The sequence below is a fragment of the Legionella navarrensis genome (assembly GCF_052527415.1).
Genome location: NZ_JBNVZR010000002.1, coordinates 113747 through 170730, shown reverse-complemented (window position 1 = coordinate 170730; position 56984 = coordinate 113747). Strand labels below are relative to the sequence as shown.

The following is a 56984-nucleotide window of genomic DNA, read 5'->3' as shown; positions in this document are numbered from 1 at the left end:
GACAGACCAAACTGCCATATATTACGGTCCGGCTCCACCTCCACATCGTTCAACAGCAGAGTAGGGACGGGATGATCGAGGGCTGCGACTCTGGCCGCATCGGCCTTGGTCAAAGGTCCGACCACGTATTCTGCGCCATCGGCTATCGCCTGCTCATAGAGTGAAGTGACGTCGGCTTTGGCGGTATCGTATACGCGGACATTGCTGTCCTGCTCAGAACGTTCCCCTTGATATGCGGCCATAAATCCATCACGAACAGCGTTGCCAGGGCCGGCGAGCGGGCCTGAAACGGGCAGCAAAAGAGCCATGCGCTGCGGCGTCTTATTCATCCATGGTTTTATGGATGACAGCGACTGCGGCAGCAACTGATTAGCCGGATGCTCTGGATTGCGCTGCTGCCATTGTTCGACCTGAGTCAGCAGCGTTGGCTCGCTGACGTCAGCCTGCCTGGGAATCAAGGCCAGCTGCAGCCAGGCCTGTGCATCCGATCCCTCCCGCGCTTCAACGGATAGAGTCGATAATTCCGGCAGAGGCAGTCTGGCCAGACTCAGCCACAGTTGCTTTTGGTTCGTTCGTCGACTGGCATCATCGGCCAGCAGGGGATCGGCCTTGATCCGTTCAACGATGGCCTCACCGGCATGGCCGGCTGCTTCGTAGGAGCTGGCAAGGACGTCATGGTACTGAGCCTGATAATACGCAGGCAGGCTGGCCAGCTCTTTAACAGACGACAGACGGTTAATCGCCTCGGTGGGTTGCGCGCGAATGGCGTCTATTTTTGCAAGCAGAATATTTTTTTCATCGTTCTGAACGGGCGACAGGGCGGCAGTCTGTGTTAAGATACGCGAGGCTTCCTGCCACTGACCGTCATAGAGGTAGCGTCCGGCAGCCATAATAAACATCGATTGCCGCTCTTCTTCTGGTTGATTATTGGCCAGAGCAAGGTAGGCAGCAGCGGGCATTGAAAAAGGGCCTGACGCCTGCTTTTTCGGCTGGGGACTGACATTAACGGCTTTTGTACATTGGCACAGAAACATGACGGAACAAAAGAAAATACAGGATCGTGCAACACGAACGCTCATCAACATGACATTTAAGTCCAACATACAAAAATACAGTAGGATAAACGATGGAAAATAGTTCATCAACCTTTAGCGGAACTCTTTATGTGGTGGCCACGCCCATCGGCAATCTGGACGACATCACCCTTCGTGCTGTTCAAACGCTTAAATCCGTTGACAGTATTCTAGCAGAAGACACCCGGCACTCGCTTCAGCTGCTGCATGCTCTCGGTATTCAAAAGCCGCTGCTGGCCCTGCATGATCATAATGAAAGCAGTAAGAGCACGGATATTATCAGCGCCTTAAAACTGGGGAAAAATTTTGCCTTGATAAGTGATGCGGGTACCCCCTTAATCAGTGACCCGGGCTTTATTCTGGTGCGTCTGGCGCAACAAGAGGGGATCCGGGTTGTGCCTGTTCCCGGAGCCTGTGCCTTAATCACGGCATTGTGTGCCTCTGGCGTGCCCTGCGACAGTTTTCTGTTTGCTGGATTTTTACCCGCCAGACAGCAGGCGCGTCTGACTCGTCTGGAAGAGCTGAGTCACAGCGGACACAGTACTATTTTTTACGAATCTACGCACCGGATTATGGCCTGCCTTGATGATGTTATCCAGGTATATGGCTGTGACTATCGCTTCGTTCTGGCCAAAGAATTGACTAAAACATTCGAACATATCATGCATGCCAGCGGTCAGGAAATTATTGACTGGATGCGAGCCGACACCGGCCGGGTCAAAGGTGAGTTTGTTTTGATCCTTCCAGCACGCCCGGCACGGGATACGCAGGTAGAAGACGAAAAGCTGCTGCGCACCTTGTTGTCTGAACTGCCATTAAAGCAAGCGGTCAAACTGGCCTGTCAATTAAGTGCCAGCCCTAAAAACGATTTGTATAAACTTGCACTGAGCCTGTCTGATAAATAACATCACGCTCAAATACATGCTGCACAGACCAGGAAATTGACACAGTTTTTTTGAGAAATCTCTTACACGATATCCAGCCGTTTCCCTTTGGTTTCATTGAGCATCCTGTCTATACTTCAAGCACAGGGAAGACATGGATATGTCTGACAGGATGTTACAGAAGTCATAAAGGAAGAACTTCGATGTAAGCCGCATGGATGCGGCTTTTTTTTTTGCCAAAATTGAACAGAGCGCCGAATGATTTAATAATATGCATATAGCCGTAGGTTGGGCCTTGGCCCAACATGGAATTGGCATCCAGCTAATTGTTGGGCCAAGGCCCAACCTACGGCTTTATGTCCATTATCAAACTATTCGGTGCTCTAGTACCATTTCTATTTAATTTTGACATGTGCCGGTTTTAATGGAGACAGCACTAGACATCAATATTTTCAGCTGCCAGGGCATTGCTTTCAATAAACTCTCTGCGTGGTTCAACCTGATCGCCCATTAATGTGGTAAAGATTTCATCAGCAGCTACTGCGTCTTCGATGCTGACCTGCAACATGCGACGAACATCCGGATCCATGGTTGTCTCCCAAAGCTGCTCGGGATTCATTTCACCAAGACCTTTATAGCGCTGGATAGCCTGTCCACGTTTGGCTTCATCCATCAGCCACCCCAGAGCCTGTTCAAAGTTTTCTACCGGCTGTATTTTTTCCCCACGTTTCACATAGGCACCTGTCTCAATCAGCGAGGCCAGCGCGCTGCCCAGTTTCGCCATCTCGCGGTAGTCTTTAGAGAAGAAAAACTCAGCGCTCAGAACCAGTGGCGTTTCTGTTCCATGCTGTGTCATGTAGACACAAGGCAGATAACGGCCGGTATCCTCCTGGTAAATCGTTTCGGCGCGGAATTGAAATGCTTTGGTTTCTACGAGTTGCAGACTTTGATGCAGTTGATTGGTCCACTTGTTGATAACATCCTGCTGATTGAAATCATCATTCTGCAGAGCAGGCAGATAGACGATTCGTTTCAGAATCTGGCTGTTAAAGCGTCTGGAATGGCGGCGAATGATATTTTCCACTCGACGGAACTCCAGAACCAGTTCCTCCAGGGCCTGGTTAGAAATAGCCGGTGCGTCTTTTGAAGGGAACAAATCCGCACCATCAAGCGCGCTTTGTGTCAAATATTGATACAATGCGTCATCATCTTTAACATATTGCTCCTGCTTACCACGTTTCACTTTGTATAAAGGCGGCTGAGCGATGTAAATGTAACCTCGTTCTATCAGTTCCGGCATTTGACGGTAGAAAAAGGTCAGCAGCAGGGTACGAATATGCGCACCGTCGACGTCGGCGTCGGTCATGATAATGATTCGATGGTAACGAACCTTATCCGGATCATACTCATCGGGTCCGATACCACAGCCCAGAGCGGTGATAAGCGTAGCCACTTCCTGAGAGCTGAGCATTTTATCAAAACGGGCTTTTTCAACATTGAGAATCTTACCTTTCAAGGGCAGGATAGCCTGGAATTTGCGATCACGCCCCTGTTTTGCAGAACCACCCGCGGAATCTCCCTCAACGATGTAAACTTCAGACTGAGCCGGATCTTTTTCCTGACAATCAGCCAGTTTACCAGGCAGACCAGCGATATCAAGCGCACCTTTGCGCCTTACCATTTCGCGGGCGCGGCGAGCAGCGTCACGTGCACGGGCTGCATCAAACATTTTACCAACGATGGTTTTGGCAATGGCTGGATTCTCCAGCAGGAAGTCATTGGTTTTTTCAGCAACCAGTGATTCGACTGCGGATTTAACTTCAGAGGAGACCAGTTTGTCTTTGGTTTGTGATGAAAACTTGGGATCGGATACCTTAACCGACAAGACTGCTGTCAGACCTTCACGGGCATCATCGCCCGTGGTGGCGATTTTCATTTTTTTCGCCAGACCTTCTTTCTCAATATAGCTGTTTAATGTACGGGTAAGACCGGTTCGGAAGCCGGATAAATGCGTACCGCCATCTTTTTGCGGAATATTATTGGTGAAACAATATACGTTTTCCTGAAAGGAATCATTCCATTGCATGGACAGCTCGACCACCACGTTATCTTTTTCTGCGACAAACGAAAAGACAACAGGCATAACGGGCGTTTTATTGCGATTTAAATGCTCTACGAAAGCCTTGATTCCGCCCTCATAACAGAAAGTATCCGTACGATCACTGCGCTCGTCCTTTAATATGATACAAACACCCGAATTGAGGAATGATAATTCGCGTAAGCGTTTGGCGAGGATGTCGTAGTGAAACTCAATATTGGAAAAGGTATTCGCACTGGGTTTAAACCAGACCTGAGTACCAGTGCTGCTGGCCTCACCTGTTATGGCAATAGGTGCATCGGGCACGCCGTTGCGATAATGCTGCTCGTAGACATGACCATTGCGTCGTATCAGCAGATGCAGTTCATCGGACAGGGCATTTACTACCGAAACCCCCACGCCATGCAGACCGCCCGACACTTTATAGGAGTTATCATCAAATTTTCCGCCAGCATGCAAAATGGTCATGATAACTTCAGCAGCCGATCGACCCTCTTCCTTGTGAATATCAACAGGAATACCGCGTCCATCGTCTTTGACGGTAATAGACTCATCTGCGTGAATGGTAACGGTAATGGCTTTACAGTAACCGGCCAGTGCTTCGTCAATAGAGTTATCGACTACTTCAAATACCATGTGATGCAGGCCAGTGCCATCATCCGTGTCACCAATGTACATTCCCGGTCGCTTTCGGACCGCATCGAGGCCCTTCAATACCTTAATATTACTTGAATCATAACTGGCATTGACCTCTACATTGGACGAGTCGTAACTGGCATCAACGGTCATATCGTATCCTCTTTCACCTGATAATTCAGAAAATCCTGATTAGTAAAATGCTGCCGACAGGATTTTTTAGATTGTTTTTTTCCTGAATCATTTTTATTGCAAACGTATGACCATTGTACCACAAACAGGTTAGCTTAATAAGTGTTTATACCAGGCTACCTACGGTCTGCGATTAAGCCTGTGTTTCACGTGGAACATGGTTGAGGACGCCCGCCTGAAGGGATATTGATTGGTTAGGAATAACGTCGGTCATGTGAAACAAATTATCTTCCAGCCGCGTGGTAATAAAAAATTGACCGTTCATATCAGACAACAGGTTCATTACTCTCGATATATGCACGGCATCCAGTTCGGAACACATATCATCAATTAAATAAAGACAGGATTGGCTGAGCATTGCGGCCTGTGCAAATTTCAGAGCAAACAGAATAATTTTCTGTTGCCCGCGAGACAAAAACTGTTTAACTTTAAAATGACCGCCAACCAGGTACAAATCTGCCTGATGCGGACCATAATGTGTAAACTGACGCTGTAGATCGCTTTCGTAACTGGCATTCAGCACATCAAGCAGCGATTTACCCTCATGTTTTCTGTCCCAGCCCTTATAATAAGCCAGGCTGACATCGAGGTCAGACAGGCGTGGAATTAAAGATTGAAACTCAGCACTCAAGGCGCGCATATAATTATGGCGATAAACATCCAGTTGTTCACCACTCTCAGCAAGCAAATTATTCCATGGAACCAGCAGCGAACGACTGGCGCGCTGTTTGAGAAGGGCATTACGCTGTTTCAGAGCGCGACGATAATCTTTCCATAAAGCGAGATAACGATGTTCCACGTGAAACAAACCCCAGTCCAACAGAGAGCGCCGCACCGAAGGACCGGCGTCAATGAACTGAAAAATATCCTGATAAAAAACCTGCGAAGGCAGGAACGCGGCTAACTCACTGCTGCTGGAACAGGCTTGACCATTCAAACGGGCAATGGTGGGAACCTGAGAAGATTTTTGTATGCTGATGCGTTGATCATCATCTGTTTTGGCAAAAACGGTCAAAGCATCCTTACCATAAGTGAGCAAAGAAGATATTTCGCGCGTGCGAAACGAATGGCCTGTGCTTAACAGATAGAGAGCTTCAAGAAAGGTTGTTTTACCACTGCCATTATTGCCGGAAATAATATTAAGACGAGGATGAAGCGACAGACGCAGGCTGCTCATATTGCGTAAACAGGATATTTGCAGCTCGCTGAGTATCATAGCTTCATGGGCATAATAATGTACTGATACAGTTCATCCAGCAGAGACTCGACCAACACACTGCGATCCGTAGTCGACATGGACAGGCGCACCAGACCATCAGGTAAATAATTTAAAACATCCAGCAGATAACTGGCATTTATCCCAATTTTTAATTCATCACCATCCACCGTGGCTTCAAGAATTTCTGTAGCCTCTTCCTGTTCCTGATTATTGGCAACCAGTGTCAGGGTACTATCATGCAGATGCATCAACACCGCGCGGGATTTTTCGTTAGCTAAAATAATAATACGAGACAGGGCGCGTTTTAAATTATCTTTTTCAAGCAGGACAAATTTGTCATTTCCCACCGGAATGGCTTTATTGTAGGGAGGAAAACGCGACTCAATTAATTTTGAGCTAAACGCATATTCCGTACTGATCAGTCGAAAGCTGGATTTTCCGGCCACAACCGTCAGCGTGTCATCCTGAATGGTATTGAGCAGGCGCAATAATTCCTGAATGCCTTTTCGCGGTAAAAGCAGACGATGATGGGGTAATTTGCTGTCGCAGGCACGTTTGCAGATAGCCATACGGTGCCCGTCTGTGGCAACGGCGGTGATGGTCAACCCATCAAACTCGAGCAATAAACCATTCAAAAAAAAGCGCACATCCTGCTGCGACATCGCAAAATGTGTGGATTGCAGGAGATGAATCAAATCCGCCTTGGGTAGACTGAACTCAACTTCTGTGGCTTCTTTATCAGACGCAGGAAAATCATCGGCCGGCAGAGTGGCCAGTTTAAAGCGGCTGCGACCAGAAGAAATAAAAACTGTACCATCCTGAAAAGTCAGTCTGGGGACACTTTCATCGTCCAGCGAACGAATAATGTCAATGAATTTTTTTGCCGGAACGGTGATCTTACGATCAGAAAAAGAGGCTTCGCAGGGCAGGTGCGCGGAAATTTCCATTTCCAGATCCGTTGCCGTCAGCGTCAACACATTATTATCGATACGAATCAAAATATTGGACAAAATAGCCAGAGATTGTTTTTTATCAACCGCTCCAGCCACCATCAACAGGCGTGGCAGCAACTCTGCCTTCGAAATTCCCAATTCAAACATAACAGTTACACTCTTTATAAATTATTACCGGGATACGTCATCAGGAAGACAAAATGCGCATCAGGTTTTTAAAGTCTTCTTCAAAATCAGCTTCCGTAAGAACCAGCTCTTTAATTTTGCGACAGGCATGAATAACCGTGGTGTGATCCCGTCCTCCGAAATGATCACCAATTTCGGGCAGACTATGATTGGTCAGTTCTTTTGCAAGAGCCATCGCCATTTGTCGCGGTCTGGCAATCGAACGGCTTCTGCGCTTAGATAACAAATCAGCCACTTTGACCTTATAATACTCAGCAACGGTTTTCTGGATATTTTCTATTGTCACCAGCTTGTCCTGCAGAGCCAGCAGATCCCGCAGGGCTTCATGAACAAAATCAATGGTAATCGATTTGCCGGTAAAGTGCGCATTGGCAATAACACGCCGCAAGGCACCTTCGAGCTCACGCACGTTGGAACGAATCCGCTTGGCAATAAAGAACGCAACTTCATAAGGCAGCTCAATATTAGACTGTTCCGCCTTGCTGATCAGAATCGCAACCCGTGTTTCCAGTTCCGGTGGCTCCACGGCCACTGTAAGCCCCCATCCGAAGCGGGATTTCAGACGCTCTTCAACACCTTCAATTTCTTTTGGATAACGGTCACTGGTGAGAATAATCTGCTGCTGACCTTCAAGAAGTGCATTAAAGGTATGGAAAAATTCTTCCTGAGAACGATCCTTGCCGGCAAAAAACTGAATATCATCAATAAGTAAGGCGTTTAATGAACGATAAAAGCGCTTAAATTCATTGATGGAATTCGTTTGCAGCGCCTTGACCATATCTGCCACGAAACGCTCGGAGTGCAGATACAGTACCTTGGCTTCAGGATTGTTTTTTAAAATAGTATTGCCAATGGCATGCATCAAATGGGTTTTCCCGAGACCTACGCCGCCATATATAAACAAAGGGTTATAGGCGTCACCCGGACGTTCCGCAACCTGGAGAGAGGCAGCGCGTGCCAACTGGTTAGAATTACCTTCAACAAAGCTTTCAAAGACAAATTTCTTATTTAAATAACTGTTTTTATAGTCTGCCGACTTTTTTATCACAATTTTGGGGGCATCGACTACAATTTCAGCCGCCGGCTTGTCAATCACAACGGGCTGCGCGACTTTGGTGCCAACCTCTATTGAAACACCAGATAAATCATCGCCGCCAAATTGAAGCACCAGCTCTTTGATTCGGTTGTAAAAATTTTTCTTCACCCACTCAACAACAAACTTGTTCGGAGCAAGTAAAGTCAGAATTGTACCATGTATTTCCGCCTGGAGGGGTCGTAACCAGGTATTGTATTGCGGAGGGGAAAACTCTTCTTCCAAAAGTTTTGCACACTTGGGCCAGACATCAGCAGACACTCATCACTCCTCTTTTGGATCGATTGTTTGAAAACAGGGACATCAATTCAGCTGTTAGATACTGCCATCAAATCCGGTAGGCGGGCAAGCAAAAAAAACGAGCCCCTCACCGCCGGAAGATGGGGGATAAGATTATACCTGCCAAAAGGAAAAAAAATATAGTTATCCACAATATTTGAGGAAAATTTTATCTACTTTCGTTGTTAAAGACCAAAAACCTATCTTTTTGTGCAATCAAAGCCTGTGAATAAGTTGCTGTGAACAGGTAGATTAGCCCGTGCATAAACAGGCACATGAAAATCGTCGTAAAGATATCTACAGGTTTGTCGTGAGTTATGAAAGACTTGTGAACAGAGAAAATATAAGTCTAACTTATTGTTATATATATGTATTTACTTGATTTAAACAACATTGGTCTAATTAACAGTAATAAAAAGTGATCTTATAAACTAATTTATAATAATTAGGCTGAGCCTGCGTACCGCGCTATATGCACGGCATCAAGACAATATTGAGCAATTCCCGGAATCTTATTGCACACCTGGACCCCGCGAACGAGTCGCGGAGCGTAGGGTTCTGAATTGTCAGCACGCCGTGGCGTACGCGCATGAGGTAAATACAAAGCCAGGATTGAGAACCACGCCCACTTACCCAATAAATCTGGATGGATGTCAGATCAGTGTCTGTTATTTGGAGTGGGACACGGTGAAGCCCTAAAAAAAACGGCTTTGACATGACCCCGACACATCAATCTTAAATGCGAAGAGCGTTCATGGGAGATGAATGAAAAAATAAAATAATCCGTTTGAGTATTTTTTTTCCTGAATGTCCGTAAAAACCTGTTAACAAGCTGCGAGCCTGAACTCAGTTAACAAGTGTATAAAAGCCCTGCTATCCATCGACTGTAAACAAATCAACAAGGCATACGCGATAAAAAACAAGGTTACCAACAGATTTAAATATCAACTAACCTGTTGATTTAAATGAATTTAAATATATTATCAACAAAATATGTCAACACAATAAAAAAAACAGGATCCTTTCTTTTAAAAACTTTATTATAATAAGCGACGGGCAATAGCCTCCAAAAAGCCCTGAGCGCAAAAGCCTGTTTGACATACGGTGTAAATTTTTCTATCATTGCCAACCTCTAAATTTTAATTTCAACAGGTTAATCATGAAACGTACTTTCCAGCCAAGTAATTTGAAACGTAAACGTGATCACGGATTTCGTGAGCGTATGGCAACCCGTAATGGCCGTTTGGTACTGAAACGACGTAGAGCCAAAGGTCGTAAACGCCTGTCTGCCTAAGTGTTTTGTTTTACCAAAGCACAGCGATTGCTTAAAAAAAGTGAATACGATTACGTATTTGCTAAAGCAAACAAAGTTCTGACCCCTGAGTTTATTATTTTGCATAGAGATAATTCTCTGGGGTACGCACGATTGGGATTGGCACTGTCTAAAAAAATGGTAGCCAGATCCAACCAGCGAAACCGTCTCAAGCGATTGATACGTGAAAGTTTCCGAACCCATAGCTTGCCTGCCATGGATTTTATTTTTCTGGCAAGACAGGGAGCGGCCAAGGTGGAAAATAAATTAATTATCGCCAATTTGAGTAAAATATGGGCCAGATTGACCAATTCCTCCGTCAGTTGACCAGTCTGCCGATCAGACTGTATCAACTCATCATCAGTCCTTACCTGAAGCCCTGCTGCCGATTTTATCCCAGTTGTTCCGAGTATGCCTTAACAGCCATTCGCACCTTAGGTGTACTCAAAGGGCTTAAACTAACCTGTTTCCGACTTCTGCGTTGCCATCCCTGGTCCAGAGGCGGTTATGATCCTGTAATACCTAACAAAGAGAAACTTTAATGGATATGCGACGAGTAATACTGTATGCCGGCCTCGCGCTGGTTGTTTATTCTCTCTGGACTGCCTGGAACAAGGATTACCCTCCCAGCGCACCCATTGCCGGCACGCCAACGGTAACCCGAAGTCAAGGGGCTCTTCTGCCTGCGGTAGGGGAAAGCAATGCGTCCACTAAACCGCTGGTGACTGAGCAGCCTTCTCCGGCGACGGATGTGAAAAAGACATCTTCTCTGATTCAGGTTAAAACTGACGTTCTGGCCTTAACCATTGACAGCGCCAACGGGGATATTGTTAATGCCGAGCTACTGAATTATCCCGTGAGTGTCGATGAGCCACAAAAACCCATCCAGCTGCTTTTTGATCATGAGCATCAGCGTTATGTGGCCAACAGCAGCCTGTTTACGGCCAGTGGCGGCAACGTCAATAACATCGATTTTAATTTCCAGAGTGCGCAGCAGAATTATCAGCTGGCGGCTGACCAGAACGAGCTGACGGTGACCCTCACCGGTCAGACGCCCGAAGGTCTGGACGTAAAAAAATCCTTTGTATTCAAACGCGGAAGCTACGAAATCAAGGTTAATTACGACCTGATCAACAAGAGCGAGAGCAGCTGGACTGGTTACATGAACACCCAGTTCCTGCGTAGTTCGCCGGAAGAAGACAGCTCCAGTATGTTCCATGTTGGTTCTTACACCGGTGCTTCTTATTCCAACCCGGGTCAGAACAAATACAAGAAAGTCAGTTTCAAGGACATGGGCAAGGCCAACCTGGATGTTAACGCCACCGGCGGCTGGATTGCCATGCAGCAGCATTATTTTCTCAGCGCCTGGATTCCTGAAGCCGGCAGCAAGAACGTGCTGTATACCCGCGCAACCGATGGCGATTACACAATTGGCGCTGTATCTCAGGCCATTGCCCTGCCCTCAGGTAAAAGTCAGAGCCTGGGAGCCAGCCTCTACATAGGGCCGGAAAACACGGCTGTCCTGAAAGCGATTGCACCGGGTCTTGAACTGACAGTTGATTACGGATGGCTGTGGTTCCTCTCGTCTCTGCTGTTTTCGGTAATGAAAGCCATCCATTCGGTGGTGGGTAACTGGGGCTGGTCAATTGTTCTGGTGACCGTACTTATCAAGCTGGCATTCTTCCGTCTGTCGGCCAGCAGTTATCGCTCCATGGCAGGCATGCGTCAGCTGCAGCCCAAACTCCTGGCCCTGCGCGAGCGTTATGGTGATGACAAAGCCAGGATCAGTCAGGCTACCATGGAATTATATCGTCAGGAAAAAGTGAACCCTCTGGGTGGCTGTCTGCCTATTGTGATTCAGATTCCCGTCTTTATTGCTCTGTACTGGGTATTGCTTGAAAGTGTGGAATTGCGTCAGGCGCCGTTCATGTTCTGGATTAAGGATTTAGCCGCCGCGGATCCCTATCATGTATTGCCGGTTATCATGGGGCTGACCATGCTGGTTCAGCAGCGTCTGAATCCGGCACCACCGGATCCCATGCAGGCCAAAATCATGATGTTTTTGCCCGTGCTGTTCACCGCTCTGTTCTGGAATTTCCCCTCAGGACTGGTTTTGTACTGGATTGTTAACAACACCCTGTCCATCATCCAGCAGTGGTACATCACACGTCGTTACAGTAACGAGCAACCCAAAAAAGGGAAAAAGCCCGTTTTGTCTTCTGTTAAATAATGTCAACAGAGACCATAGCCGCCATAGCAACCCCGCCAGGACAAGGTGGGGTTGGCATTATCCGTCTGTCAGGACCACTCGCCTACCCTATTGCCCTGCACATCAGCCAGAAAAAACAAATCACTCCTCGTCATGCTCATTATGGATCGTTTTATAATCAGCAGGGTGAGTTGATTGATTATGGTCTGACTTTGTTTTTTAAGGCGCCTAATTCCTTTACAGGAGAAGATGTTGTCGAATTTCAGGCGCATGGATCGCCGGTATTGCTCGACTATCTGCTCAAGGAATGTCTGGCTCTGGGAGCCAGAATGGCCAGACCCGGCGAGTTTTCCGAGCGTGCCTTTGTCAACGACAAAATGGATTTAGCCCAGGCAGAGGCTGTGGCTGATTTGATTCAGGCCAGTTCCCTCACGGCCGCACGGATGGCTGTGCGTTCTCTGCAGGGGGATTTTTCTGCCAAAATCAATGAATTAAGTGAAAAGCTGATTTATCTGCGTTTGTTTGTTGAAGCGGCCATTGATTTTCCTGAGGAAGAAATTGATTTTCTCAACGACGGCAAGGTAGCAGCCTTGCTGGACGATGCCCTGCAGACCCTGTTAAACATCCGTGCCACTGCTACCCAGGGCGCTTTGCTGCGCGAAGGCCTGTCGGTGGTGATCGCCGGCAAACCGAATGCGGGCAAGTCGACCCTGATCAACTGCCTGGCCGGTCGTGATGTGGCCATCGTTACCGATGTAGCAGGCACAACGCGAGACGTGATGCGAGAGCAGATTCTGCTGGATGATTTACCCATTCATATCATTGACACCGCCGGTCTGCGGGAAAGTGATGATCGAGTGGAGCAGGAAGGAATCAAACGTGCCTGGCAGGAAGTCAGTCGCGCGGACTGTGTGTTGATGATTATTGACGTGACCGCGTTGGGCGAGATAGACGTGTTAAGTCAGTCCATTCAGCAGCGTTTGCCTGAGGGCGTTCCCCTGATTCGTGTCTTTAATAAAATGGATGTCTTATCCGGTGAACAGGAAAGGTCAGCCGACGCCGTCTATTTGTCTGCCAAAACCGGTCAGGGCCTGGAGCAGCTGAAAGAGCGCATCAAAACGGTGGTGGGATATCATCCGGCCGAAGGGCAGTTTCTGGCGAGACGGCGACATTTATCGGCACTGGATCAGGCCAGAGATTTGCTGCTAAATGGTCAGCACCAGTTAATGACCTGTCGCGCCGGTGAGTTGCTGGCAGAGGATTTGCGTCTGGCGCATATGGCGCTGACCGAGATCACGGGTGAGTTCAGTTCCGATGATCTGCTGGGCAGGATTTTTTCCAGTTTTTGTATTGGAAAATAAACCCGATTTGTTGTTTTGTAGCCCGGATTAGCGTCAGCGTAATCCGGGAATGACGCCGCTCCGATCCCGGATTACGCTGACGCTAATCCGGGCTACATTATTTGTGTGTATATAATCCCAAATAAAATCCAAAAAAGGGCTTGTCTGTTCATTCGTGGAATGGTAAGTTTGTATTTTGCCCTTTTTGCTTATTATTTAATTCAGATGGATTTCTCTCATGACGCACCTCGCCCGATTTTCACTCTTTGATAACGACAAACGTGATTTTTACAGCACCGGCGTCACACTGGAACATATCAGTGAGCGGGTCGAAACCAGAAAAAAGGATTTCCGCTTTTTAGCGAAAAACAAATCCCTGATTGAGCAGGAATTTCAGCACCTGCTGGTCACCCTGCAAAAACAGCATAATACCCGCGAGGAGTTCTGGAACTATCTGTATTATTGTTGTCTGATGCTGGAAGCCTATTATCAGGCTTATGATAACAAGCTCAAGACTGAGGAATACAGTAAGTCGGCTGAGAAAATTCGTCAATATATGGCCACTGGGCGTATGCCGACAGCTGTGGAAAAGCCTTGTTGGTTTATCACCAGTCTGGGGCGACAGGTTGTGGCTGAGTTTTCAGAACTCTTTGATACGCCTCAGCACCTGTCTAAAATTCGCAATAAAATCGGCGTGCTGAACATCTACCGTATTTACTGGGCTTTCTGCCGAACCATGCTGACCGCGGCATTGTTGATGAACAACAGTACAGGCTGGATCGACAGGCTGGGCAAGCTGCTGCATAAAAAAATTGATGTTGACAAGATCATCAAAGTTCTGGAAAAACCTAATGAAGTATTCCGGGCCTTAAGTGTTGGATTTTTTGCCGCCCGGTTTATGCTGAACGCCCTCATGGTACTGAAACACACCTTTTTCCCTGAGGCTGAAGAACAGCAATTGACGCGCATGGAACGGTTTTCCGGTGAAATGAAAAAGCGATATCCGGATTTTCTGAACGATGTCGTATGGGGTACCGTTAACGGTGTGAGTAACTACGCGCCCTATCTTCACATAGCCGCACCCATTGCCGGCTGGCTCACGGGGGGCTTTCTGTTTTTTGACGTACTGTTGTTGCTCTGGCGTCGACATCTGGCAGAAAAAGACTACTCAACCAAAAAAGCGCAATACCTTGCTGATCTGGCGCACTACGAAGCAATGATTGCCGCTGCGGCCGATAAAAACGAGTGTGGGCTGGCGATTCAACAGTGTCAGATCATCAGAAAACAGTTGAGCGAGCTCGATATCACCTGGCAGGCGACAAGCGCCAGATTTCTCTTTAACGCTGGTGCTGCTTTGCTCCTGGCCAGCGGTTTTTCCGCTTCGATGCTGTTTGCTCCCGGCGTTATGGTCGTGCTTGCCTACGCCGCCTGTGTGTTTGCGGTGGCCATGTATCTGTCGGACGCAGAATACCACAAATACAAGGAAAGCAAATTACGCCTGAGACATGCTGAGTTGAACAATGAAGATGTGACGGCTGCAATGAAGGCATATCGCACCGCCCGTTATGAGTTTGCCACCACGCTGGCTAAAAATGCGATCATACCCGGACTGATTATTGCAGCCTACGCCATTTGCTGGCAGGCGGCATTGGTTTTGACGGTTGCCTTTATCGCCTACGAACTGACCATGGCGTACATGCGACACCGGGCTAAACAGGAGGCCATCAGGCAGGCTGCGGGTGAGATAGAGCAAAGTGCTAATGTATTACCGCTGGATACGGATTTAAATTCTGATTCTGATGCCGATTCGCAAGAAGAGGAAAACGACCACCTGTTGCCCTCGTCTTCGTCTTAATAGGCAGCTGGCTCCTCGAGGCCACCAGTGCTCTATCAATATTCAATCCTGGGGTAGGGTGGGCAAAGGAGCGAAGCGACGTGCCCACCAGGCATTGGCACAGAGCACAACCATGGTGGGCACGTCGCTTCGCTCCTTTGCCCACCCTAGCGCTGTATTTAATGTTGTCGTGCCACAAATATAATCAATCTTCCGGATACATGGCATTGATGGCCGCAATATCCCCGGCGCTCAAATGATTTCGCTGACCAATCACCACACTCTCATCATAGGGAATGATGGTTTTCATGCCATTACTGGTGAAGGCGTAAGGACCATAATGCATGATGGAATCGTAATCGTAGCTGCCAAAATCCTTGCCATCACTCAGCTGCTGCTCAAAGTTATCCCGTTGCTCAGGAATAATATTATCCCAGACGATACGCACGTGCTGATTCCTGTCAGCCCGTGACTGCTCGTGCCACAGGCCAATGGCGTGACCAATTTCATGAACGCTGTTCATGGTGTTGCACCGAGGAGCCAGATTAATAATCTGACGTCCACCCTGGCGACCTACGTAGGATGAACAGGTGGTGCCTCCGGCGGGTATGAAATACAGATAATCCTGATAATCCTGGCGATTTTTAGAATTGAGCTCCACGAACTCCAGGTGAGTGTGTGCCTGCAAGTGCGCAATGGCCTGAAACACAGCCAGCTTGTTGATAAAGGGCAGGTCTTCGCTGATTTCAAATGGAATAATACCATTTGCCCAGCGGGCTCCGCCTACTTTGGGACGCATCACGGCACCCGGTTTGTTGAGCTCATCGAGTCTGCCGATCAGGATATCGCCTTCGGCCATGGCGTAACCATTTTTTTGTTCAAAATAAACTGTGCGTTGACCCGATATGGGGTCGTGAACGTTGATTTGATCGGCGAGGCTTGTGCCGGCTATCAATACGAGAGGTAAACTGGCGAGGGTACGCAAGAGTTTCATTATCATCATCCTTATGGTAAAGAAAGGTTGATTGTACCTGAGGATGATGATGTTTCGCCATGGATCTCATGTATGATTCAGTATAGTTCCCCGGATTACGGCTACGCCTAATCCGGGCTACAGCAACTACGGAGACGGTTTTGATCCCGGTTGTTGCTCATCATCTCTGGGTGCGAATATATTTCCTATTGAATCCCAGAATCCAAAGCCTGAAGGTTTCCCCGGCGATTTTTTCTCTGGGCTGTCCAGACTGATTTCGGTTAACGTTTCTTCTGGTTCATGCGCTGGGGAGCTCATCGGTGTATGAGGGGGAGCTGACTGCAAAAGCCTGATTTCTTCCTGCGTTAATATTTGAGGCATCTGCTCCCTGCTTGAAGACGGGCGCGTTTGTTCGTTCAGTCTGTCGAATGTTTCTCTCTCCTCTGGACTCAACACAATTGCTCCCATGGACTCCCTTATTTTTTCCAGTTCTTCACGAGTATAGATTAGTATTTTGCCGGTTTTCAGCATGTTGTTCTCCTTGTGTTATATCTGTCGTATATTTGGCCTTTGCCCGCGAATAGTAACCAAAAGGCAATGGTATGCAAAGACAATTTCAATAAACCCTAAAGTTCTGCTGAGAAATGACGATTACAGTCAGGAGCGTTGTCGCCAATAATAAAAACAAGGAGAGGGCAATGAATAACAACAACTCTTTACAAGATGCGTTTCTGACCGAACTGTGCAAAGGCAAGGTTCCGGTCTCGGTTTTTCTGGTTAATGGTATCAAGCTGCATGGGGTTATTGATGCCTTTGATCAATCAACTCTGATGCTGAAAAACTCGATAACGCAGATGGTGTTCAAGCATGCAATATCGACGGTGGTTCCTTCGAAGTTAATTCACCTGCCCCCTGTTGAATGATGTCGATTTATGGCAAACTGGCTGCACTTTGTTTAATTGGCAGTCTATTTTGTTTGATCGTCCTCAAGGTGGTGAACGCGCCATTTTAGTGCAGCTGGCTCTTCCTGGCCTGGATACTGAAAAAGCCCTGGCCGAATTTGAAGAACTGGCTGTCTCCGCTCAGGCTGAGGTAGTGGCCCGTGTTCAGGGGACGCGCGCGGTTCCTGAACCCAAATATTACGTTGGTCTTGGCAAGGCGGAAGAAATCAGAGAACTGGTTCTGGCACACGAAGCCGGGCTGGTACTGGTTAATCATGAGCTTTCCCCGTCTCAGGAACGTAATCTGGAACGCCTGCTGCAATGCCGCGTGGTTGGCCGCAGCGGTCTTATTCTGGATATTTTCGCTCAGCGCGCCCGTACCTTCGAGGGCAAGCTGCAGGTGGAACTGGCGCAGCTTGAGCATTTATCCACACGCCTGGTGCGTGGCTGGACGCATCTTGAGCGGCAAAAGGGCGGTATTGGTCTGCGTGGGCCTGGAGAAACCCAGCTTGAAACCGACCGACGTCTGCTGCGTGAGCGGATCAAATACATTAACAAGCGCCTGGAAAAGGTGCGGCGCAGTCGGGATCAGAATCGTCTGGCCCGTAAGAAGGCGTCCATGTTTACGGTATCGCTGGTGGGATACACCAACGCCGGAAAATCCACCCTGTTTAATGCCCTGACCGGCGACGATATTTACGTGGCCGATCAATTGTTTGCTACCCTCGACCCTACCATGCGCAAGCTGGCCCTGCCTGGTTCTGTTCCGGCCATTTTAGCCGACACGGTTGGTTTTATCCGCGATTTACCGCATCAGCTGGTGGATGCGTTTCGCGCAACACTGGAGGAAACGCAGCAGGCAGATTTACTGCTGCATGTGATAGATGTGTCGGATCCGGACTGGCGTGAGACGGTTAATGCGGTGCAATCGGTTCTAACAGAGATTGGGGTTAATGATATTCCTCTGATTCAGGTCTTTAACAAGATCGATCAAAAAGAGGGGTGGGCTCCCAGGCTTGATCAACTGGATAATCACTGTAAGGTCTGGGTATCGGCCAAAAGTGGCGCGGGTTTGTCTTTGCTGACAGAGGCCATTGCGACACAGCTGCATGGGCGAGTGTTCGAGGAAGAGGTGTATTTGTCCGTGCAACAGGCTAAACTGCGGGCACAGCTGTATGAGATGGGCGCCGTTTTAACGGAAACGCTGGATGAAAACGGCGGCTGGCACCTGCGTATCAGGCTCACCGCATCACAAAAACAGCGCTTTTTCCCCTTATCTACCATTTGACCTGTATCCGTTCATCCCGGATTACGCTTCGCTAATCCGGGCTACCATCAGATGCATTGTGCCACACACAGCATGTAGCCCGGATTAGCGTCAGCGTAATCCGGGAGAAAGGTCATCAACATCCAGCAAAGGTGTTGTCTCATCCTGACCTGAGCTCGATCTGCCAAAGAATCGCTGCTTCAATGTCGTATGATAATCTCGAACATCGTCGTATCCTGCCAGAATCTGAGCCGGCTCCTGGCCGGGAAAACCAGCTGTCTGCTGGTCTATTTCTGCCTGCAGCGGTTTGACACAGGCCAGATGAACAATACCGGCTATGAGGGCTGGAATCAGTCCAATGATTGAGATAGCCAAAGCAAAGGGCAGGACCAGCACAATGGCTAATCCGGTATGGATACTCCGGTCGTCTGGATGTTGTCGTTCATCGTCTTCTACAATCTTACCCAGAATGCGCCAGCCGCCCTGGAGCCACAGAAGTCCATCCACCCAGTTTTCCGCATACTGATGCGAGGCTATCGTGTTGCGCAGCGTATTCGTCATCATTTCGTACAGATCGAGGACATCTTTAGTACTGGCTTCACCCAGACCCAGAAACAGATTCACTTTCTGGGCCGGATCGCTCAGGAGTTGGTTCACGATCACCTGCCACTGGGCTTTCCAGAGCCCGGGCGGAATCATGGCAATATAGTGCCTCATAAATACATCGAGCGCCTGAATATTATCAAGCCTTGTTTCCGCCAGCCTTTGCATGAGTTCTGGTCTTTGTGCCAGTGATTCAAAACAGCGCCCGAGAAATGCATTGAACTGGTCCGTACTCAGCTCATTCAGGATGACATAGAGTTCCTCATCATCAAATTCTGCCAGCTGATCAGGTCTGTCTGCCAGTATTTGAATAACCGACTGACGACTGGTCTTACGCTGAACACGTTCCAGAACGCTTCTCACGTTACCGATTTGATGGGGCTCAAGCGAAGGTATCATGCGAATAAGCGCATCCGCATCACCCTTGTAGCGGCTAAGGAAGTCTGACAGGCCATCTTCGCCAGGAATGAGCTGCATGCGATGCTCTTCTGTGATCAGCCGCCATACCCGCGGGGAGTTATCGAGGGCCGCAAGCACACGCAGCAAAGCATCCTGACTGGCAATAAACTTATTAAGTCTTTCAGACGTAAGAAGTCTGCTCAATAGTCGTTTATCACCCCGCTCCAATGGAAATACTCGAATCAGATGAATCAGGGTGTCTTCCGAATCAATATAGTCACTGATAGCGGTAACGTCTTTCAAATCCCGTAAAAACGCTGTGGCATCATCATCCAGTGCCCGTAACAGGCCGGAAAATGCGCCTGGCGGAGTCAGCAGGGCATTCAGATGCTCTCTCCCGACAGTGCTCAGGAATGTCGCCCGGTACCTTGTCGGGATACGTTGCAGAGCGGTTCTCAGCGACTCCGTATCAGGTAATACCTCAGACATATCATAGTGGCGAAACTGCCCGGATACGTTCATGGTCTGGTAAATATTGAGCAGTTGTTCGAACAAGGGCTGCCCCATCTTTTCTTTGGACTGGGAGGTATTCGTCGAAAAGCTTAAGCTGGAACTGGGTTGAGTTGAGCCGGTTTTAAACATGAGAAACTCCAGGCGTATAGAGAAACATTCATTCAACATAATGAACCCACGTCATCCTGAACGTAGTGAAGGATCTCCTGATTTTGTCTCAATGCTAAACAATTTGAGATCCTTCGCTACGCTCTGGATGACGTACGTAGATAGTTGCGTTTATACCCTGAAGTTCTATCTTGTGTCGAGAAGTGTTTTAGTTGCTCACTTCAGATGCCAGGCGATGTGACATTGTTACTTCATCGCCTGATTGAGACTTGCCAGAGTCTGGCCGCCGTAAAGGGTGTCGGCCAGCTCGCCTTTGGGATTAAACACAAAGGTGACCGGAACGCCACGGATATAACCAAGTCCCAAATCCGGGCCGGGATCCCTGCTTAATGCCGGGTATTGAATGCCCACCTTGCTCATCAGGCTCTTTTGCTCCGCAATCGGCAGGCCATCAAAATTGACCGCATACAAGGCTGCCTTACCTTTCTGTTGCTGGTAAAACTGATTTAACTGACCGATTTCATCGAGGCAGGGCTGGCACCAGCTGGCCCAGTAGTTAATGAAAACCCATTGCCCGCGCAGGCTGGCAAACGATGTATTTTGACCATCGAGGCGGGTCAATATGGCAGATGAAGCGTGAGACAAGCCAAACGTAAGTATCAACAGCAAAAATATAAAACGACGCACGTGAACCCCTCCGGATATTTTGCACCAATCATATCATGATTTTATAACAAGGATTTTAAAGATGGCCATATATTATCCAGAATTTTTATCTGCGCCTGCTGATTAGGGTGCAGGCCATCGGACTGCATCAGATCCGGGTTACCTGCCACACCCTTTAGAAACATGGGGACCAGGGCTACGGAATATTGGTGGGCCAGATCCTGATATATCTGATTAAACTGTTCGAGAAAGACCGGGCCGTAATTAGGAGGCAGCCAGGTCGCCAGCAGCAAAACCCGGGCGGATTTTTTGTCGGCGAGCTGGATCATGGCCGCGAGATTACGTTTCAGGTCGCTCAGAGGCAGGCCACGCAGGCCGTCGTTGGCACCCAGTTCAATGATCACTATCTCGGCCTGACCGGTCGACAGATAACGGGTCATTTTGGCAAGGCCGTTCGCACTGGTATCACCGCTGGCACTTAAGTTAACGACCTGCCAGTCGCCCTTTTCCTGCTGCACGCGCTGTCTGAGCAGACTGACCCAGCTGCCTTGTTCCTCAATGTTGTGCGCCGCACTCAGGCTGTCTCCGATCACAAGAATAGTTTTGGCGTAAAGAGGTGTTATGATTAATAGTAACAACAGGGAAAAGAGGGCGTTACGAGTCATGAATCATCCTGGCAGTATCATTCGTCTGGTCAACGTGAAGTATAGCATTTTGATCAACGGGGAACAGTTATCGGTTTTGAATGGAGTCAATCTGAACATTAACCGCGGCGATACGGTGGCGATTACCGGGGCATCCGGTTCGGGTAAAACCACGCTGCTGAGCCTTATGGCAGGTCTTGAGCGACCGACGTCCGGGCAGATCTTTCTGGATGGTGAGGATATCAGCCAGATGGATGAGGATCAGCGGGCTCTCAGACGTGCCGGACAAATCGGTTTTATTTTTCAGTTTTTCCAGCTGCTGCCCAATCTGACGGCCCTTGAAAACGTCATGCTGCCGCTGGAAATCAATCGCATGAGCAATCCACGTGCCACCGCCCTGGCCATGATTGAGCAGGTAGGCCTGAGCGAGCGCGCCCGGCATTATCCCTTACAGTTATCCGGCGGTGAACAGCAGCGCATCGCCATCGCCCGTGCCTTTGTAACGACACCTGCCCTGCTCTTTGCCGACGAGCCCACCGGTAATCTGGATAAAAAAACCGGATTGTCCATTATCGATCTGCTGTTTCAGCTGAATCGCGAGCATCAATCCACCCTGGTCATCGTCACCCACGATGAGACCCTGGCCAATCGCTGCCAGTATCACTGGCCACTGGTAGATGGGCAATTATCATGTTAGCCCTGCCCATGGCTCTGCGTGCTCTGCTGCGCGACTGGCGCAGCGGCGAGCTGACCTTGTTATTCATGGCTCTGCTGATAGCAGTCAGCTGCGTTACAGCTTTGACCGGGCTGAGTCATCTCATCGATTATCAGCTGCATCGACAGGCCGGACAAATGCTGGGAGCCGATGCTCTGTTGACCAGCAAGGCGCCAATCCCGGCTGCCTGGCAGCAAAAAGCCCGCGCCCTGAATCTGGAGCAGGGCATCACCCTGTCGTTTTCCAGCATGGTTGAGCATGAGCAGCGCCTGCAGCTGGCTCAGGTCAAGTCAGTTCAATCCAGCTATCCCCTGCGTGGTCAGGTGAGTATCGCTTCCTCCCTGACGGCAACGGCACAACCTGTTAAGGGCATTCCAGAACCAGGCAGGGTCTGGGTCAGCAAACGCCTTTTTCCCCTGCTGGGTATAAAGCCTGGTGATGCGATCAGTATTGGTCTGGCCAGCTTTCAGGTAGACGCGGTGCTGGTTGAGGAGCCTGGTCAGACGGGCGACTGGTTTCAGCTTGCACCACGTATCATCATGAATCAGCAGGACGTTGAGAAAACGGCTGTGATTCAGCCCGGCAGCAACGCCACCTGGACCTGGCTGCTGGCCGGATCACCATCTGCCCTGGCGCAAATCAAGGCCGCCTTACGACCTTTTTTTACGGAGCAGCAATGGATAGACAGTCAAAGCAATAACCCGCTGGTTCAGACCATCGAACGCAGTAAGCTGTATTTGAATATTGGCACCTTGATGAGCCTGGTTCTGGCCGGGGTCGCTATCAGCATGGCCAGTCTGCGCTATGGCAAGCGCCGCCAGCAGCAGGTGGCTCTGCTGCGCTGCCTGGGCGTCCGTCAGCGCGGTGTCCTGGCCATGTATCTCATCGCGATCACGCTGCTGGGTTTCATCGCATCGTTGATGGGCGTGGTTCTGGGGTATGCTCTGCAGCCGTTGCTGGTGCACTGGCTGAGTGGCCTGCTGCCGGGCGTCGAGGCGCCGTTCAGCCTGAAACCAGCCTTGCTTGGGGTGGCGGCAGGGCTGTCCATTTTACTGTGCTTTACTCTGGCCAATCTGCTTGCTCTGTCTCAGGTCAGCGCTATCCAGATTTTTCGCCAGCAGCAGCCCGACTGGACCCGCGGTGCCTCGGTCAGCTACGCTTCGGCTCTGCTGTTTCTGGCGGTATTTGCATATTGGTACACCCAGTCCTGGTTTCTGACGGTTCTTGTTTTGCTTGCCTGTGCCTTCTATGCTCTGCTGGCCCTTCTGTTCCTGATTCTGGGAACGATGCTGATGGCTCGTCTGAAACCTTATCTGCCGCTGAGCTGGGCCTTTGGCTTCAGCAATATCGAGCGTAATCTGGCTAACAGTAGTCTGCAGGTGCTGGGCATAGGCCTGTCGCTGACGGCGGTGCTGGGACTGGTCTTGTTGAAAAATACCGTAGTACGTGACTGGCAGGAGCAATTGCCTCCCAACGCTGCTAATTTTTTTATAATTAATATCGAGCCGGAACAGGTGGCGGGTCTACGCCAGTACATCAGCCAGCAGGGGGTGCCCTGCTGTGATATGTATCCCATGGTTAAGGGGCGTTTGGTCAGCATCAACAAGGTTCCAGTGCAGCAGATTTTTGGCCCCCGGCTGTCACGCATCAATGCCCTGCAGCGAGATCTTAACTTTTCCTGGACCGCAGCGCTGCCGCTGGAAAACCGTCTGGTTTCAGGGCAGTGGGGTGGTTCGGATGACTGGATCAGTGTGGAGCAGGGCGTAGCCAGTCAGCTTGGTCTGAAACTGGGTGATACCCTGGGATTTCGGCTGGGTGATGAGCTGATTTCGGCGCGGGTGAACAATATCCGTCAGGTGAACTGGTCGAATTTCAGGCCTAATTTCTTCATTCTGTTTCGGCCTGGCATGCTGGATCATTTGCCGCAGAGTTTCATCACCAGCCTGTATATTTCGGAAGAGCAGCAGGCCATTTTGCCTGGTCTTATCAAACAGTTTCCCAATATCAGTCTGATTGATGTCGCCAGTCTGATTAAAAAAGTCCAGGCTGTTTTTATCAGTGCAGGAAAAGCAACGGGTCTGCTGGCTCTGTTTGCTCTGCTGGCGGGTATTATCATCGTGATCCTCTCGCTTCTGAGTTTTCAGGATTTGAAGCGTCAGGAAATCCGGGTTATGAAAGTTCTGGGGATGCGGCAGCGTGCCTTGTTGTGGCTGAGCAGTGTGGAGTCGGCTATTATCGGTTTTTATTCGGGTCTGCTGGCGGTTTGCAGCGCCCTGTTTATGAATTATTATCTCGTCATGTACATGGGCATGCGTTTTTCCGTACCCTGGCTGTTGCTGCTGGCGGTACCCTCTGTGACGGCACTGGCGACCCTGAGTATCAACAGCCTCCTGGCCTGGTTTCGCTATCGCTATGAGCGTATTTGAGTTTGTCCAAAAAAACTCCTATCTTTATAGGAATGCGGAGAGGAGAGCAATCATGAGCACGATACACGTAAAAGAACTGCGTGACGGGATATTGATGCGCGAAGGTGCTGGAGTAAAGCTGCATCGCTATATCGGTGCGGACAGAAACAACGACTGTGATCCCATTCTCCTCTTCGATTATTTCGACAGCGATGATCCGATGGACTTTATCGGCGGATTTCCACCGCACCCCCACAGAGGCTTTGAAACAGTAACCTACCTGCTGCATGGTCAGATACAGCACGAAGACAACCATGGCCGGCGAGGTCTGATTGGGGCTGGCGATGTGCAGTGGATGACCGCTGGCCGAGGCGTTGTGCATTCTGAAATGCCGGTAGCGGACAGCAGGCGTCTGGCAGGATTGCAGTTCTGGCTGAATCTGCCCGCGGCCAGCAAGATGGGCGAGCCCGGCTATCAGGAATTTACCGCGAATGAATTGCCCTTTGACGACTACGATAACGGCATGCGCATCAAAGTCATGGCTGGAAAAAACGCATCAGGTACGCAATCACCCCTGACAGGCATTGCAACGGCACCCTTGTTTTTTGATGTTTCGCTGCCGGCTGGTGAGACGTTTCGTCAGGCCATTCCCCTCAGCCACCAGGCCTTTGTGTTTGTGCTGGAAGGCGATATTCAGATTGAAGGCGACGTGGTTGGCAAAGAGCAGCTGGCCGTACTGGAGCAGGGATCGGATCTCAGTATCGTTGCAGGCACAATGGATGCTCGTTTTTTACTGATCGCGGCAAAAAAAATCGAGGAGCCGGTTGCGCGGCTGGGGCCTTTTGTAATGAACACTGATGCCGAGATAGTCCAGGCTTTTGATGATTTTCGTAACGGCCGCTTTTAGCGGAACAGGGCGATATCATCCAAATGGAACGTTATTGTTCTCCCCGTGCAGTCGGAGCTTTTGTCCAGTAGAGAGGTGTGCCTGCAATCAATATTTTTCACGTAATAATTTCTTAAGCCTTAAGGCATATACTATATACAGGCATCTGTAAAACCATAGGAAGCCGGATAAATTCGAGGGCAAGACCATGACAACACCATTCTGGCAGATTAAAAATAAACGCTTTATGACGCATCGTCCAATGGCTGCAGGTGACCTGCAGGCATCGCTTCGCGATTTCAATAGAGGGCTCAACTTTACGCGCCTGAATGGTCAGAGCCTGCTTGAGCTTATGGTGCAGAAGCTGGGTGTAAGTCGAGCTGAATTTGAAACAGACGAACTGTATATAGATCATGTTCAGCGAAACGTAACAACCGCACATTTAGCTGAAATAATTAAGGAACAATTATTTCCCCGTTTTGCTGATCAGCCTGGGCTTCAACAGGCCTATTGCGAGACATTACTTAAAACCCTGCATCAAGGGGGGTTAATGTGGGCTGCTGCCCAGTCATTAAAAGATAAAAGGCAGGTTGGGGTTGCCGGCTACTTTGCTGGTACAGATAATATGCAGCAACAAGTGAACCTGTTTGAGCGGGATGGTGAAATTTATCTTGATGAAAGTGTCAACCTGATGGGGCTTGCCGTGCCGCCGGGCCGCAATTTAGTACCAGTCCATAATCAAGACAACTCACCAGTATTAAGCATTAAAAGCCGAATCCAGCTGAGACCAGCGGGCAATGGAAGAATGGAATACAAACACACCGATCTTGCCATGAACTACAACAATCCAGTAGTGCAGTCAATTTATGATGAGCGAGGTCTGCTCGATAAAATCAGAGATTTCTTCAAATCTCTGTTTAAACAAAATGGCATGGACGAATTTTCGCTGGACGATGACGCTGAAAACGCGCCAGCGCCGGGACCCCGTTAATTTGTGCAGGTCGGACCAACAGGCTCCCTTCGCCCTTATCCAGGGGGGGAAGGGAGCTATCTTGTTATTTCTTCTCATAGACCGAATGACAGTGCGGATCGTAAGTGCATATAGTAATATTTTTGCTCATTTCTGTTGGTTGAGATCCTCAAATACGGTATACTTGCTTTTTTGAATACACTTTGTTCAGTGAGTAGCATGGTTTCTTCGTTATTGATTGGTTTGATTTTTGTTTTCAGCCTGGTTTGTGTCTGCGCCATGCTGTATAAACTACAGGGTCAGCGCCCGGTTTCCCTCTCCTTTGTTGATTACATCAAGCTGACCGCCAGTGGCGTCATCGCGTTCATTGCCGATGCGCTGGGCGTGGGCAGTTTTGCGGTGAATGTGGCGCTGGCCAAACTATTGTCGACCTTTTCCGACGATGAATTACCAGCCGTTAATAACGGCGCCCAGGTGATTCCGGGCGTGATCGAAGCCCTGTTTTTTATGAAACTGGTCGACGTTGATGTGGTGACCATGGTCACGCTGGTGGCCGGCACCTGCATCGGCGGCCTCATTGGCGGAAACGTGGTCAGTCATTTGAGCCGACAGGCCATCCGCCTGGCGATGTCTGTCTGCTTTGTGCTGTTGATTGCCCTGCTGCTCAGCCATCAACTCCACCTGATGCCCAGTGGCGGCAACGTGGTTGCTCTGACGGGCTGGAAGCTGGTGGCAGGCTTTATCGCCATGATCGTCTGCGGTGGCCTGACATCGGTAGGTATAGGTTTGTTTGTGATGGTGCAGGGGGTTTTGTTTTTGCTGAACGTATCACCCGTGGTAGCCTTTCCTATCATGACCGTGGCTGGCGCGATGCAGCAGCCCCTGACCACGATGGTATTTTTGTATCAGGATAAAATTCCTCTGAAAAAAACGCTGATCCTGAGCCTGTCGGGCTGCCTTGGCGTGTTCATTGCCATGCAGATTTTTTCGCATTTGACCGTGAGCTGGCTGCACACCCTGCTGTTGTTTATCCTGATTTACAATTTTTACGCCATCACTCGCAGCTACCTGCGCAACAGACCCCGCCGAAGCGGACGTAGTGATAGTTCGCCTGTTTGTGGCACAATACCCGGCTGAAATAACAGATGCCATTTAAAAAGGGTTAATGATGGAAGAGCCGATTAGTAAATCGCAAAAAAAACGTGATGCCGACGCCCTGCAAAAACTGGGTGTCGAGCTGGTAGCCCTGCCCCAGAGCAAGCTGGAAACACTGCCACTGACCGATAGCCTGCTGCGGGCCATACTCGAAGCCAGAAATATCAAAAGTCATGGCGCCATGCGTCGCCAGGCACAGCTGATTGGCAAGCTCATGCGCTCGGCCGACAGTGAAAATATACGGGCCGCCTACGACGCCATTCTGGAAGAGGGCAATTCACAGACAGCTGCCTTTCATGCGCTGGAACAATGGCGTGATCGCCTGATTCTCGACGACAAGGATACGCTCACCGCGTTTATTGAAGAGCATCCTCAGGTTGACGTGCAGCAACTGCGGCAACTGCTGAAAAAAGCCGTTGAGGAAAAAAAGAGTGGGAAACCGCCGGGTGCCGGTAAAGCCCTGTTTCGTTTTTTAAGGTCCTGTCTATAATGAATTTTCCCCTGTTTATCAGTTGCGCCAAAGGTCTGGAATACCTGCTGGAAGCCGAACTCAAGGCTCTGGGCTTAATCATAACCCGCGTCAGTCCGCATGGCGTTTATGGCGATGCCAGCCTGACGGTTCTGTATCAATTATGTTTATGGTCTCGCCTGGCCAACCGCGTGCAGCTCGTCCTGTTCAGCGGCCAGGCGCATGAAGAGAAGGGCCTGTATCAGCTCTGTAATCAGTTCCACTGGCAGACCGTCTTTCGTCCGGATAATACACTGGCCATCGAATTTCACGGCAGTTCAGAGCATATCCGCAATACCATGTTCGGCGCTCAGGTGGTTAAAGACGCCGTGGTCGATCATTTCCGCAGACTCAGCGGCCAGCGGCCCACGATTGATCGTGAAAACCCCGATGTCCGTCTGCATGCTCATTTGAAAAATGACACGCTGACCGTCAGCTTTGATCTGACCGGTTACAGCCTGCATCAACGCGGTTACCGTACTCAGGCGGGCGAGGCACCCATCAAGGAAACCATCGCCGCAGCATTACTGATGCGGGCTGACTGGCCCAGACTGGCCGAAGAAGGCTATGCCCTGCACGATCCGTTTTGCGGTTCTGGCACCCTGGTGATCGAGGCCGCGATGATGGCCAATCATGTGGCACCAGGCCTGTTGCGTCATGATCAGTCGTTCATTCACTGGGTTCACCACCAGCAGGGCCTGTGGGATTCTCTGCGTGCTCAGGCTCTGCAACAGGTCAGGCCGGGCAAGGTGCCTTTATTGGGCAGCGACAGCAGCGCCGCACTGATTAACATGGCGCGCGCGAATGCAGAACGTGCCGGGGTCGCTCCCATGGTAGAGTTTGTCTGCCAGGAGCTGGCTGATTGTCGTGCCACGGCTGAAAAGGGGCTGCTGGTCTGTAATCCTCCGTATGGTGAGCGTCTGGGCGATGAATCGAAGCTGATCCCTCTGTACCAGCAGCTCGGCAGCGTGGCGCATGGGCATTTTCAGGGCTGGCAGGCTGCGTTTCTAACGTCCAGTCCTATGCTGGCCAAGGCGGTAGGTTTGCGCGCCGGCAAGCAATACACCCTGTTTAATGGTGCGCTGGAGTGTAAGCTGTATTGCATTACTATTAACCAGGAAAACCAGCTCAAGAACAACACGGGTCGTGAAACGCTGTCCTCCGGTGCTCAGATGCTGGCCAACCGTCTGAAAAAAAACCAGCAGCATTTGCAGAAATGGGCGAAACGGGAAGGCATTCATTGTTATCGTGTGTACGACGCTGATTTGCCGGAATATGCCTACGCCATTGATTTATACAATGACTATGCCGTGTTGCAGGAATACGCGGCTCCTGCCAGCATCGACACGCAGAAAGCCGAAAGACGCAGTCTCGAGGTGCGTCAGGTGGTGCCGGTTGCGCTGGGTATTGCGCCGGACAGACTGGTGGTCAAGCAGCGCAAACAGCAGAAAGGAACATCTCGGTATCAGAAAATGGATCAAAGCCGACATACCATGCTGGTGCAGGAGGGGCGGGCGACCCTGCAGGTGAATTTATACGATTATCTGGATACGGGTCTGTTTCTTGATCATCGCCCCCTGCGCCTGCGTTTTGCCCGGTTACCAGCGGGCACGCGCTTCCTCAATCTGTTTTGTTACACGGGAACAGCCAGTGTGCACGCCGCTTTAGCGGGTGCGGTGACCACCAACGTCGATTTGTCGAATACCTATTTAAAATGGGCTGAAGAAAACTTCCGCCTGAATCGCATTAATACGGCGCGTCATCAGTTTGTTGCTTACGATTGTCTGGCCTGGCTGGAATTATGCCGCGATAAATTCGATGTAATCTTTCTTGATCCGCCAAGCTTTTCTAATTCCAAGCGCATGACCGATACGCTGGATGTGCAGCGCGATCAACGGCGTTTGATTGACGGTGCAATGGCCTTGCTGGCACCGGGCGGGGTGTTGTATTTCTCAACCAATCTGCGCCAGTTCAGGCTGGACGCTGAGATAAGCGAAGCGTATCAGGTTAAAAACATCAGTGCCGAGACGATTGATCTGGATTTTAAACGTAACACGCGCATTCATCAGTGTTATGCAATCCAGGCGAAGTAAGTTGGGCGACCACAGTTCCGCTCCCTTCTCTCTGGTTAAGGGAGAAGGGTTGGGGATGAGGGTCATTTCATCAGATACATCGGGACGTCGAAGTGTGCACGAACCCTTTATTTTACGAGTTTAAGAGCGCTGAGGCAGACTTATGGCTCCTGTTATCAGCCAGGATCACCCTCATCCCCGGCCCTTCTCCCTTAACCAGGGAGAAGGGAGCTGTACTGTCTAAACCAAATCCGTACGCTCTTTTTCCCCATGCATTTCATCCCGCAGAGCCGGCATGCGCCCGAACATGAAAAAGACTTCTGCGACCAGGAACAGTGGCGCTACCAGTGCCTGAGTTACGCTGTCCATGAAGGCTGGTTTGCGCCCTTCAATCAAATGACCGGTTAACTGTAAAATCCAGCCGACCACGAAGGTAATGAAAAACATCCACAGGGCAAAACGGGTGGGGCCGGCGTAGCTGATCAGCGAGCTTATCCACAGCATCAGGCTGAATATGGGCAGCAGACACAGGCTGAGGCGCCAGTTCAGACGGAAATAATAAACCAGTAAAACCACCGTGCTGATGTATGCCAGGTTGGTGCTGAGTACGCCGGGTATCACCAGCTGCACAAACCCAAGCAGTATCATCATGCCGAACAGGATCAGCGGGATGCCCGCCAGATGCGTATACAGCGTGGCTTTGCTCTGGTGATATTGGCCGTAAAAACGGGCCTGATCCAAAAAAGGTGTCATCCTTATGTCTCCTTGACGTGTGTGTTGCGCCGAAAGCAGCTGACGAGGTGATCGTTAACCATGCCCACGGCCTGCATAAACGCATAACAGGTGGTTGGGCCTAAAAAAGCGAACTGATCTTTTTTAAGCTGTTTCGCCATGTTAACAGACTCTGGCGTCACGGCTGGAACGTCGCTTAACGCCTGCCATTGGTTGAGTATAACCTTCCCTTGTGTAAACTGCCAAAGGTAGTCAACCACGTTCTTCCGCTCTTCGATGCGCAAAAAAGCACGGGCATTGCTGCGCACGGACAGAATTTTTAATCGATTGCGGATGATGCCGTCATTGAGCAGCAGCCTGGCGATGTCGTCATCGTTCAGAGCGGCCAGACGTTCAGGCGAAAAATCGAGAAAGGCTTCGCGCATGGCATCACGTTTTTTTAAAATGGTGAACCAGCTCAAACCGGCCTGCATGCTTTCCAGAACCAGCATTTCAAACAGTCTGCCGCGTTCGCGCACAGGAATGCTCCATTCCGTATCGTGATAGGCGATGTAGAGCGGGTCTTTGCTGCACCAGGCGCAGCGATTAGGTTCAGAGTTTGTCAAAGGTCCATTTCCCTACAATGTATAGAACGTTGCCTGCACCCTGAGCACCCGGAATATAGGTGGCTGACAGGGTGGCGCGGCGATAGGTTATCGATGCCCAGGGCAGGGCGCCGGGGAAGGGTCTGCCCTTAAAAATATCGGGTCGTGCGGTAACCAGCACAGTGAATCCGGCACCCATTTTCAGCGATTGGCTCAGATGAGCCATTTTAAGAAACGCATAACCAGCCACGGGTTGAAAATTTTTATGTGAATCTGAAAAGCCAAAGGCATACAAACCATGCCAGTCGCCCTTTTCATCGTATAATCCCTTACCAAGACCGCCGCCCCAGGCGTTTTCGTTATAGGTTTTGATTTTTTCCGGGCTGTACGTGTAGCGATTATGCCAGGCGTACCCGCTGAGATACAGCTCGTTATTGCCTTCTGTCCAGATCTGGTGAAAACGCTGACAGACCGCTTTCGGCCAGGCTGCCCAGCTGGCACAGGGTTTTGTTTCAGCCTGGCCGTTGACGGCGAAAAGCAATAGTAAAACAGTCAGGATTTTTTTCATGTCAGTCTGGTTTCCACTGATTTGTGTGGGTTGATGGTTTGAAACGCATTACATGGGCCATCAGGCCATGTCCCAGTCGGCACAACATTCACAATTCACAGCCAGTCGATTTGATGCTACAGTATTTTTAATCCCTGTCAGTCGACACCGCTCTGACTTAACTCTTAATCTGGAAATGTTAACATGGACTTGTTTCGTAAAAAAGCAATTGTTGATTCCGCTGATTCCTCACACCATCTGGCCAAAGTCCTGTCCGCTTTTGATCTGACCTTTTTGGGCGTTGGCGCTATCATTGGTGCGGGTATCTTTGTACTGACGGGAATCGTGGCGGCAACCCAGTCGGGCCCTGCCATCGTTCTGTCCTATATTCTGGCCGGTTTTGCCTGTGCCTTTTCCGCTTTGTCCTATGCTGAACTGGCTGCCTCCGTGGGCGGTTGCGGCAGCGCCTATGGTTATGCCTATGCCGGTTTTGGCGAATTGATAGCCTGGATTGTGGGCTGGGATTTGATTTTGGAGTACACCATTTCGGTGTCGGCGGTCTCGGTCGGCTGGAGCGGGTATTTCAATGATTTTTTACGGGTTATCAGCCTCAACGTACCCGACAGCCTGGTCATCGGGCCGGTCAAAGGCGGCTATTTTAATGTATTGGCAGCGTCCATTATCCTGGTGTTGACGCTTCTGCTGGTGTGGGGTGTTAAATCCAGTGCGCGCGTAAACTCCATCATGGTATTCACCAAGCTGACCGTTATCGCATTGTTTATTGTTATTGCCGGTCAAAATGTCGATGTGGCCAACTGGTCGCCCTTCATGCCCTTTGGCTGGCATGGTGTGGTAGAGGGAGCCTCGCTCATCTTTTTTGCCTACATTGGCTTTGATGCCGTATCCACAGCCGCTGAAGAAGCAGTTAATCCGCAGCGCGACCTGCCCATTGGCATCATTGGTTCGCTTACACTGTGTACCATTTTGTATATCATTGTGTCGGGTCTGCTTACGGGTATTGTGCCCTCCAGCACGCTGGATGTCCCTTCTCCTATCAGTCACGCCATGATCATGATTGGTCACAAAACAGCGGCTGGTTTAATCGGTGTGGGTGCCATTGCTGGTTTGACCACGGTGATGCTGGTTCTCTTTTATGGCTTGACCCGGGTGTTTTTTGCCATGGCGCGTGATGGCTTGCTGCCACCGTTTTTTGCGCACACGGATGCTCATACCAAAACGCCGGTACGGATTATCGTTCTCTGCGGTGTAGTGATGGCTGTTATTGCCGGATTGATTCCCATTAACGAGCTGGCCGAGCTGGTTAACATCGGTACGCTCTTTGCCTTCATCACGGTCTGTATCGGTGTCATCGTGCTGCGTTATACGCACCCGGAGCTGAAGCGTCCGTTTAAAACGCCCTTTATGCCCTATGTTCCCATTCTGGGCGTCATCTGCTGTGCATATCTGATTTACAACCTGCCCTGGGTCACCATGGCGCGCTTTGTGATCTGGATGGTGATAGGTATCGTGGTGTATTTTGGCTACAGTCGCTATCACAGCAAAGTTGCTTAACAGGGAGTTAATCAGATGAGCACCGAAGCAGCCTGTTTGTTCCAGCCCTTTCGTATGGGTAGTCTGTTGCTGAAAAATCGCATTGTGATGGCACCTTTGACCCGTAACCGGGCTGTGCATGGCACGGATGCGCCGCAGGCGCTGAATGCAGAGTATTACGCCCAGCGTGCCAGCGCGGGGCTGATTATTTCTGAAGCCACCCAGATTTCACCTACGGGCAAAGGCTACGCCTGGACGCCAGGTATTTACTCGCCAGAACAGATTGCCGGCTGGCGTTTAACAACGAATGCCGTGCATGCCAGGGGTGGTCTGATCGTGGCTCAGCTCTGGCACGTCGGGCGAATTTCCCACCCCAGTCTGCAGCCGGACTCGGCCGCACCGGTTGCGCCATCGGCCATTATACCGGCAGGTCAAAAGACCTTTGTGGAAAGCAACGAGTTTGTCGAGATTGGTGTGCCGCGTGCGCTGGAGCCGGGCGAAATCGCCGGAATTGTCAATGATTATCGCCAGGCAGCCAGAAATGCCATTGAAGCGGGCTTTGATGGCGTAGAAATTCACGCTGCCAACGGGTATCTGATTCACCAGTTTCTCTGTGATGGTTCCAACCACCGTACTGATGCCTATGGCGGTTCCGTCAGCAATCGTCTGCGTTTTGCGCTGGAGGTGGTGCAGGCGGTGGTGGGCGAGATTGGCGCGGAGCGCACGGGTATTCGTCTGTCACCGGTCAGCCCGGCCAATGGTGTGTTTGACAGCGATCCTGCGTCTGTATTTTTTCCTCTGGTGCGTGAGTTCAGTCGGATGAAGCTGGCTTTTGTACATGTGATCGAAGGCGCTACCGGCGGCCCGCGAGAGTTTCATGGTTTTGATTTTCAGGCCCTGCGCCGTGAGTTCAGTGGCGCATGGATGGTGAATAATGGTTATACCAGAGAAATGGCAATAGAGGCTGTCAGCAGTGGCTATGCCGATCTGGTGGCCTTTGGACGGCCATTCATTGCCAACCCCGATCTGGTGGAGCGCTTTCGCCGGAATGCAGCGTTGAATCCTTTTGAGTCAAGAGGATTGTATGGCGGAGGTGCAGAGGGGTACACCGATTATCCAACTCTGGCCGGATAATGCCTGTTCCCGGATTATGCCTTGTTAATCCGGGCTACCTGTTTTTATGTTGAAAGTCTTCGATCTCAATTACCCTGGACTCTTTTGCGGGTGGTTTGAAAAATACGCTGCTGCTTAAAAATGGCGTAATCCTTTTTTCTGCCAGTGTGAATGCAAATGAAAAAGTCATCATATACGCAAGACGAAAGGCGTAGATATTGGGCCCACAGGCCACATGCATCAGATTGGCCATTTTTTTTATCATGCTGCCAGGGTTTTTATAGGGCACAACAAATTCCGGGTGTGTGTAGGTATCGCCGGCGGCCAATGCGCGCAGCGTTTTCGCAACACCGTCTCTGAAATCAGGCACGGTACCGTAGGCACGCATCCATTTAATGGTTGCCAGGGTGGCGGCTGTTTTATGTGCTGTTGCCATAAAACCGGTGCCAAAGACGTACATCATGGTTTTCTGAAACGGTGTCAGTTCATCTTTGGCAAATACGGTTGTGGCGAAGATCAGATCTCTGGATAAATAGGCTGCTGCAAGGCCTGGGCTGAAGTAGAGCAATTGCCCTGGTCCTGTGCGCGGAATATTATTGCGTGCCAGAAAATTTTTGATCATCAGCGGGGTCTCGAGTCCGCAGGCGATGAAGGCGCACACGAGCGTGGCGGCCAAAACCGACGTTTTGGCGTCTGCGTATTCCTGAACACACAGTTTGGTATAGGCGGGCGCTCCACTTGCCAGCATCCCTCGACCCAGATTGAGCAATACGCCATTAAACAAAGCCGCCATCCCTCTGCTTCTTATCAAGGCCTCGTAGGTTTTTACCGGATTCGGCTGTTCCTTGGCTGCGTTCAAACCAACCCGGATGACATGTGTCATGAGCGTGGCAAATCCTGCATTGACCATGCTGGCTGGCAAAGATGGGCTGCCTTGTTTCGGGGCGTCTGAATCGGTATTGGGCATGATGGTTTGTCCTTGTTAATTTCGCCGGATGCTACCACATCGTGTCTGGTCAGTTCTACTTTCTGCGGGGGGGGCTGTACTTCCCGGATTACGGCTGCGCCTAATCCGGGCTACGAAATGCCTAGGCTGTTTCCGGGCTGTTGACCTGCAGCATGGTGACGTTTTGCAGGCCGCGCGGCAGGCGGTTGCCGCGGCGTCCTCGTTCGCCTTTGTAATGCTCCAGATCGGCAGGTTTCAGCGTGTAATGCCGTTTGCCTGCGTGTACAGTCAGAGAGTCTTTTTCGGCCAGAGCCTGGACATCAACCACATATTCCTCCCGGCTTTGCGCCTTGCTGCTGGGAATGCTGATGAGCTTATTGCCTTTTCCGCGGCTGAGAATGGGCAGTTCTGTGGCCGGGAACACCAGCAGGCGGCCAATGTTGGTTACGCAGGCAAGCAGTTGCGTGTCTTTATCGGCCATGGCACGTGGCGCCAGGATGCGGCTGTTTTCAGGCAGCCTGAGGCAGGCCTTGCCGTTGCGGTTTTTAACGTACAGCTCTTTTAACTGCGTCATAAATCCATAACCGGCGTCACTGGCCAGCAGTACCCAGTCGTCTGGCTCGCCGCCTGTCAGGGCCTCGAACAGCTTGCCGTCAGCCGGATTCAGTTTTCCGGTCAAAGGCTCGCCCTGACCACGGGCAGACGGCAGGACGTGTCCTGGCAGCGAATACACTTTGCCTTCGCTGTCAAAAAACACAATCTGCTGATTGCTGCGCGCCTGCGTCTGAGCCTTGAATTCGTCGTTGGCTTTGTAGCCCAGATCCTGACCATTAACATCATGCCCCTTGGCGGCCCGTATCCAGCCTTTCAGCGACAGAACCACGGTAATGGGTTCGTTGGGCAGAATATCTTCTTCCTTGAGAGCCTGGGAATCGCTGCGTTCGATTAGGGGTGAGCTGCGCTCATCACCGAATTTATCGCGATCCGCGATGATTTCTTCTTTCACCAGTTTGCGTAAGCGGGTTTCACTGGCCAGAATCGCCTGCAGCCTGTCGCGTTCCTGCGACAGTTCATCGTGCTCAGCGCGCAGTCTGATTTCTTCCAGGCGGGCCAGATGCCGCAGCTTGATCTCGAGAATCGCTTCAGCCTGGCGTTCGCTCAGATTGAATCGCTCCATCAGACCTTTGGCCGGATCATCGTGCTCTCGGATAATGGCGATGACTTCATCAATGTTTAAAAACGCGGTGATGAGGCCTTCCAGAACGTGCAGCCTGTCCAGCACCTTGTCGAGCCGATGCTGCAGGCGACGCTTAACCGTGCTCAGGCGATAGCCCAGCCATTCGTTTAACAGGGTCAGCAGACCCTTCACCCGCGGTTTGCCATCCAGGCCAATCATGTTGAAATTAACCCGGTAACTGCGTTCCAGATCGGTGGTGGCAAACAAATGCGACATCAGGCCTTCGGTGTCCACCCGGTTGGATTTGGGAATAATGACGAGACGCGTGGGGTGTTCATGATCCGATTCATCACGCAGGTCTTCAACCAGTGGCAGTTTCTTTTGCTGCATCTGGGCGGCGATTTGTTCAATAACTCTGGCTCCTGATACCTGGTATGGCAGAGCCGTAATCACGATTTGATGCTGCTCCATGCTGTACACTGCGCGCATTTTTACCGAGCCGAGGCCGGTTTCATACATGCTGCGAATCTGCGCCCTGGGTGTGATGATTTCCGCTTTCGTGGGGAAGTCCGGCGCCTGGATATGAGCACAGATATCGTCCAGATCTGCTTTCGGATGGTCAAGCAAATGGATGCAGGCATTGGCCACTTCGGTCAGATTATGTGGCAATATATCGGCGGACATCCCAACCGCGATGCCGGTAGCGCCATTGAGCAGGACGTTAGGCAGACGGGCTGGCAGCAGTGAAGGTTCCTGCAGGGTGCCGTCAAAATTATCGACCCAGTCTACGGTGCCGTGCTGTAACTCCGCGAGCAGCAAATCGGCGTAGGCCGACAGGCGTGCTTCCGTATAACGCATGGCAGCAAAGGATTTTGGATCGTCTGGCGAACCCCAGTTGCCCTGGCCGTCTACAAAAGGGTAGCGGTAGGAAAAGGGCTGAGCCATTAAAACCATGGCTTCATAACAGGCCGAGTCACCATGTGGATGAAATTTACCCAGCACATCCCCCACGGTACGGGCGGATTTTTTGTGCTTGGCCGTGGCCTTCAGCCCCAGTTCCGACATGGCGTAGATGATTCGGCGCTGCACGGGCTTCAGTCCGTCGGCAACGTGAGGCAGGGCCCGGTCTAAAATGACGTACATGGAGTAGTCAAGATAGGCTTTTTCGGTAAATTCGGTTAAAGGCTTTTGTTCAATGTTGTCAATTGCAATCATATTGTCTGGCACTTAAGTTTGAGGTCGCGTGTCACGGAATAATCGACACGATGGTAAATTTGACGGCTACTACCTTATCGTCTTCCATGACTTCTGCAAAATTGATAACCAGATCCGTTTTATTGGTTATTTCGTGTCTGGCAGGCTCCAGGATTATGCGTTTCATGGCAATATACGAATCACAGGATTTTAACATATCAACACCGAGCGCCAAACGCAAATAATCGAGCTTGATTGTAACATATCCTTCGTGCCTGAATTGCGTAATCAGACAATAAAGGCGAATGGCGTATACCGTGTCCATGCGGGTAAAGCGCTCAATGACAGGTTTTCGCTCCTGCTGCTCCGGTTTTGGTGTCACCGCGGAAGCCTTTGTGTTTGCCCTCAGCGTTTTCAGGGCAGACAGCAGCTGGCGCCTGTCTTCTTCCCTGCCGATGTTAAAGGTTAATAAAACGGTGTTGTCCTCTCGGCGCAAAAGGGTATAGGGAAGATTGATTGAAAAGTGATGGATGCTTAACTCGATGATGCCTTCGGGTGCCATTTTCTCATCGAAGGCATTCAGCATGGCGCCTCCGAGCGAAATATCGACCAGCTCCAGAGCCTGTCCCCTGTATTTTACCTTTATCGTGCCCGGATTGGGTACGCGAAAACTGTTTCGCTTTTCTTCCATTTTTTTTCCTGCAGCGGATTGCGGACGCAAGCCTTGTAACCTAAGTATAGACCCTGTAAAAATATGGGTATTTCAGCTGAGAAATTTGTATGGAACCGGTCTGGGCCGGAAATGGATCTCCGCTTACGCGGAGATGATCGGGTCGTACTAAAACATCCCGTTGCCATTGGCTGATTCACTGGGGATGCTTTGAATAACATCCCAGTGCTCGACGATTTTATTATTTTCGAGTCGGAAAATATCGACAATGGCCTGTCCCAGGGTTCCAGGCTCTTTGGTGGAGTGCACGTGCAGGATCACATAATCTCCTTCGGCCATCACACGTTTGACCTCGTTGTGCGATTGGGGGTACGTTGTCTTTAGATAATCAAGAAAATTATGAAATCCTTCTACGCCATCCTGAGCCAGTGGGTTGTGCTGGATATACCATGCGCCCATGTAAGGTCTTGCCGCTGCGAAGTCTTTTTCGTTGATGGCTTTCTGATAAAACTCCGTCACGACCCGTTTGTTGGCTTCTTCCTGTTCTGTGCCGGCAAAGCCGCTGAAGGATGTCGCCATCAGACCCGACATCAGCAAAGGTAAATAATATTTTTTCATATTGCGCTCCTTATTGGTAACGTAATCGATTATAAATACCCAGACTAATTAAAAAAGCGCAATTAACTGCAGAAACACATCGAAAAAACTGATGTATTACATAAGGATTGTCACAATGCCCAAAGTAACCATCGATCAATGGCGGGTATTTCAGGCGGTGGTTGACGAGGGCAGCTTTGCCAAGGCAGCCATCCGCCTGCATAAAAGCCAGTCCAGTATCAGCTACACCATCGCGAAGCTCCAGGATATGCTGGGTTTAACCCTGCTGAACATGGAGGGGCGGCGGGCGGTTTTGACTGGGCAGGGTCTGCGGATTCTGAATCTGTCGCGTCAGATAACCCGGGCGTCCATCAACGTGGAAAAAGCGGCGCATAACTTCAAATCCGGCTGCGAAGAGCTGCTGACGCTGGCGGTGGATGAAATTTTCCCGCCAGCACGGCTGTTGTCTATCCTGCATGGGTTTGGCCTGAAAAACAGACAGACACGCCTTGTTTTGCATCAGGGTATCTTATCAGGCCCCAGCGACCGGCTTGTTGATGGCGATGCGGATCTGGCTGTGTTATCGAAGATTCCGGAGGGGTACACGGGCGACAAGCTGATAGACATCGATTTTGTCGCCTATGCACACGAGGACAGTCCCTGGCACAGCAGGGAGCTGACTCAGGATGATCTGCGTGAAGAGCGTTACATCATTGCTCAGGATTCGGGGGTGAAAAACAAACGCAGTGAGGGCTGGCTGGGCTCTGATTTCAGCTGGACGGTCAGCTCAATTGAAATGAAAATTCTCTGCGTGGTTCAGGGTATTGGCTTCGGCTGGCTGCCGCGCCAGGTGGTAGAGGAACGGCGCTTACCCCTTCGCGCCTTGAATCTGCAGCAGGACAACACCAGAACCTATCCGCTGTATCTGGTTCATCGTGATCCCGATAACATGGGGCCTGCAGCCAGGCTCCTGATTGATCTGTTTTGCCAAAACACGAATGGCGGTTGACCTGTCGATATCTTCAGGTAGGATGATGGTAAAAGGATTTCAGAGAATATAATGAAAAGGATGATGCATGGTGTTTTGCTCATGGGCCTGAGCGTTCAGGCCATGGCAGGTTCGGTTGTGACGCTGGCTGGCGGTGGAAACGTGCTGCCGGCAACGAGCCTGCAGCTGTCGCTTACCGGATTGCTTCCCTCGGTGACCTACAGCGTGGTTTGCTATATCGATACCACCTACCCCTTTCAGTACGTTCAGTTTGGCAGTAACTTTAGTGCTCCCACCAGTGTCTTGATCTCTTCCAGCCTTAATGGGCGCTATGTGAGTCAGGATCAATTGATTCCCGGCCATAACATTGCTGTCATTGACGGTCAATTCACGAATCCATCGACCGACAAACTGGTGTTTTCCAATCTTGATCAGACCAATTCATTTAATGTTAATAACTGCTTTGCAATTTCTAAAAGGGCTTTTTTATGAAAAAAATCAATAAAATATTATCCACTGCCCTGGTTTTGGCAGCGTCTGGCTCCCTTTTTGCGGCAGGCAATGCACCTGTTCAGCGAATCGATGTGGTGAATCTGTTGTCGAGTGGTGGCACGAGCCCTGGCGATTCAACGCTGACGGCGGTTGAGGTATCGTTTGATAATGGGGGTGCGGAGCCATGCATGACGGCAACTCTGGCGTTTCAGGGGGAGATAACTGTCTATGCAGGAGCGGATGAGGAATGCGTGGCGCCGATCAGTCTGGTTACGGTCACGCCGATAGCCGGGCCACTTGGCCTGGTATATCAGGCTCCGGCCGCTCCCACCGTAATCAGTCGTGGTTATTATGCTACGCAGATGGTCGTAAACCAGTCATCACCCCCGGTATTCGACAGCGCCAACGGTGCGCTGCTGACTCCGGGAAAGGCCGGCGTCAGCGCGACAAGCTATGTGACAAAGCCTTAGGCAGCCCGCATCAGCCCAGCCATCGCGTAAGGTATCTGAGCCATCGTTGATAGGGTGGATAGGCCATCGCAGGGTCAAACCAGGTGGCTTTGTCCAGAACCGGCTTGAAATGGCTGAAGGTCTGGAAGCTGTATCTGCCATGGTATGCTCCCATGCCGCTGGCACCAACGCCTCCGAAAGGTAATTCGGGGGCCGTTATCTGCAGAATGACATGATTGAGACAGACACTGCCCGAGCTGGTCTGTTCGATGACCTGTTTTTTATGTTCCCTGCTGTCAGTAAACAGATACAGTGCCAGAGCCTTGGCTTTGGCATTGACGATGGCAATGGCCTCCTCAATCGAGGCAACAGGTAACACGGGCAGCAGGGGGCCAAAGATTTCTTCCGTCATCACGGGTGCGTCCAGTCCGACATGGTGCAGCAGCGTGGGGGCGATGTAGCGTGAGCCGGCATCCGACTGCCCGCCAGTAAAGACCTCACCACTGCCCACAACCAGGGCCATCAGGCGCTGAAAATGAGCTGCGTTGATGATCCGGCCGTAATCCGGGCTGCTTTTCGGATCGTTACCCCAGAAAGCATGAATGGCCCGCTTCATTTCGTGCAGCAGTTCGTCTTCGACATCTTTATGTACCAGCACGTAATCGGGGGCTACGCAGGTCTGGCCGGCGTTTAAAAATTTGCCCCAGACAATACGTTGCGCTGCTGTGCGAATGTTGCAGTGCCGATCGACCAGACACGGACTTTTGCCACCCAGCTCCAGCGTGACGGGCGTGAGATGTCTGGCGGCGGCGCTCATGATAAGGCGGCCAACCCGGCCGTTGCCGGTATAAAATATGTGATCAAAGCGCTCTGCCAGCAGCGCGGTTGTTTCAGGTACTCCTCCGTCAATCACTCGGATGGCAGCTGGATCGAGGTATTGCGGCAGGCGCGTGCAGAGCAGGCGGCAGCTGGCCTCGGCCATCTCTCCTGGCTTGAGGACGACGCAGTTCCCGGCGGCCAGTGCGCCAACCAGCGGGGACAGGATCAGTTGAATCGGGTAGTTCCAGGGCGCAATAATGAGCACCAGGCCCAGGGGTTCAGGTAGAATACGGGCTGTGCATGGGCGCAGAATCCAGGGTGTGGATACCCGTTTTGCCCTGAGCCAGTTGTCGAGATTTTTTTGCGCCAGTCGCAGCTCTGAGGCGACCATGTTGATTTCCGTGACAAAGGACTCGATGGGCGATTTGCCCAAATCCATCCGCAGGGCATCCTGAATTTCCGTTTCGCATTCGGTGAGAAAACGGGCAAGCCCGGCCAGTTGTTGCTGCCGCCATTGCCGTGCTTTGCTGGCTCCAGTGTTGAAATACGCGCGCAGATCGGCAATCTGCGTCTGGATATCGTCCGCTCCAGTCATAACTGTCCTTGTAGTATGATTCAATTGCTCTCACAGGAGCTGTGATGCATGGTAAATAAACTCAGGGGGAAGTCAAGCTCATCCGAACCGTCACCGCGAGGGAGCGGAAGTTTTCCGAATCTGTCCAGCGGCAGGAATGGTGATATGCGCACCCAGTGTTACCGCTCCCTGACGGTCACGGTTCAGCAGGATCGGTTTGTCCTGTCTCTTGAAAATCACGGCAGAACCTGCTGTAGTCGAAACAAAGCTTATCGTTGAGTCTGCCATGTGTCTTGTCTTGATAGCTGTCAATCAGCATCCTCGGTTTCCCCTGGTTATTTTATCCAACCGGGATGAGTTTTATTCGCGGGCCAGTCTGGAAGCTGATTTCTGGAAGGAGTCCCCGAACCTTTATGCCGGTATTGATCTGGTTAAACAGGGTACCTGGCTGGGTCTGACCAGGCAGGGTCGCGTCAGTCTGGTCACTAACTATCGAAATCCCAGTGCGCATCAGTCATTCAAGCGGTCAAGGGGGCTGCTGGTGGCGCGTTATTTACAGGCCGATTCAACCACGACCGCCGGGCGGTACATTGAGGAGCTGAAGGGCGAGGCCGATCAATACAATAAATTCAACCTGATTGCTGGCGACGAGAGCGGGCTTTACTACTATTCCAATGTCGAGTATGAAACAAAAAAGCTGCAGCCGGGTGTTTATGGCCTGAGCAACTCGTTGCTGGATACGCCCTGGTACAAAGTGACGCGGGTAAAGAGACTGTTTCATCAGATGAAAAATGACTTTCTTGCCTGTGATACGCCGGAGGCCGTGAGCGAGCTTCTGTTGCCCGTGTTGTCTGATACACACAAGGCGCCGGACAGGCTGCTGCCTGAAACCGGGGTAGGCAAGGAGCTGGAAAAGCTGCTCAGTTCGATTTTTGTTGAAATACCGGAGCATGGCTATGGCACGCGCAGTTCGTCAGTACTGGTTTTTGGCAGGGAACAACTGATGTTTTCGGAAAAAACATACGAGCAGGGTTTATTTAACTCGCTGAAAACAAGCCTTATACCAATAGACCGGCCTTAACCGCCATGCCGCATCAATCGATACTGAATTTTGGAACGATTCTTACCTGCGAAATATATGAGTCCTGGATTTTTTCAATCACTGCATCAAACTCGTCAAACGAAATTACGTCACCCTCTCTGGGTAATTTGCCGTAGCGTGTGATAATAAGACCATAGAGCGTGTTGAGCTCTTCTTCGTCTTCCGTAACCGTAATATCGCAGTCCAGCGCGCGCTCCAGAGAATAAATCGAGCAATCGCCTTTGGTGCTTATTGAACCATCGGCGTTTTTTACCCAGTCGTCGTGGGTTTTGTGGAACTCGTCCTTGATTCGCCCAATCATGACGTGCAGTAAATTATCGAGGGTGACGTAACCAAGCAGATTGTCACGGCTTTTGTAAATCAGGGCAAAATGTGGCATGCCACTGCGAAATTTACGCAGCAGATCCATGGCTGGCAATTGGTACGATACCTTCAGCACCGGACGAAGATAGGGTGTCAGGCTGCTGATGTCTTTTTTCAGGAGCAGGTCGGAAAACAGATCCTTGACGTGAATGATGCCGATGATTTCTTCGGCAACCGGATCATAAACAGGATAGCGACTGTAACGGTTTTCGAGAATTTTCCGCGAAACCTGGTCAAACGCTTCGTTGATGTTCAGGGTAATCATGTCATCCGCCGGGCGCATGACCTCGGTCACGCTGAGCTCAGCCAGGTCCAGCGTATGTTCCAGAATATTGCGTTCGTCTTCGTCCAGCTCGCCGTGCAGCTGACTGCCGCTTAAAATCAGTTTGAGTTCGTTACTGGTGTAAAATCCCTCCTGATGGCTGGACACATCAAAGCCCATGGTGGCAAGCAGGAAATTCGAGCAGTTATTTAACAGCCAGATGGCGGGATACATGAGCCAGTAAAAGCCATACAGGGGCACGGCTGTCCATACTGACAGCAGCTCTGCCTGGCGGATGGCCAGTGATTTTGGCATCAGCTCGCCGACCACAATATGCAGAAACGAGATGATAAAAAAAGCAACAAAAAAAGCCGAAATGGTGAGCAGCTGAGGGGATGTGATTCCCACGAGATGAAATAAAGGTTCCAGCAGGCTGGCGAACGCCGGCTCTCCTATCCAGCCCAGTCCCAGAGAGGCCAGGGTAATACCCAGCTGGCAGGCGGACAGATACGCGTCCAGCTGGCCGTGAACCTGCTCTAAAATGCGTCCGCGCAGCCCATAGTGCTCTTTAATGGCCTCAATCCGGGTGGCACGCAGCTTAACCATGCTGAATTCAGCTGCCACAAAAAATGCATTGAGCAGCACCAGGAACAGGGCCAGGAAAATCAGCATCAGACTATACATTCAATGGACCTTCTGTTGGTTCGAGCACAAAATTATTTTGGTCTATACTAACTACAGTCATCATCACGAATCAAGGACGATATTATGTTGAACACAATGCGAACCGCTCTCATGGCCCTCCCTTTCCTGCTGCCTTTTTCAGCCGAGGCCAGCGCACCGGCTGGTCAGGATTTTAAAACAGTCTGTGTCAATGCGTGGATGAAGTCGGCACCGGAAAACGGTAAGGTAGACTATCAGAATTTCGGTGAAAAATACTGCAGCTGCGCCGCCGGAAAATCACTGACAACGCAGGACGAAGTGAACAAGGCCGCTCAATCCTGCATGGGACAAACCCTGCTGCGTAACACCGCCGATGCGCTTGAAGACAGCCCTGGTCTCGACAAAGTCACGGCAGAGGACGTTATGAGTGCCTGCCAGGCTTCGTGGGGTATCATTTCTCCTCAGACCAAAACCGCACCTGAGACCGTAGTCACGCAGTTTTGCACCTGCGTTCAACCCCAGATGGTTGAACTGGCTAAAAAGAACGAGGATATGACAGACGATCAATGGTATGAAAAAGTAGATGCCATATCCGCTGCCTGCTCACAGATGCCTGTGTCTGAAAAGCCGGCGAGTTCTGGCTCAGCGCAGTAAAGATAAACGCCTCGAAATATTCTCCGGCAAAGAATTGATTGCAGGGGCAGGGTGTGCGGACGTGCACACCCTGTTATAGCGTGCCTATGGAATTATTTCTTCTTGAAAAGCTGGTTACGTACCCAGTCCATGAGTTCACTCAGTTCATCCTCAATGGCGCCGAGCTCGGATGCGTTTGCACAGTGAATCGCGTCTGTATAATTAACGCCTCTGAGTGCATTTGAGAGGTTGAATATTGCATTCATGTTTTCATCAACAATGTTGATTCCTGCTTCTGTGACAGATTGAGCGGCTTTTTTGTATGTGGCTGCACAATCATGTAACAGGTTATCGCGTGCCGTTCTCTCCAGTTCTGAAAGGCTTTGATACAACGCATGACATCGTTCCGGGGCGCTCATATTTTTGTCCTCTGCGAATCCATTGGTACAGCCCAGAGCCAGCATCAGTGCCGAAGCAAGCGGTAAATATGATTTTTTTGACATATCTCAATATCCTTATTATGAAAAATTGCGCTGGAAATATATCGTATATTTCCAGGTCTGTCCTGATAAACTTTAGAGGTTATACCGGGCTTCTGTGTACTGGACAAAACTCCGGGCTGTCATTCCCGCGCAGGGAGGACAAAACGCAGCAACTCGAGCACTCCTGGGTTTCTGAAATTCGTATTTTTCAGTTATACCACCATATGTAAAAATTCAGGTAGCTTGCGAACAGAATCCAGAGTAAATAGGGCATCATCAGCCACGAGACCGTTTTTATCTTTTGACAGGCCAGCCAGATTATCATCCCCACCATAATATCCATAAGGCCCAAAACCAGGAGCGACAATCCGGTTAAATGGTAATGGAAGAACAAAGGCGTCCACATCCAGTTCAGGATGAGCTGAGTGACATACAGGGTTTTGATAAGCCGTAGTCCAGGAAACTCCTGAGCACGCCAAATGAGCCATCCACAGGCGCCAATAACAGCGTACAAAACCGTCCAGGCGATCGGAAATACGTAATTTGCAGGCGTCAGAGCTGACCGATTCAGCGTGCTGTACCAGGCGCTGATTTCTGGTCTGGTTAAAGAGCCAATCGCTCCTCCAATCCCTATGAGCACGACAATCCAGACAGTTAAAGTGAGATAGTTTTTATTTTCTGCACTCATAAATAATAGACCCATCCTGGTTAGAAGAGACTGAAGATTGTAGGCAGGAGCCGTTCAACACGTCAACTTTAAAGTCTTTGGTGAATCAGGCTTTCCTTTGTGACATACCGGATTTGGTGCTAGTATACTAATACATTATCAGACGATAGATTAGACAATGGCCAAAGAATTAGACGCAAAAATAGCGGAATTAATGCATGCCATTTCATTGATTGAGAATCAGGACGAGGCATTGCGTTTCTTTACTGATCTGTGCACCCCGGCAGAGCTTGAAGCCATGGCTGATCGCTGGCAGGTAGTTCCCATGGTCCGCCTCGGTATTCCCTATCGCACCATTCATGAGCGCACTGGGGTCAGTGTTGCAACAATTACACGTATTGCACGCTGTATTAACCTCGGCGAGGGAGGCTATACCCTCATCGCAGATAGACTTCCCTCAGCATAAGTAACCCTTCCCGCCGTTAACAACACGTTTTTTATTTGCTTAAATTGTTGACACTTTCTCAGCACGAGTGCTACCATGCGATAATGTTCTAATGCGCTATAACATTATCGCATAATAACGAGGTGGCAACTAATGAATACACGATTGAGAATAGCCTTACAAAAAAAAGGCAGACTGGCAGACGAGTCACTGTTTCTGTTGAAACAGTGTGGCTTACAGTTTCGGTTAAAAGACAATGGGTTACTGGCACATGTTGATAATTTTCCGATTGATCTGCTGTTTGTCCGTGATGATGACATTCCAGCGTTAGTATTCGATGGTCTGTGTGATGCGGGAATCGTTGGCGAGAATGTGCTGTTTGAAAAGACAGGGGAATCTGACCGCCAGGTTCAAGTGCTTGCCCGGCTGGGTGTGTGTGTCTGCCGGTTGTCGATTGCCGTACCCCTGCCATTTGACTGGCAAGGCCCCAGCAGTCTCAATGGAAAACGCATTGCGACCAGTTATCCCAATCTATTAGGCGCCTATCTTAATGAACACGCCGTGGATGCCGAATGTATCGTTCTTTCAGGTTCAGTAGAAATGGCGCCCCGCATGGGTATGGCCGATGTCATCTGTGATCTCGTATCAACGGGCCAGACCCTGGAAGAAAATAAACTGATAGAGGTCGATACCGTTCTTAAAAGCCAGGCAACGTTTATTCAAACGATGCAGCCACTGAATTTACAAAAGAAACAATTGCTAGACATGTTGCTTCGACGCGTTGGCGCTGTACGTGAAGCGGACACGCGAAAATACATTATGTTTCATGCTCCGGTTTCAGAACTGGCAAACATTTGTGAATGCCTGCCGGGAGCCGAAATGCCTACGGTACTGCCCCTGAGCGAGTCAGAGGATAAAGTGGCTGTCCATGTCGTTTCGAGAGAACAGATTTTTTGGGATACCCTGGAGCGTATTAAGCAGTCAGGGGCAACAAGTATCCTGGTTTTGCCTATTGAAAAAATGCTGGCGTAGGAGCATGTGATGTTAAAACCGTTATTGTGGAGCAACTTATCAGAGGCTCAGAAAAAAGCTTTGTTACAAAGACCTGGCACCTTATCACCGGAGACATTCACAAAAGACGTACGTGATCTGATCAAAAAAGTTCAATTGCGGGGAGATGAATCTCTGTTCGCACTGACGCAGCAATTCGATAACGTGACGCTGAGTACATTGCGCGTCACTCAGGAAGAATTTGATGCCGCCATGAACCAGGTTCAGCCTCAGGTGATACGGGCATTTGAACAGGCGATAACGCTTTTGACGGCTTTCCATCAGCAACAGAAGCCCGCCGGTTACCGTATGGAAACATCACCTGGTATTGTCTGTGAGCGTGTTGTTATTCCTATTCAGCGCGTTGGTCTATATGTACCGGCAGGCAGCGCTCCTCTGGTCTCCACCGTATTGATGCTGGGGGTGCCATCGCGCATGGCGGCCTGCCCTTTACGGGTATTATGTGCCCCTCCTGATCAGACAGGCGCGATTAATCCTTATATCCTGGTTGCGGCATACCTTTGCGGCATACAGGATGTTTTTAAGGTTGGCGGAGCGCAGGCCATTGCCGCAATGGCTTATGGTACAGAGAGTATTCCTAAGGTCGATAAAATTTTTGGCCCGGGAAATCGCTGGGTAACCATGGCAAAAATGCTGGTTTCACTCGATCCAGATGGTGCTCAGCTGGATATGCCTGCCGGTCCTTCTGAGGTGATGGTTATCGCAGATGACGCAGCAAATCCGGCGTTCGTCGCCGCCGATTTACTGTCACAGGCAGAGCATGGTGAAGACTCGCAGGTTTTTCTGATTTGTAAGAGCGAGGCATTTGCAATGGCTGTAAACCGTCAGATTGACATTCAATTGCAGACCTTATCAAGAGCCCGTATCGCCACGGGTTCTCTCAGGCGGAGCGTCTGTGTCGTCATGGAAGATGAAGCGGATGCCATCGCACTGGCCAATGCCTACGCTCCCGAGCATTTGATTTTGCAGTTATCCGAACCGAGACAGTATGTGTCCGCCATTTATGCTGCGGGATCCCTGTTTTTAGGGCCCTATTCTCCGGAATCAGCCGGAGATTATGCGAGTGGAACCAATCATGTTCTACCGACGGCGGGATTTGCGAGGGCCTGCAGTGGTTTGTCCGTTCAGGATTTTATGAGAACGATGTCCGTGCAGGAGTTAACAAAAGATGGTCTTTCATCCATTGCTGAAACGATACGTGTGCTGACCGGGATTGAGGGGCTGGATGCACACCAGAATGCCATGGATATCCGGCTGCAGGCTGTAGGAGAAATATAATGAGATGTGCTGTTACTCTCGCAAGAGAATCCATACGAAAACTGGTTCCGTACAGTTCGGCACGTACAGAGAGTATGCCGAAAGGGATACGCCTGGATGCCAATGAAAATCCATTCTGGCGTGAGGATGGCTTAAACCGCTATCCCGATCCTCAACCGGCCTTATTAAGACAGAGACTGGCAGACCTCTATGGTGTCGAATCATCACAGCTGCTCATGACACGAGGAAGTGATGAGGGAATTGATTTATTAACGCGTGTATTCTGTGAAGCAAACAAAGATGCCATTCTTATTACTCCTCCCACTTACGGCATGTATGAGGTGGCAGCCAATATTCAGGGAGCAGGCATTATCCGGGTCCCCCTGGACAAAGAGTCTGGCTTTTCTTTGAATAAGGAAACTATTTTAAACCTGCGCAATCCCGCCATAAAATTAATTTTTTTATGTTCTCCGAATAATCCTGCCGGAAATATTTTAAGCGGTGATGATGTCATCACGTTGTGCCGCGCATTTCAGGATCAGGCCATCATAGTATTGGATGAAGCCTATATTGAATTTTCTACAGCAGGCAGCCTGAGTCACCTTGTTCTTCAACACCCAAATTTAGTGGTCTTACGAACGCTCTCCAAGGCATTTGGTTTAGCCGGGGCTCGATTAGGCGCGCTCATTGCCGATGGCAGTATGATTGCGCTGCTCATGAACGTGATGGCTCCCTATCCGATTCCAATGCCAGTAGAGCGCGCGGCCATGAAGGCCTTATCGATAGAGAATCAAGCCCTGGTGCGCGCCGAAATTCAGACCATACGACAGGAGCGCGACAGGTTGAGGGCGTTTCTTGCGACGCTTCCATCTGTGGAGTATGTGTATCCATCCCAGGCTAATTTTTTACTGGTTAAGGTAAACGATGCTTCCACATGGATGGATGTCTGTAAAGCGCATGACATCATTATCCGCTCGCGGGTTAATCTTCTGGGGCTTGAAAACTGTGTGCGTATCACGATAGGCACCGCGGAGGAAAATAAGCGTTTAAAAGAGGTGCTTTCCTATGTCTGAACAAAAAATTCTATTTATTGACAGAGACGGCACCCTGATTGATGAGCCCGCAGATAAACAAATCGACTCATTAGAAAAGCTGGCCCTGGAGCCAGGCGTCATTCCGGCCTTATTGCGACTCAAATCACTGGGATATCGTCTGGTGATGCTCAGTAATCAGGATGGTCTGGGAAGCAGCCGCTATCCACAGGCTGCGTTTGATTCGGTTCAGGAAAAACTGCTCAGTCTTTTGAGTTCGCAGGGGATTGCGTTTGATGCGGTTCACATTTGTCCACACTGGGAATCAGATGGCTGTGAATGCAGAAAACCTGGCCTTGGTCTGGTGCTTGATTATCTAGCCATGGCTGACCTCGACAGGCAGCGTTCTTACGTTATTGGCGATAGAGCCACAGACTGTTTATTGGCAGAAAAAATGCGGCTCAAAGGATTTTTATACCATAGAAATCAGAATAACTGGCCAGCTATTGTCGCACAGATTGAGCATAGACATCGGGTGGCCAGTGTTCAGAGAAAAACCGCTGAAACAACGATAGAAGCCCGGGTAGATATAGATAAGGAACAGTTTATCAACATAGATACCGGCCTTGGTTTTTTTGATCACATGCTCGAACAAATCGCACGGCATGCCGGCATCAGCCTTGAACTTAAGGCAGTCGGTGATTTACGGGTCGATGAGCATCATTTAATTGAGGATACCGCGCTGGTTTTAGGCGACGTGCTGCGCCGGGCTTTAGGTGATAAGTGTGGCACGAATCGGTATGGATTTTTGTTACCGATGGATGAAGCCCTGGCTGAAGTGGCACTGGATTTAAGCGGGCGTCCTTATTTTATGTTTGATGGGGAATTTTCCCGGGAACGGGTGGGTGATCTGCCAACCGACATGGTCCCTCACTTCTTTCAGTCACTGACGCAGGCATTAAGGGCGACACTGCACTTAAAAATGCGGGGAAGCAATGCGCATCATCAGGTTGAGAGTCTGTTTAAAGGGTTTGGCCGGGCATTTCGTGATGCCAAACAATGCAGTGGTATGGGTATTCCGAGTACGAAGGGGATTTTATGATTGTGATTGTCGATAGCGGTGGCGCGAATCTGATCTCGATTAGCAATGCCATAGAGCGCTTAAATAAGCAGGTGACTGTAAGCAGCAGGCCACAGGATATTGAGCAGGCCAGTCATATCATTTTACCCGGTGTTGGCTCAGCAGAAACAGTCATGAATCGATTAAATAACCTGGGATTGGTTGAGATATTAAAGGCAACAACCAGACCCGTGCTGGGAATCTGTGTCGGCATGCAGGTTTTATTTGATTATTCAGAAGAAGGCGCCACACCGGGTCTCGGTATTTTGAAGGGAGCCGTTAACAGGCTGCCTCGTATTCCCGGTCTCTGTCTGCCTCACATGGGCTGGAACACGATTACTACGCGCGCTTCTTCGGCGTTGATGCGGGGTATTGCGCAGAATGCCTATGTTTATTATGTCCATAATTTTGCAGCCCCGGTGTCCAGCCATACGATTGCAGAAACAGACTACGGCTCGCGCTTTTCTGCCGCCGTAGAATACCGGAATTTTATGGGCGTGCAGTTTCATCCTGAACGATCAGGAGCAACAGGTCATCAGGTATTAAAAAATTTTCTGGAGCAAACGCTATGATTATTTATCCTGCTATTGATATCCGTGCTGGTCAGTGTGTGCGCTTATATCAAGGAGATTATGCTAAAGAAACGGTCTACCAGGATAAGCCAATAGACGCTGCAAAACAGTTTCTGGATAAAGGGGCGGCCTGGCTGCATCTGGTTGATCTGGATGGCGCTAAAAATCCCGACGACAATCAGGCGTCCCTTATCAACGAATTATTAAGGCGTATTCCGGTCAATATTCAGGTCGGTGGCGGCATTCGGACAGAGGCTCAGATTGATGCTTATTTTGCAGCAGGCGCCGGTCGTGTTGTGATTGGCAGTCTCGCCTGCACGTCACCTGAACGGGTTGAAGCCTGGTTAAAACAATATGGACCCGAACGCATTGTGTTAGCGTTTGATGTCGCTTTTGATGGCGACACGCCGATGGTCATGACGCAGGCCTGGCAGAATGTGACCGATATTGCTTTGTTTGACATCGTTGCGCGCTTTGCAGCCTCAGGTGCCCAACACATTCTCTGCACCGATATCAGCTGTGATGGTGCACTGAGCGGGCCTAATATGAATTTATATCGGCAGATGACAGCGCAGTTTCCAGAATTGAATATTCAGGCCTCAGGCGGCATCAGTCAGCTGGATGATCTTCGCCGCCTCAAACGTATCAATGTGTCCGGTGCCATTATGGGACGGGCACTGTATGAGAAAAAGTTCGATTTATCAGAGGCATTATCATGTTAAGCGTGCGTATTATTCCTTGTTTAGATGTCAAAGACGGGCGTGTTGTGAAAGGCGTTCAATTTCGTCATCACCGCGATCTTGGCCGGGTCGAAGATCACGCGGCCTTTTACAGAGACCAGGGCGCGGACGAATTGGTTTTTTATGATATTACGGCCAGCAGCGAAAACCGAATGCTTGATAAAAACTGGGTGACACACATTTCCAGATTGCTCGATATTCCCTTTTGTGTCGCCGGCGGCATCAGGTCCGTTTCAGATGCCCGCGCGGTATTTCAGGCCGGGGCCGATAAAATTTCCATTAACTCTCCGGCACTGGAGCGCCCGCAGTTAATTCAGGAGCTGGCACAGGAATTTGGCAGTCAGTCGATTGTCGTGGGCATTGATAGCTTTGAAAATAATAACGATTATGAGGTCTATCAATACACAGGTTCTCAGCTTAAGACCAGGAAAACGGGGCGCAGAACCACGGAATGGGTGCAGGAAGTACAGGCATTGGGGGCCGGTGAAATCGTCCTGAACTGCATGAATCAGGATGGTGTAAAAAAAGGCTACGACCTTGCTCAGTTAAAAAAGATACGGCAGGTAACCCAGACGCCCTTAATTGCTTCTGGGGGTGCTGGTCAGTCACAGGATTTTCTGGATGCCTTTAAGGAAGCGCAGGTTGATGGCGCTTTAGCGGCCAGTGTATTTCACGACAGACTATTATCCATTCCTGCTTTAAAGACATTTTTAGCGCAACAACAAATCGTGGTGAGATGATGATAACACGCAATGTTCCTACTATTGACTGGGAAAAAATAAATGGCCTGTTACCGGCCATTATTCAGGATAATCAAACAGGGCAGGTTTTGATGTTGGGTTATATGAATCAGGAGGCTCTTTGCGCCACCTGCGAAACGGGGCGGGTGACCTTTTACAGTCGCACCAAAAAACGCCTGTGGATGAAAGGTGAGACATCAGGACATATCCTTAGCGTTGTGCAGATAGTAACAGACTGTGATGACGATGCCCTGCTTATCCTGGCTGAAATTAAGGGGCCATGTTGTCACTTAAATCAACCGAGTTGTTTTGGTGATTATTCAGCCGCATTTTCTACCTTATTTCATCTTGAGGAGGTGATTCTTTCCCGATATCGAGAGCGGCCAGAGCAGCATTATACCACTCAGCTGTTTGAGCAGGGATTGAAGCGAATGGCACAAAAGGTAGGGGAAGAAGGCGTTGAGGTAGCCCTTGCGGCCAGTTGCGGCGATAAACAGGAAACAATAAACGAAGCAGCGGATTTGTTGTATCACCTCTTAGTGCTGCTGGTCGCAAAACACATCTCTCTAAATGAGGTTAATCTCCTGTTGAAACAGAGGCAAAGGTCATGAAAACAGCATTTATTTCAGTCAGTAATAAAAACGGATTAGCGGATGTTGCCAGAGCATTGGTTAATCTTGATGTACGATTAATTGCCTCAAAAGGGACGGCAGCGTTTTTAAGTGAAAATAAGATTGAGGTACTATCGATAGAAGATTACTTAAATATCTCACCCATCCTCGATGGACGGGTTAAAACACTGCATCCCGCATTGTTCAGTGGAATTCTGGCTGATCGAAAGAATATAAAGCACAGGCAGGAGCTGCAGCAAATGAAGGTCGAGCCCATTGATTTTGTCATTGTCGATTTGTATGATTTTTCACAACATCAGGACATGGAGCACATTGACATTGGCGGCGTATCTTTAATCCGGGCCGCTGCTAAAAACTATGAATATTGCACGGTGGTCAGTGATACAAAGGATTATCCGGTCTTAATGGAGGCCTTGCAGTCGCTGGGCATCGAGACGGGTTTAGAGTTTAGAAAAAAAATGGCCGCGCGTGCTTTTTCAAACATTTCAAAATACGATGCTGAGATAAGCCGCTGGTGTGGAGAAGAGAATACAAAATCTCTCCAACTGCAAAAAACAATCGATTTGTCTTATGGGGAGAACCCACATCAGGCCGCCCATTTCTACAATGGGCGCGATGAGCATCCCAATATTCAATTACTCCAGGGGAAGCCTCTTTCTTATAATAATCTGCTGGATCTCGACGCCGGTATCCGATTGGTTTCAGAATTCGACACCCCCGCATGTGCGATTATTAAACACACAAATCCCTGTGGCGTAGCATTAGGGCCGTCCGCAAAACAGGCTGTTGAATGGGCCTATCATGCCGATGAAAAAAGCGCATTCGGTGGGATTGTGGTTTTGAATCAGCGCGTTGATAAAGACACCGCGTTATTTTTAAAAGCACATTTTTTTGAGGTCATTGCAGCCGTTGACTACACGGCAGAGGCTCGTGACATTCTTCAGAAAAAAGCAACAGGTCGCATCGTGACGTTTACCAGACATCAACCCGTAATGGAAATCCGCACGGCCTTGAATGGGTTTCTAATCCAGACACCCGACTCCCGTCTTTTAAATATTGAAACATGTCTTGTGCCCACCTCAAAAAAACCAGAGAAAGCCTTGTATTCCGACTTGTCTACCGCATTTCAGGTGGTTCGACATATGAAGTCAAATGCCATCGTGATTGTGAAAAACGGCGTGACCCTGGCCATGGGAATTGGGCAAACGAACAGAGTGGATGCCGTCCATCAGGCTCTATTACGCGCAAAAAACGGCGACTTACAAAACGCGGTACTGGCATCGGATGGCTTTTTCCCTTTTGAAGACAGTATTGAACTCATTGCCCGCTCCTCGATTAAAACGATCATCCAGCCCGGCGGCTCACGCCGGGATCGCATGGTTATTGAAGCCTGTGACAAGCATCAGATCAGCATGGTGATGACCCGCATCAGAGGATTTAAGCATTAGGGTTGAGAATCGGTTCATAACGCCTGCGCAAGGACATGTCGGGCGAAGCGCTCGACCTACGCTGCCTTTTTCATTTTCACATGCCATCCCGTTGTCTATAATCAACAGACGCAACGATTGAGAGCAGGCTTAAAAAAACATTGTGCGGTCGCTTCTGCCCTGGCCGAAAGGAGAGCCTGATTTTTCAATATTCCTGTATAAAGGCAGCTACCCAGGTACGTCATCCAGAGCGTAGCGAAGGATCTCAAATGGTTTAGCATGGAGCCAAAATCAGGAGATCCTTTACTACGTTCAGGATGACGTGGGTTCATTTTCCATCCATGATTTGCGCACAATGCTACGCTGGAGAATAGATCCGCGCAGCGCGGGGATGACACTTGCATGTCAAAACTAAATGGAAATAGTAGTAGTTACGTATAAAGGTGGTTTAAATGACTAAAGGCGTAAAAAAACAGCATCTTCCTGAGAAATTATGCGCTCGTTGCGGCCGGCCTTTTACCTGCTTTAAGATAGATAATATTTGGCAGTCACTGAATTTTGATTTTTTATGCAGAATCTCCTCCAATACAGATTATGAGAGGGGGGATTACCTTGCCAAAGAAGCTTTCCGGCATGGCATTATCCCTGCAATCCCCTTTTCTACTCATATTACCAACATAACCATGGTTTTTTAATAACTTACGATAGTCATGGCTCGCATACTGTGGCCCGCGATCAGAGTGAAAAATTAATCCTCGTTAATGGGTGTGTGTATCCATTAAATCACGTCAGATTTGTGTTGGTTTTTTGCGGTAACAATTCTGCCTTAACCGTATTTATTACGGTGGTAAGCGTTTCTCTCTGAATTTATTATTTAGCCAAAATCTTATTAACCAGGAGTAAATTATGAGTAGTAGCGAACGGTATATAAAACCCCTTGTGAAGGAAAGCACAGCTTATGTGGATGGCATCATTGCCAGTCAGCGCGGAAAGGATTGGGTAGCTGGAAACGTTAATATTGCCGATAGAATCTTCACTAAAGATATGACTGTAACCATACTCGGAGACGGTGTATTCAAAATCACAGCGACTGAATATGATAAAATTCTTTCACCGGCTCAAGCTGCTTTTTTGAAGATGTTCCAGCCTGTCAGTGAAGTTGATGGTGTAAAAGCGACGATTGATGGAGTCGAGTATTCAGGAAAAAATGA

Annotated in this window: 55 protein-coding genes and 1 pseudogene (2 of these 56 running past the window's edge); 34 read left to right on the top strand and 22 right to left on the bottom strand. The window is 49.9% G+C overall.

Annotated elements, in window-relative coordinates:
- Nucleotides 1-1103: the 5' portion of a penicillin-binding protein activator gene (locus tag ACQUTA_RS02470; RefSeq protein ID WP_444986605.1), read on the bottom strand. 718 nt of this gene lie to the left of the window's left edge; only the first 1103 of its 1821 coding nucleotides appear in the window; its start codon is at nt 1101-1103; its stop codon lies beyond the left edge, outside the window.
- Nucleotides 1104-1126: 23 nt separating this feature from the next.
- On the opposite strand from ACQUTA_RS02470, the gene rsmI reads away from it, so the two are divergent.
- Nucleotides 1127-1978: a 16S rRNA (cytidine(1402)-2'-O)-methyltransferase gene (rsmI, locus tag ACQUTA_RS02465; protein WP_444986604.1), complete on the top strand. Its 852-nt coding sequence runs from the start codon at nt 1127-1129 to the stop codon at nt 1976-1978.
- Nucleotides 1979-2393: 415 nt separating this feature from the next.
- Here rsmI and gyrB read toward each other — a convergent pair whose 3' ends face one another.
- The 4 genes from gyrB to dnaA form a co-directional block, all read right to left on the bottom strand.
- A complete protein-coding gene (gene gyrB / locus ACQUTA_RS02460; RefSeq protein WP_444986603.1) occupies nt 2394-4844 on the bottom strand; it encodes a DNA topoisomerase (ATP-hydrolyzing) subunit B in 2451 nt (816 codons plus the stop codon).
- Nucleotides 4845-5016: 172 nt separating this feature from the next.
- On the bottom strand, nt 5017-6099 hold the full coding sequence (gene recF, locus ACQUTA_RS02455) for a DNA replication/repair protein RecF (protein ID WP_444986602.1): 1083 nt from the start codon (nt 6097-6099) through the stop codon (nt 5017-5019).
- Nucleotides 6096-7202: a DNA polymerase III subunit beta gene (dnaN, locus tag ACQUTA_RS02450; protein ID WP_444986601.1), complete on the bottom strand. Its 1107-nt coding sequence runs from the start codon at nt 7200-7202 to the stop codon at nt 6096-6098. The genes recF and dnaN overlap by 4 nt, the downstream gene beginning before the upstream one ends.
- Before the next feature lie 40 nt (nt 7203-7242).
- A complete protein-coding gene (dnaA, locus tag ACQUTA_RS02445; protein WP_444986600.1) occupies nt 7243-8595 on the bottom strand; it encodes a chromosomal replication initiator protein DnaA in 1353 nt (450 codons plus the stop codon).
- A 1177-nt stretch (nt 8596-9772) separates the two neighbouring features.
- Here dnaA and rpmH point away from each other — a divergent pair.
- The 6 genes from rpmH (at nt 9773) to ACQUTA_RS02415 (ending at nt 15329) form a co-directional block, all read left to right on the top strand.
- Nucleotides 9773-9907 carry a 50S ribosomal protein L34 gene (gene rpmH / locus ACQUTA_RS02440; protein ID WP_444986599.1) on the top strand — a complete coding sequence of 45 codons (135 nt, stop codon included), beginning with the start codon at nt 9773-9775 and terminating at the stop codon, nt 9905-9907.
- On the top strand, nt 9908-10252 hold the full coding sequence (gene rnpA, locus ACQUTA_RS02435) for a ribonuclease P protein component (RefSeq protein ID WP_444986598.1): 345 nt from the start codon (nt 9908-9910) through the stop codon (nt 10250-10252).
- Entirely contained in the window at nt 10219-10467 is a 249-nt protein-coding gene (gene yidD, locus ACQUTA_RS02430) for a membrane protein insertion efficiency factor YidD (RefSeq protein WP_444986597.1), read from the top strand. Before rnpA ends, yidD begins: the two co-directional genes overlap by 34 nt.
- On the top strand, nt 10467-12155 hold the full coding sequence (gene yidC / locus ACQUTA_RS02425; protein WP_444986596.1) for a membrane protein insertase YidC: 1689 nt from the start codon (nt 10467-10469) through the stop codon (nt 12153-12155). The genes yidD and yidC overlap by 1 nt, the downstream gene beginning before the upstream one ends.
- The gene (gene mnmE, locus ACQUTA_RS02420) at nt 12155-13495 is read left to right on the top strand and encodes a tRNA uridine-5-carboxymethylaminomethyl(34) synthesis GTPase MnmE (RefSeq protein ID WP_444986595.1); all 1341 of its coding nucleotides are present in this window, start codon (nt 12155-12157) and stop codon (nt 13493-13495) included. Before yidC ends, mnmE begins: the two co-directional genes overlap by 1 nt.
- Nucleotides 13496-13712: 217 nt before the next feature.
- A complete protein-coding gene (locus tag ACQUTA_RS02415) occupies nt 13713-15329 on the top strand; it encodes a hypothetical protein (protein WP_444986594.1) in 1617 nt (538 codons plus the stop codon).
- Between the two features lie 184 nt (nt 15330-15513).
- Here ACQUTA_RS02415 and legP read toward each other — a convergent pair whose 3' ends face one another.
- Nucleotides 15514-16302, bottom strand: coding sequence for a Dot/Icm T4SS effector Zinc-dependent metalloprotease LegP (legP, locus tag ACQUTA_RS02410; RefSeq protein ID WP_444986593.1), 789 nt, complete (start codon nt 16300-16302; stop codon nt 15514-15516).
- A gap of 126 nt (nt 16303-16428) precedes the next feature.
- Nucleotides 16429-16812: a hypothetical protein gene (locus ACQUTA_RS02405; RefSeq protein ID WP_444986592.1), complete on the bottom strand. Its 384-nt coding sequence runs from the start codon at nt 16810-16812 to the stop codon at nt 16429-16431.
- 167 nt (nt 16813-16979) lie between these two features.
- Between ACQUTA_RS02405 and hfq the strand changes: the two genes are divergently transcribed.
- Together hfq and hflX are read left to right on the top strand one after the other, a co-directional pair.
- Complete coding sequence (hfq, locus tag ACQUTA_RS02400) at nt 16980-17204, top strand: RNA chaperone Hfq (protein WP_444986591.1); 225 nt, start codon at nt 16980-16982, stop codon at nt 17202-17204.
- 49 nt (nt 17205-17253) lie between these two features.
- Nucleotides 17254-18510, top strand: coding sequence for a ribosome rescue GTPase HflX (gene hflX, locus ACQUTA_RS02395; RefSeq protein ID WP_444986665.1), 1257 nt, complete (start codon nt 17254-17256; stop codon nt 18508-18510).
- A gap of 90 nt (nt 18511-18600) precedes the next feature.
- On the opposite strand, the gene ACQUTA_RS02390 is transcribed toward hflX, so the two are convergent.
- The 3 genes from ACQUTA_RS02390 to ACQUTA_RS02380 all read right to left on the bottom strand — a co-directional run bounded on the left by ACQUTA_RS02390 (nt 18601) and on the right by ACQUTA_RS02380 (nt 21443).
- Nucleotides 18601-20133: a hypothetical protein gene (locus tag ACQUTA_RS02390; protein ID WP_444986590.1), complete on the bottom strand. Its 1533-nt coding sequence runs from the start codon at nt 20131-20133 to the stop codon at nt 18601-18603.
- Nucleotides 20134-20358: 225 nt separating this feature from the next.
- Entirely contained in the window at nt 20359-20799 is a 441-nt protein-coding gene (locus ACQUTA_RS02385; RefSeq protein WP_444986589.1) for a TlpA disulfide reductase family protein, read from the bottom strand.
- 41 nt (nt 20800-20840) lie between these two features.
- Nucleotides 20841-21443, bottom strand: coding sequence for an arylesterase (locus ACQUTA_RS02380; RefSeq protein WP_444986588.1), 603 nt, complete (start codon nt 21441-21443; stop codon nt 20841-20843).
- Between ACQUTA_RS02380 and ACQUTA_RS02375 the strand changes: the two genes are divergently transcribed.
- From ACQUTA_RS02375 to rlmKL, 7 genes are all read left to right on the top strand, one after another.
- Nucleotides 21442-22119, top strand: coding sequence for an ABC transporter ATP-binding protein (locus ACQUTA_RS02375; protein WP_444986587.1), 678 nt, complete (start codon nt 21442-21444; stop codon nt 22117-22119). The two genes, ACQUTA_RS02380 and ACQUTA_RS02375, sit on opposite strands and share 2 nt — an antisense overlap.
- The gene (locus ACQUTA_RS02370) at nt 22113-24563 is read left to right on the top strand and encodes an ABC transporter permease (RefSeq protein WP_444986586.1); all 2451 of its coding nucleotides are present in this window, start codon (nt 22113-22115) and stop codon (nt 24561-24563) included. The genes ACQUTA_RS02375 and ACQUTA_RS02370 overlap by 7 nt, the downstream gene beginning before the upstream one ends.
- A gap of 52 nt (nt 24564-24615) precedes the next feature.
- Nucleotides 24616-25449, top strand: coding sequence for a pirin family protein (locus tag ACQUTA_RS02365; protein WP_444986585.1), 834 nt, complete (start codon nt 24616-24618; stop codon nt 25447-25449).
- 187 nt (nt 25450-25636) lie between these two features.
- Nucleotides 25637-26419 (top strand): hypothetical protein, encoded by a 783-nt coding sequence (locus ACQUTA_RS02360; RefSeq protein WP_444986584.1) that lies wholly within the window; start codon nt 25637-25639, stop codon nt 26417-26419.
- Nucleotides 26420-26677: 258 nt separating this feature from the next.
- Complete coding sequence (locus tag ACQUTA_RS02355; RefSeq protein ID WP_444986664.1) at nt 26678-27535, top strand: sulfite exporter TauE/SafE family protein; 858 nt, start codon at nt 26678-26680, stop codon at nt 27533-27535.
- Between the two features lie 31 nt (nt 27536-27566).
- Complete coding sequence (yjgA, locus tag ACQUTA_RS02350; RefSeq protein ID WP_444986583.1) at nt 27567-28043, top strand: ribosome biogenesis factor YjgA; 477 nt, start codon at nt 27567-27569, stop codon at nt 28041-28043.
- Complete coding sequence (gene rlmKL / locus ACQUTA_RS02345; protein WP_444986582.1) at nt 28043-30154, top strand: bifunctional 23S rRNA (guanine(2069)-N(7))-methyltransferase RlmK/23S rRNA (guanine(2445)-N(2))-methyltransferase RlmL; 2112 nt, start codon at nt 28043-28045, stop codon at nt 30152-30154. Before yjgA ends, rlmKL begins: the two co-directional genes overlap by 1 nt.
- A 219-nt stretch (nt 30155-30373) precedes the next feature.
- Here the strand turns inward: rlmKL and ACQUTA_RS02340 are convergent, their stop codons facing one another.
- Genes ACQUTA_RS02340 through pagP form a run of 3 tightly spaced genes read right to left on the bottom strand, consistent with a single transcriptional unit; the run spans nt 30374 to nt 32017 of the window.
- Nucleotides 30374-30886: an Mpo1 family 2-hydroxy fatty acid dioxygenase gene (locus ACQUTA_RS02340; RefSeq protein WP_444986581.1), complete on the bottom strand. Its 513-nt coding sequence runs from the start codon at nt 30884-30886 to the stop codon at nt 30374-30376.
- 2 nt (nt 30887-30888) lie between these two features.
- On the bottom strand, nt 30889-31470 hold the full coding sequence (locus tag ACQUTA_RS02335; RefSeq protein WP_444986580.1) for a DNA-3-methyladenine glycosylase I: 582 nt from the start codon (nt 31468-31470) through the stop codon (nt 30889-30891).
- Nucleotides 31457-32017, bottom strand: coding sequence for a lipid IV(A) palmitoyltransferase PagP (pagP, locus tag ACQUTA_RS02330; protein ID WP_444986579.1), 561 nt, complete (start codon nt 32015-32017; stop codon nt 31457-31459). Before pagP ends, ACQUTA_RS02335 begins: the two co-directional genes overlap by 14 nt.
- 183 nt (nt 32018-32200) lie before the next feature.
- Between pagP and ACQUTA_RS02325 the strand changes: the two genes are divergently transcribed.
- Both ACQUTA_RS02325 and ACQUTA_RS02320 read left to right on the top strand, forming a co-directional pair.
- Entirely contained in the window at nt 32201-33568 is a 1368-nt protein-coding gene (locus tag ACQUTA_RS02325) for an amino acid permease (protein ID WP_444986578.1), read from the top strand.
- A 15-nt stretch (nt 33569-33583) separates the two neighbouring features.
- Nucleotides 33584-34681, top strand: a complete 1098-nt coding sequence (locus tag ACQUTA_RS02320) for an alkene reductase (RefSeq protein ID WP_444986577.1) — start codon at nt 33584-33586, stop codon at nt 34679-34681.
- A 34-nt stretch (nt 34682-34715) separates the two neighbouring features.
- On the opposite strand, the gene ACQUTA_RS02315 is transcribed toward ACQUTA_RS02320, so the two are convergent.
- The 4 genes from ACQUTA_RS02315 to ACQUTA_RS02300 all read right to left on the bottom strand — a co-directional run bounded on the left by ACQUTA_RS02315 (nt 34716) and on the right by ACQUTA_RS02300 (nt 39265).
- The gene (locus tag ACQUTA_RS02315; protein ID WP_444986576.1) at nt 34716-35627 is read right to left on the bottom strand and encodes a hypothetical protein; all 912 of its coding nucleotides are present in this window, start codon (nt 35625-35627) and stop codon (nt 34716-34718) included.
- Between the two features lie 121 nt (nt 35628-35748).
- Entirely contained in the window at nt 35749-37998 is a 2250-nt protein-coding gene (gene parC / locus ACQUTA_RS02310; RefSeq protein WP_444986575.1) for a DNA topoisomerase IV subunit A, read from the bottom strand.
- 31 nt (nt 37999-38029) lie between these two features.
- Nucleotides 38030-38668 carry a PilZ domain-containing protein gene (locus ACQUTA_RS02305; RefSeq protein WP_444986574.1) on the bottom strand — a complete coding sequence of 213 codons (639 nt, stop codon included), beginning with the start codon at nt 38666-38668 and terminating at the stop codon, nt 38030-38032.
- 147 nt (nt 38669-38815) lie between these two features.
- Nucleotides 38816-39265: a nuclear transport factor 2 family protein gene (locus ACQUTA_RS02300; protein ID WP_444986573.1), complete on the bottom strand. Its 450-nt coding sequence runs from the start codon at nt 39263-39265 to the stop codon at nt 38816-38818.
- Nucleotides 39266-39380: 115 nt separating this feature from the next.
- Between ACQUTA_RS02300 and ACQUTA_RS02295 the strand changes: the two genes are divergently transcribed.
- From ACQUTA_RS02295 to ACQUTA_RS02285, 3 genes are read left to right on the top strand one after another with little or no spacing between them, the layout of a single operon-like run.
- Complete coding sequence (locus ACQUTA_RS02295) at nt 39381-40253, top strand: LysR family transcriptional regulator (RefSeq protein WP_444986572.1); 873 nt, start codon at nt 39381-39383, stop codon at nt 40251-40253.
- Nucleotides 40254-40313: 60 nt separating this feature from the next.
- A complete protein-coding gene (locus tag ACQUTA_RS02290) occupies nt 40314-40724 on the top strand; it encodes a hypothetical protein (protein ID WP_444986571.1) in 411 nt (136 codons plus the stop codon).
- On the top strand, nt 40721-41194 hold the full coding sequence (locus ACQUTA_RS02285; RefSeq protein WP_444986570.1) for a hypothetical protein: 474 nt from the start codon (nt 40721-40723) through the stop codon (nt 41192-41194). The genes ACQUTA_RS02290 and ACQUTA_RS02285 overlap by 4 nt, the downstream gene beginning before the upstream one ends.
- A gap of 10 nt (nt 41195-41204) precedes the next feature.
- Here ACQUTA_RS02285 and ACQUTA_RS02280 read toward each other — a convergent pair whose 3' ends face one another.
- The gene (locus ACQUTA_RS02280; RefSeq protein WP_444986569.1) at nt 41205-42587 is read right to left on the bottom strand and encodes an aldehyde dehydrogenase family protein; all 1383 of its coding nucleotides are present in this window, start codon (nt 42585-42587) and stop codon (nt 41205-41207) included.
- 196 nt (nt 42588-42783) lie between these two features.
- Here ACQUTA_RS02280 and ACQUTA_RS02275 point away from each other — a divergent pair, with 196 nt between their 5' ends.
- Entirely contained in the window at nt 42784-43647 is an 864-nt protein-coding gene (locus tag ACQUTA_RS02275; RefSeq protein WP_444986568.1) for an NRDE family protein, read from the top strand.
- 13 nt (nt 43648-43660) lie between these two features.
- Here the strand turns inward: ACQUTA_RS02275 and ACQUTA_RS02270 are convergent, their stop codons facing one another.
- On the bottom strand, nt 43661-44977 hold the full coding sequence (locus ACQUTA_RS02270; protein WP_444986567.1) for a hemolysin family protein: 1317 nt from the start codon (nt 44975-44977) through the stop codon (nt 43661-43663).
- An 84-nt stretch (nt 44978-45061) separates the two neighbouring features.
- On the opposite strand from ACQUTA_RS02270, the gene ACQUTA_RS02265 reads away from it, so the two are divergent.
- Entirely contained in the window at nt 45062-45610 is a 549-nt protein-coding gene (locus tag ACQUTA_RS02265) for a hypothetical protein (RefSeq protein WP_444986566.1), read from the top strand.
- Nucleotides 45611-45702: 92 nt separating this feature from the next.
- On the opposite strand, the gene ACQUTA_RS02260 is transcribed toward ACQUTA_RS02265, so the two are convergent.
- A complete protein-coding gene (locus ACQUTA_RS02260; RefSeq protein ID WP_444986565.1) occupies nt 45703-46092 on the bottom strand; it encodes a hypothetical protein in 390 nt (129 codons plus the stop codon).
- Nucleotides 46093-46279: 187 nt separating this feature from the next.
- Nucleotides 46280-46759 (bottom strand): TspO/MBR family protein, encoded by a 480-nt coding sequence (locus ACQUTA_RS02255; RefSeq protein ID WP_444986564.1) that lies wholly within the window; start codon nt 46757-46759, stop codon nt 46280-46282.
- Between the two features lie 157 nt (nt 46760-46916).
- On the opposite strand from ACQUTA_RS02255, the gene ACQUTA_RS02250 reads away from it, so the two are divergent.
- The 10 genes from ACQUTA_RS02250 to purH all read left to right on the top strand — a co-directional run bounded on the left by ACQUTA_RS02250 (nt 46917) and on the right by purH (nt 55794).
- Complete coding sequence (locus ACQUTA_RS02250) at nt 46917-47204, top strand: YerC/YecD family TrpR-related protein (protein WP_444986563.1); 288 nt, start codon at nt 46917-46919, stop codon at nt 47202-47204.
- Between the two features lie 132 nt (nt 47205-47336).
- A complete protein-coding gene (gene hisG, locus ACQUTA_RS02245) occupies nt 47337-48215 on the top strand; it encodes an ATP phosphoribosyltransferase (protein WP_444986562.1) in 879 nt (292 codons plus the stop codon).
- Between the two features lie 9 nt (nt 48216-48224).
- Entirely contained in the window at nt 48225-49532 is a 1308-nt protein-coding gene (gene hisD, locus ACQUTA_RS02240; RefSeq protein WP_444986561.1) for a histidinol dehydrogenase, read from the top strand.
- A complete protein-coding gene (gene hisC, locus ACQUTA_RS02235) occupies nt 49532-50584 on the top strand; it encodes a histidinol-phosphate transaminase (RefSeq protein ID WP_444986560.1) in 1053 nt (350 codons plus the stop codon). The genes hisD and hisC overlap by 1 nt, the downstream gene beginning before the upstream one ends.
- Entirely contained in the window at nt 50577-51644 is a 1068-nt protein-coding gene (gene hisB / locus ACQUTA_RS02230; RefSeq protein ID WP_444986559.1) for a bifunctional histidinol-phosphatase/imidazoleglycerol-phosphate dehydratase HisB, read from the top strand. Before hisC ends, hisB begins: the two co-directional genes overlap by 8 nt.
- Nucleotides 51641-52234 (top strand): imidazole glycerol phosphate synthase subunit HisH, encoded by a 594-nt coding sequence (gene hisH / locus ACQUTA_RS02225; protein ID WP_444986558.1) that lies wholly within the window; start codon nt 51641-51643, stop codon nt 52232-52234. Before hisB ends, hisH begins: the two co-directional genes overlap by 4 nt.
- Nucleotides 52231-52956: a 1-(5-phosphoribosyl)-5-[(5-phosphoribosylamino)methylideneamino]imidazole-4-carboxamide isomerase gene (gene hisA / locus ACQUTA_RS02220; RefSeq protein ID WP_444986557.1), complete on the top strand. Its 726-nt coding sequence runs from the start codon at nt 52231-52233 to the stop codon at nt 52954-52956. Before hisH ends, hisA begins: the two co-directional genes overlap by 4 nt.
- Nucleotides 52950-53714: an imidazole glycerol phosphate synthase subunit HisF gene (gene hisF / locus ACQUTA_RS02215; protein WP_444986556.1), complete on the top strand. Its 765-nt coding sequence runs from the start codon at nt 52950-52952 to the stop codon at nt 53712-53714. Before hisA ends, hisF begins: the two co-directional genes overlap by 7 nt.
- A complete protein-coding gene (hisIE, locus tag ACQUTA_RS02210; RefSeq protein WP_444986555.1) occupies nt 53711-54325 on the top strand; it encodes a bifunctional phosphoribosyl-AMP cyclohydrolase/phosphoribosyl-ATP diphosphatase HisIE in 615 nt (204 codons plus the stop codon). The genes hisF and hisIE overlap by 4 nt, the downstream gene beginning before the upstream one ends.
- Nucleotides 54322-55794, top strand: coding sequence for a bifunctional phosphoribosylaminoimidazolecarboxamide formyltransferase/IMP cyclohydrolase (gene purH / locus ACQUTA_RS02205; RefSeq protein ID WP_444986554.1), 1473 nt, complete (start codon nt 54322-54324; stop codon nt 55792-55794). Before hisIE ends, purH begins: the two co-directional genes overlap by 4 nt.
- 587 nt (nt 55795-56381) lie before the next feature.
- On the opposite strand, the pseudogene ACQUTA_RS02200 reads toward purH, so the two are convergent.
- Nucleotides 56382-56531, bottom strand: a pseudogene (locus ACQUTA_RS02200) (IS3 family transposase); the annotation flags it as partial.
- 148 nt (nt 56532-56679) lie between these two features.
- Here ACQUTA_RS02200 and ACQUTA_RS02195 point away from each other — a divergent pair.
- Nucleotides 56680-56984 carry the 5' portion of a hypothetical protein gene (locus ACQUTA_RS02195; protein WP_444986553.1) on the top strand. Its footprint extends 67 nt past the window's final position, so only the first 305 of its 372 coding nucleotides appear in the window; it begins with the start codon at nt 56680-56682; its stop codon lies beyond the right edge, outside the window.

What these genes read in the sequence shown, in the direction of transcription:
- rsmI (WP_444986604.1), top strand. Translation starts at nt 1,127, where the DNA reads ATGGAAAATAGTTCATCAACCTTTAGCGGAACTCTTTATGTGGTGGCC.
- gyrB (WP_444986603.1), bottom strand. Translation starts at nt 4,844, where the DNA reads ATGACCGTTGATGCCAGTTACGACTCGTCCAATGTAGAGGTCAATGCC.
- recF (WP_444986602.1), bottom strand. Translation starts at nt 6,099, where the DNA reads ATGATACTCAGCGAGCTGCAAATATCCTGTTTACGCAATATGAGCAGC.
- dnaN (WP_444986601.1), bottom strand. Translation starts at nt 7,202, where the DNA reads ATGTTTGAATTGGGAATTTCGAAGGCAGAGTTGCTGCCACGCCTGTTG.
- rpmH (WP_444986599.1), top strand. Translation starts at nt 9,773, where the DNA reads ATGAAACGTACTTTCCAGCCAAGTAATTTGAAACGTAAACGTGATCAC.
- yidD (WP_444986597.1), top strand. Translation starts at nt 10,219, where the DNA reads ATGGGCCAGATTGACCAATTCCTCCGTCAGTTGACCAGTCTGCCGATC.
- yidC (WP_444986596.1), top strand. Translation starts at nt 10,467, where the DNA reads ATGGATATGCGACGAGTAATACTGTATGCCGGCCTCGCGCTGGTTGTT.
- mnmE (WP_444986595.1), top strand. Translation starts at nt 12,155, where the DNA reads ATGTCAACAGAGACCATAGCCGCCATAGCAACCCCGCCAGGACAAGGT.
- ACQUTA_RS02415 (WP_444986594.1), top strand. Translation starts at nt 13,713, where the DNA reads ATGACGCACCTCGCCCGATTTTCACTCTTTGATAACGACAAACGTGAT.
- legP (WP_444986593.1), bottom strand. Translation starts at nt 16,302, where the DNA reads ATGAAACTCTTGCGTACCCTCGCCAGTTTACCTCTCGTATTGATAGCC.
- ACQUTA_RS02405 (WP_444986592.1), bottom strand. Translation starts at nt 16,812, where the DNA reads ATGCTGAAAACCGGCAAAATACTAATCTATACTCGTGAAGAACTGGAA.
- hfq (WP_444986591.1), top strand. Translation starts at nt 16,980, where the DNA reads ATGAATAACAACAACTCTTTACAAGATGCGTTTCTGACCGAACTGTGC.
- ACQUTA_RS02390 (WP_444986590.1), bottom strand. Translation starts at nt 20,133, where the DNA reads ATGTTTAAAACCGGCTCAACTCAACCCAGTTCCAGCTTAAGCTTTTCG.
- ACQUTA_RS02375 (WP_444986587.1), top strand. Translation starts at nt 21,442, where the DNA reads ATGAATCATCCTGGCAGTATCATTCGTCTGGTCAACGTGAAGTATAGC.
- ACQUTA_RS02380 (WP_444986588.1), bottom strand. Translation starts at nt 21,443, where the DNA reads ATGACTCGTAACGCCCTCTTTTCCCTGTTGTTACTATTAATCATAACA.
- ACQUTA_RS02370 (WP_444986586.1), top strand. Translation starts at nt 22,113, where the DNA reads ATGTTAGCCCTGCCCATGGCTCTGCGTGCTCTGCTGCGCGACTGGCGC.
- ACQUTA_RS02365 (WP_444986585.1), top strand. Translation starts at nt 24,616, where the DNA reads ATGAGCACGATACACGTAAAAGAACTGCGTGACGGGATATTGATGCGC.
- ACQUTA_RS02360 (WP_444986584.1), top strand. Translation starts at nt 25,637, where the DNA reads ATGACAACACCATTCTGGCAGATTAAAAATAAACGCTTTATGACGCAT.
- ACQUTA_RS02355 (WP_444986664.1), top strand. Translation starts at nt 26,678, where the DNA reads ATGCTGTATAAACTACAGGGTCAGCGCCCGGTTTCCCTCTCCTTTGTT.
- yjgA (WP_444986583.1), top strand. Translation starts at nt 27,567, where the DNA reads ATGGAAGAGCCGATTAGTAAATCGCAAAAAAAACGTGATGCCGACGCC.
- rlmKL (WP_444986582.1), top strand. Translation starts at nt 28,043, where the DNA reads ATGAATTTTCCCCTGTTTATCAGTTGCGCCAAAGGTCTGGAATACCTG.
- ACQUTA_RS02340 (WP_444986581.1), bottom strand. Translation starts at nt 30,886, where the DNA reads ATGACACCTTTTTTGGATCAGGCCCGTTTTTACGGCCAATATCACCAG.
- pagP (WP_444986579.1), bottom strand. Translation starts at nt 32,017, where the DNA reads ATGAAAAAAATCCTGACTGTTTTACTATTGCTTTTCGCCGTCAACGGC.
- ACQUTA_RS02325 (WP_444986578.1), top strand. Translation starts at nt 32,201, where the DNA reads ATGGACTTGTTTCGTAAAAAAGCAATTGTTGATTCCGCTGATTCCTCA.
- ACQUTA_RS02320 (WP_444986577.1), top strand. Translation starts at nt 33,584, where the DNA reads ATGAGCACCGAAGCAGCCTGTTTGTTCCAGCCCTTTCGTATGGGTAGT.
- ACQUTA_RS02315 (WP_444986576.1), bottom strand. Translation starts at nt 35,627, where the DNA reads ATGCCCAATACCGATTCAGACGCCCCGAAACAAGGCAGCCCATCTTTG.
- parC (WP_444986575.1), bottom strand. Translation starts at nt 37,998, where the DNA reads ATGATTGCAATTGACAACATTGAACAAAAGCCTTTAACCGAATTTACC.
- ACQUTA_RS02305 (WP_444986574.1), bottom strand. Translation starts at nt 38,668, where the DNA reads ATGGAAGAAAAGCGAAACAGTTTTCGCGTACCCAATCCGGGCACGATA.
- ACQUTA_RS02300 (WP_444986573.1), bottom strand. Translation starts at nt 39,265, where the DNA reads ATGAAAAAATATTATTTACCTTTGCTGATGTCGGGTCTGATGGCGACA.
- ACQUTA_RS02295 (WP_444986572.1), top strand. Translation starts at nt 39,381, where the DNA reads ATGCCCAAAGTAACCATCGATCAATGGCGGGTATTTCAGGCGGTGGTT.
- ACQUTA_RS02290 (WP_444986571.1), top strand. Translation starts at nt 40,314, where the DNA reads ATGATGCATGGTGTTTTGCTCATGGGCCTGAGCGTTCAGGCCATGGCA.
- ACQUTA_RS02285 (WP_444986570.1), top strand. Translation starts at nt 40,721, where the DNA reads ATGAAAAAAATCAATAAAATATTATCCACTGCCCTGGTTTTGGCAGCG.
- ACQUTA_RS02280 (WP_444986569.1), bottom strand. Translation starts at nt 42,587, where the DNA reads ATGACTGGAGCGGACGATATCCAGACGCAGATTGCCGATCTGCGCGCG.
- ACQUTA_RS02270 (WP_444986567.1), bottom strand. Translation starts at nt 44,977, where the DNA reads ATGTATAGTCTGATGCTGATTTTCCTGGCCCTGTTCCTGGTGCTGCTC.
- ACQUTA_RS02265 (WP_444986566.1), top strand. Translation starts at nt 45,062, where the DNA reads ATGTTGAACACAATGCGAACCGCTCTCATGGCCCTCCCTTTCCTGCTG.
- ACQUTA_RS02260 (WP_444986565.1), bottom strand. Translation starts at nt 46,092, where the DNA reads ATGTCAAAAAAATCATATTTACCGCTTGCTTCGGCACTGATGCTGGCT.
- ACQUTA_RS02255 (WP_444986564.1), bottom strand. Translation starts at nt 46,759, where the DNA reads ATGAGTGCAGAAAATAAAAACTATCTCACTTTAACTGTCTGGATTGTC.
- ACQUTA_RS02250 (WP_444986563.1), top strand. Translation starts at nt 46,917, where the DNA reads ATGGCCAAAGAATTAGACGCAAAAATAGCGGAATTAATGCATGCCATT.
- hisG (WP_444986562.1), top strand. Translation starts at nt 47,337, where the DNA reads ATGAATACACGATTGAGAATAGCCTTACAAAAAAAAGGCAGACTGGCA.
- hisD (WP_444986561.1), top strand. Translation starts at nt 48,225, where the DNA reads ATGTTAAAACCGTTATTGTGGAGCAACTTATCAGAGGCTCAGAAAAAA.
- hisC (WP_444986560.1), top strand. Translation starts at nt 49,532, where the DNA reads ATGAGATGTGCTGTTACTCTCGCAAGAGAATCCATACGAAAACTGGTT.
- hisB (WP_444986559.1), top strand. Translation starts at nt 50,577, where the DNA reads ATGTCTGAACAAAAAATTCTATTTATTGACAGAGACGGCACCCTGATT.
- hisH (WP_444986558.1), top strand. Translation starts at nt 51,641, where the DNA reads ATGATTGTGATTGTCGATAGCGGTGGCGCGAATCTGATCTCGATTAGC.
- hisA (WP_444986557.1), top strand. Translation starts at nt 52,231, where the DNA reads ATGATTATTTATCCTGCTATTGATATCCGTGCTGGTCAGTGTGTGCGC.
- hisF (WP_444986556.1), top strand. Translation starts at nt 52,950, where the DNA reads ATGTTAAGCGTGCGTATTATTCCTTGTTTAGATGTCAAAGACGGGCGT.
- hisIE (WP_444986555.1), top strand. Translation starts at nt 53,711, where the DNA reads ATGATGATAACACGCAATGTTCCTACTATTGACTGGGAAAAAATAAAT.
- purH (WP_444986554.1), top strand. Translation starts at nt 54,322, where the DNA reads ATGAAAACAGCATTTATTTCAGTCAGTAATAAAAACGGATTAGCGGAT.